Source organism: Comamonas humi (assembly GCF_054782535.1).
In genome coordinates, this window is sequence record NZ_BAAGSH010000005.1 from 166,177 (window position 1) to 220,153 (window position 53,977).

Here is a 53,977-nt window from a genome sequence, read left to right on the forward strand (position 1 = left end):
TGGCCAGCCCGACGTGATCGAGGCCATCTACCGCAGCATGATGGAGGCGTACATCGCCTACGAGCACCGCGAACTCGCCCGGCTGCAGGCCGGCACAGACTAGAAAGCAGGCCATGAAAAAACTCCTGATGGTCGACAACTACGACAGCTTCACCTACAACATCGTGCAGTACTTCGGCGAGCTGGGCGTCGAGGTGGTCGTGGTGCGCAACGACGAGACTTCGCTCGAGGAAATCGCTGCCCACCGGCCCGACTGGCTGGTGATCTCGCCCGGCCCGTGCTCGCCGGCCGAGGCCGGCATCTCGGTGCCCGCGATCCAGCACTTTGCCGGCAAGCTGCCCATCCTGGGCGTGTGCCTGGGCCACCAGGCGATTGGTGCGGCCTTTGGCGGCAACATCATCCGCGCGGTGCAGCAGATGCATGGCAAGACCAGCGTCATCACCACCACGCAGCAGGGCGTATTCGCCCACCTGCCGCAGCAGTTCACCGTCAACCGCTACCACTCACTGGTGATCGAGCGCGCCACCTGCCCCGAGGTGCTGGAGATCACTGCCACCAGCGGCGACGGCGAGATCCAGGGCGTGCGCCACCGCGAGCTGCCCATCCAGGGCGTGCAGTTCCACCCGGAAAGCATCCTCACCGAGCATGGCCACGCCATGCTGAAGAACTTTCTCGATGGCGCATAGCGCGGCCGTGCCGGCCGATCGAAGCAGGGGGCGCGCATGATCATTCCCGAGTACTGGGCGCAGGGCAGGGTGCAGCAGCGCGTGCGCGGCCGGCAGGTCACGATGCGGCGCTTCGGCTGGTCCGACATGAGCCAGCTCGATGCGCAGGCGATGGCCGATGCGCGCGCCCACGAGGCGATGGCGCAGGTGCTGGCCGGCGTGCCGCAGCCCGGTTTCGAGCGCAAGGTGGCCTACAACGGCGCGGACGGCGTGCCTATCCGCGAAGAGGTACTGCAGCGTGCCGGGCCCGAGGTCGTCACCCGCAACAGCTATGGCGCGCACTGCCTGAACACGCCGCGCGCGCTGTTCGCCGATGTGGACTACGAACAGCCCCGCTATACCTCTGGTTGGGGCAAGGTCTACCTCGTCGCCATCGCGCTCGCGGCAGGCCTGGCCTTTGCGGCCGTGCAGCGGGTGGCGGGCACTGGGTTTGGCGTGGCGGCGGCCCTGGTGGCCAGCCTGGTTGCACTGGTGGTGGTGTCGAGCCTGCAGGGCCGCGCCGAGGCGCGCGCCCGGGCCGTGGCGGCCCCCGGCATCCAGCAGCAGGCGCTGCAGCGGGTGCAGGACTTTGCCGCGGCCCACCCCGACTGGTCGCTGCGCCTGTACCAGACCCCCGCGGGCATGCGGGTGCTGGCGACGCACCGCCCCTTCGATCCGCTGGAGCCCGAGGTGCAGCGCTTCTTCGACGCCATCGGCGTGGACCGGCTGTACGCGCGCATGTGCCGCAACCAGCGGTGCTTTCGCGCCCGCCTGACCGGCAAGCCCTGGCGCATGGACATCGCCGAGCACATGCGCCCGCGCCCGGGCGTGTGGCCCATCAACCCCGAGCGCCTGCCCGAGCGCGAGGCCTGGGTGGCCCGCTACGAGCAGCGCAGCGCCGGCTACGCCGCCTGCCGCTTCGTGCAGGCGCTGGGGCCGGAGCGCACCGATGCAGCGATTGCCGGCGTGGTCGCGCTGCACGATGATCTGAGCAAAGCCAACCGTTCCCTGCCCCTGGCCTGATTTTTGGAGATTGGATTCCCATGTCGATTACCCCCCAGGAAGCGCTGCAGCGCACCATCGAGCACCGCGAAATCTTCCACGACGAGATGCTGCACCTGATGCGCATGATCATGCGCGGCGAGCTGTCGCCGGTGATGACGGCGGCCATCACCACCGGCCTGCGCGTCAAGAAGGAGACCATCGGCGAGATCAGCGCCGCCGCGCAGGTGATGCGCGAGTTCTCCACCAAGGTGCATGTGGCCGACAGCACGCACATGGTTGATGTGGTGGGCACCGGCGGCGACGGCGCCAGCACCTTCAACATCTCCACCTGCGCCATCTTCGTGTGCGCGGCGGCCGGCGCCAAGGTCAGCAAGCACGGCGGGCGCAGCGTCTCCAGCAAGAGCGGCAGCGCCGACGTGATGGAGGCGCTGGGCGTGCATATCGACCTCGCGCCTGAGCAGATCGCGCAGTGCATCGCCGACGTGGGCATTGGCTTCATGTTCGCGCCCAACCACCACCCGGCCATGAAGAACGTGGCGCCGGTGCGGCGCGAGCTGGGCGTGCGCACCATCTTCAACATCCTCGGCCCGCTGACCAACCCGGCCAGTGCGCCCAACATCCTGATGGGCGTGTTCCACGAGGACCTGGTCGGTATCCAGGTGCGCGCGCTGCAGCGCCTGGGCGCCGAGCATGCGCTGGTGATCTACGGCCGCGACGGGCTCGACGAGATCAGCCTGGGCGCCGGCACCCTGGTGGGTGAATTGAAGGACGGCGTGGTGCGCGAGTACGAGGTCCATCCCGAGGACTTCGGCATCCCCATGGTGGGCACGCGGGCCTTCCGCGTCGATACGCCCGAGCAGTCGCGCCAGATGCTGCTCGACGTGCTGGGCGGCGCCCAGGGCCCGGCGCGCGACATCGTGTGCCTGAACGCTGGCGCGGCGCTGTATGCGGCCAACGTGGCCGACTCCATCGCCGACGGCCTGGAGCGCGCACGCCAGGCCATCGACAGCGGCGCGGCCAAGGCCAAGCTGGAACAGCTGGTGCAGCGCACGCACGCGCTCGCGGCCTGAAGCGGGTGCGCAGCGCCGCCGCCCGTGGGAGCAGCCGATGACGGTTTCCGCCCAGCAAGCCCTGGCCCCGCTGCTGCAGGCAGTCTCCACGCAGCCGCAGTGGGCGCTGCCCGAGTTCGTCGACCTGGGGCGCCCCGCGTGGGGTGACGCCATGCGGGGGCTGGCCTGGGCCATGGCGGTGGTGATCGCGCTGTCGTTCTGGCAGGCCGCCAGCGGGCGCGAGGCGCTGGCTGCACTCGCCGTCGTGGCGCTGGCATGGCTGGGTCTGCACCGCTGGCGCAGGCGGCGTAGTGCGCCATTGGGCGAAGGGCTGGTCGATGGCGGGCGTGGCTGCGTCGCCGATGTGGCGCAGCGCCGCATCCGCAGCACGGGCATGGAGCCTTCGGTACATTGGCTGCTGGAGCCCGCCGCCGAATGGAGCCTGGGCCGTGTGGCCTTCCAGGACCGTCCGCGGCAGCGCCATGGCTGGCGCGTCGAGCTGCGGCATGCGCGCAAGGGGCCGGTGGCCGTCCTGTGCACGGTGCTGCACATGGACCGCGCCGAGGCGGACCTGCTGGCGCTGGACGCCCTGGTGGACGAGATGGCGCAGCGCCTGGATCTGCGCCAGAGCGGCGACCGCTGTGTACCGCGCGCCGCTGATGGCGGCAGGCGGCTGATGAATGCATGAGAAAGAAACCGTATGTCCGATATTCTGAAAAAAATCTGTGAAGTGAAGGTGGAGGAAGTGGCCGCGGCGCGCAAGAAGGTGCCGCTGGAGGCCATGCGCGCCGATGCCGAAAGCCGCGTGCTCACGCGCGACTTCGAGGGCGCGCTGCGCGCCAAGATCGCCAGGGGCCAGGCCGCGGTGATCGCCGAGGTCAAGAAGGCCAGCCCCAGCAAGGGCGTGATCCGCGCCGACTTCATCCCCGCCGACATCGCGCAGAGCTATGCCGAGGGCGATGGCAAGACCAGCGCCGCCTGCCTGTCGGTGCTGACCGACAAGCAGTTCTTCCAGGGCTCGGTGGACTACCTCAAGCAAGCCCGCGCGAGCTGCGGCCTGCCGGTGCTGCGCAAGGACTTCATGGTCGATCCCTACCAGATCTACGAGTCGCGCGCGATGGGCGCCGACTGCGTGCTGCTGATCGCCGCCTGCCTGGAAGACGCGCAGATGGCCGAGCTCGAGGCCATTGCGCGCAGCCTTGACATGGCCGTGCTGGTCGAGGTGCACGATGCCGAGGAGCTGCAGCGCGCGCTCAAGCTCAAGACGCCGCTGGTGGGCATCAACAACCGCAACCTGCGCAACTTCGAGGTCAGCATCCAGACCACGCTGGATCTGCAGAAGGACGTGCCCGCCGACCGCCTGCTGGTGACCGAATCGGGCATCCTCGCGCCGGCCGACGTGAAGACCATGCGCGACGCCGGCGTGAACGCCTTCCTGGTCGGCGAGGCCTTCATGCGTGCGCCCGAGCCGGGCGAGGCGCTGGCCGCGCTGTTCGGCTGAGCGCGGCATGGCCCGCATTCCCTATGCCGACTGCGGCAGCGAGGCTGTGCGCCCGCTGGCCGAGCGCATCGTCGCCGAGCGCGGCAGCATCCTGCACCTGTACCAGATGCTGATGCACAGCGCGCCGGTGGCCGAGGGCTGGCTGCAGTACCTCACCGCCATCCGCCAGAAGTCGGGGCTGCCGGGCGACCTGCGCGAGCTGGTCATCATGCGCGTGGCCCTGCTCAACCGCGCGCCCTACGAGGCGGACCAGCACGCGCCCATCGCGCTGGCCGAGGGCGTGTCGCAAGCGAAGCTGGATGCGCTCAATGCCTGGCAGGACAGCCTGCTGTTCGATGCGCGCGAACGCGCCGTGCTGGCCTATACCGACGCCATGACGCGCCAGGTGCAGGTGGCCGACGAGGTCTTCGCCGCCGTGGCCGCGCACTTCGAGCCGCCGCGCCTGGTGGAGCTGACCGCCACGGTGGCGGCCTACAACATGGTGTCGCGCTTTCTGGAGGCGATGCAGATCCATTCGCACGATCCGCGTCAGATTCAAAAATAGGAGCTGCTGGCGCTCATTCACTCTTGATTTCAAATGGTTTTCGTATTGAAATCGTTTCGGGATAAGCGCGAACAGCTCCTTTTTCAGGAGCTGTTCGTAGAGCGCAGCTGCCGTCAGCGCAGCAGCTGCAATATCTCCGCCGGCCCTTGCACGATGGCGCAATTGCGCGCCCGCAGCAGCGCGCCGAAGGCCTCGGAGCGCAGGTAGCCATACTCCACTGGCCGCTGCGCGCCGATCGCATCGCCTTGCACCACCGTATCGGCCGGGTGGCACATCAGCAGGCTGCCGCTGCCACAGGCCTGCAGCCACGCATCCATGTGCCGGCCGTAATCCTCGGGCGTGGGCGCATCGAAGCCATAGACGCCGCCAAAGCCCCGGTTGCGCGCCAGCCCCTGGCGGCGCAGCCGGCGCGACAGCGCCCAGCCGCCCAGCGCGGCGATCACCGCGGCCTTGGGCTGCCAGGCCAGCCGGCCCGCAGGCGCGGTCGAGCGCACCCACAGCGGCGGCGCATCGCCGTAGCGGCGCTGCAGCTCGTCCAGCATCGCGGCACGCGCCGCCGGCAACTGGTGCACGTGCTGGTGCCCGTCGATGAAGTCGGGCGGCGTGCCGAGGGCGTTCTCGAAGGCGTCGAGCTGCATGCGCCACTGCGTGCGCAGCCAGTCGCGGTCGAGTCGGCCGGTATAGGCCTGGGCGATGCGCTGGCCGATGCCGGCCGCGGCCTGCTGGCCAAAGCCTTCGGTCAGGTTGAAATGCAGGCCCACGGCCAGGCGCGGGCGCAGCGCGGGCAGGGCCTGCACGGCCTCGCGCCAGCGCGGCGCCGTGGTCATGCAGCTGGTGGCGGACAGGCGGCCCGCGCCGGCCAGCGCCTGCACCGCCGCGTCGATGGCCGGGTGCAGCGCGTAGTCGTCGGCGCACAGGACGATGGGCTTCATGCGTCCACCCGGGCGAAGGCCCAGAACTTGGCGGCCACGAAGGTCAGCACCGAGACGATCAGCAGCACCGCGGCCAGGCTCCAGAAGTAGTGCAGGTGCAGCACGTTCAGCGCCACGAGGTAGAGCACCTCGTTCACCGCGAACGACAGGCAGGCCACGGCGAAGAAGCGCGGGATCGCCTGCAGGTGCGGTGTCTGGTGCTGGGAGAAGGTGAGCAGCGCATGGCCCGCGTAGCTCACGCAGAAGGCCACCAGGAAGGCCAGCACATTCGCCAGCAGCGGCGGCCAGTGCAGGCCCTGCACCAGCGCCGCCACTCCCAGCAGGTGGGTGCCGGCCGCGCAGCCGCCCACGCCCAGGAACTGCAGCGGCTGCGGCAGGCGGCGCAACTGCGCCAGCAGCGGGGCCAGCACGCGCAGCGGCAGCGGATCAGCGCCTTGCGTCATGGGCATCGTCGGGCAGCGGCGGCAGGGGGCTGTGGTTGTCGTCCTCGGCCACCACGTACACCGGCCGGCGCTTGACCTCGGCGTAGATGCGGCCGATGTACTCGCCCAGGATGCCGATGGACAGCAGCTGCACGCCCGAGAACAGCATCAGGCCCGCGGCCAGCGTGGGCCAGCCGTCGACCGCGTTGTCGTGCAGCAGGTAGTCGACCGCGATGAAGATGCCGTAGCCGATGGCCGCCAGCGAGATGACCGCGCCGATCCCGCTCCAGATCTGCAGCGGCAGCGTGGTGAACGAGGTCAGCCCCTGCATGGCCAGCTTGGCCAGCCGGTGCAGGTTGAAGGTGGAGGTGCCGCTCTTGCGCACATCGGGCACGAAGGGCAGGGCCACCGACTGGAAGCCGACCCAGGCGTACAGCCCCTTCATGAAGCGGTTGCGCTCGGGCAAGCGCTTGAGCGCATCGACCACCTTGCGGTCCATGAGCCGGAAGTCGCCGGCGTTGGCCGGGATCTGCACCGCGTTGTCGTGGTTCATCAGCCGGTAGAACACGCCGGTGCCCCAGCGCTTGGCCAGGCCTTCGCCCGCGCGGTCGGCGATCACGCCGTAGACCATGTCATAGCCCGACTGCCACAGCCGCACCATCTCGGGCACCAGCGACAGCGGGTGCTGGAAGTCCGAGTCGATCAGCAGCACGGCATTGCCGCGCGCGTGCTCGATGCCGGCGGACAGCGCGGCCTCCTTGCCGAAGTTGCGCGACAGCTTCAAAAAGCGCATGGGGAACTGCGGCGCCAGCCGCTGCGCGATGGCGGCGGTGGCATCGCGGCTGCCGTCGTCGACCAGCACGATCTCGCACTCGGCGGCCAGCGGCGCCACGGCCGCATGCAGCGCGTGCAGGAAGTCCTCGAGGTGCCCGGCCTCGTTGTAGGCGGGCACCACGCAGCTCAGGACCAGGCGCTCGCGGCCCGGGGGGGATGGATTCAGGGAGGACATGGGGGGATTCTCCGCTCAGCGGGCCTGCGCAGGCAGGTACTCGAAAATCGCGTAGACGTAGGGCTGGGGGTGCGGAAAGCGCCAGTCCATGGGCTTTCGCACCTTGAGCAGCACCGGGCCGACGGCCTGGCCCTGGCGCGCCAGCCACGCGGCGGCCGCGTCTTCGCATTCGGCCGCGGGCGCGGGGGCCTTGCCGTCGGCACCCACCGGGCCACGGCCGCAAAAGAGCAGGCCGCCCTGGCGGGCCCAGTCGGGGTAGTCGTACATCTTGGCTTCGGGGCTGTCGGGCAGGCCGGGCAGCGTGCGGACGGACGGGTCGCCATAGAAGGCTACCAGCGCGTTCTGCGCCCAGTCGCCGCCCACCCAGCGCAGCGGCACATCGGGGTGGGTGCGCCGCCAGTGCGCCACCACGGCCTGGCCGGCGGCTTCGTTCGGGCGGTAGTAGTCGCTGTCCTGGTCGGCGGCCTCGCGGCGCATCTGCACGAAGCCCAGCGCCACCACCAGCGCCAGCGCCGGCCAGAAGGCGCGCGCCAGCGCCGGCAGCGCCCGTGCGGTCGCGGCCGGGTCGGCGGCGTCCAGGTTGCGCAGCCACAGCAGGCTGAAGGCGAAGCCGATCGGGATCGCCCACGGAATCGACAGCGTGACCACGCTGGACAGGCCGAACAGCAGCATGCCCAGCCAGGTGGACAGGGCCAGCCAGAACAGGGTGTCGCCCCAGCCCTGGCTGCGCCAGCTGGTGGCCATGGCGCGCCGCCAGCGGCCGAGCCAGCCGCCGCCCTGGCCCAGCCAGGCATAGACGCCGGTCACGGCCAGCCAGCCCGGCAGCCAGTACAGCACCGGCGAGACCAGGAAGCGCACGATGTGCTTCCACTCCACCCGGCCGTCGCCCTGGTCGGTGGCGTAGCTCAGCGTGATCCAGCCGTGCTTGGCCACCCAGGCCACGTGCGGCGCCAGCGTGGCGGCAAAGGCCAGCAGCGCCAGGTAGGGCCGCGGCGTGCGCAGCCACTGGCGGCCCTGCGGCGTGAGCAAGGTGGGCAGCAAAAAGCCGGCGAGGAACACGCCGCTGACGTATTTGGTGAGCATGCAGGCCGCCGCCAGCACGCCGAGCAGCACGCTGGCCAGCGCGCCGCGCCAGCGCACTTCCTGGAAGCTGGCCAGCAGAAAGGCCGCCGTCCAGGGCCACAGCGACAGCAGCTGCGCATTGGCGTTGAACTTGCCCGCCAGCGTGGTGTACGGAAAGCTCCACAGCAGCAGCAGCACGGCCACCGGCGCAAAGCGCTGCAGCTGCAGGCGCCGCGCCAGGTAGGCCACGCCCGCCAGGCCCACGGCCACGTTCACATACGACAGCGCGCGGTACGAGGCATCACCCGTGGGAAACAGCGAGAACCACAGGCCGGTGGTCCACGAGAAGAACGGCGGGTGCTTGTGCGTGCCCCACTGGAACGACTGCGACCAGGCGTAGTTTTCCAGCATGTCGAAATAGCCGTCGAGGTTACCGTTGGCGAGCCAGCCCACCACGGCCCACACCGTCGCAGAGACGGCAATCCACAGCCACAACTGGCGCCGGAGGCTGGCTGGCCCGGTCAGGGCGTGATCGAAAGAGGCAGCGGTCAAGGCAAGGAAGCGGTATCGGGAAGTAGCGCGCTATTGTAGGGACGGATGCTGAAGCCAGGCTGAGCAATCGCAAGCCCTTGCCCGGCCGTGCGGAAAGACAGTTGTTTGCAAACGTGTGATTTGTGCTGATAATGAAAATATTGATAGCAGCCGCTCCCAACAGAGGTTCTTGTTACGAGCCTTTTCAAATGTGGCAGGGTGCGTGGCTGCGGATTGGATAGCATTCGATTTTTTAACCTAAGGAGAACCGATGGCTGTGCAAAATCCCTTTTTCGGCGGGCGGCGCGAGAGCGAGTCTGGCGCATCCAAGTTTCTGGGCGCCTCACCGGCCTCGGCATCGGGCAGCAGCTTGCCCAGCACGGCCGCGGGATCGGCCAGTTCGGTTCTCGGAGGCGTCATGAACACCAGCAAGAGCGCAGACACCGAGGCAGCGTCCTCCTCCTCCGAATCGGCCGGCAGCAAGCTGACCGTCGGCCCCAATATCAAGCTCAAGGGCGTCGAGATCACCGATTGCGACACCCTGGTGGTGGAGGGTACGGTCGAGGCCACGATGAATTCGCGCGTGATCCAGATCGCGGCGCAGGGCGCATTCCGCGGCTCGGCCGAGATCGACATCGCCGAGATCCATGGCGAGTTCGAGGGCAACCTGACGGTGCGCGACAAGCTGGTGATCTTCGGCTCGGGCCGCGTGCACGGCAAGATCCGCTACGGCAAGGTCATCATCGAAGAGGGCGGCCAGCTCACCGGCGAGATCGAGTGCTCGGCCGGCAGCCGCCCTGCCGCCAGCAAGCCGGTGGCGAGCCACGCCGCCGAAAAGGCCGAGGCGGCCAGCATCGTCTGATCCCTCCTGGCGCCGTACCCCTGCGGCGCACCCCTGCAGGATCTCCCAGGCATGGCGCCGAGCGCCATGCTTTTTTCATGGCGATTGCTTCGCGGCGGGCTAAGCGTGGGTTTTCCAAGCACAAAGCGTCTCTACAGCCTAACCCTAGGCGCCGATCGGCGGCGGCCCCGTATGGTGGTGCCTCGCTTTGATTCGAAGGAGAGCGCATGAAACGGATGATCTGGGCCGCCTGCGTGGCACTGCCGCTGTCGGCCGCAGCCGCGTGGCCCGAGCGGCCCATCACCATGGTCGTGCCCGCGGCGGCGGGCGGCACCACCGACATCGCCGCGCGCGTGCTGGCCGAGAAGATGGGGCGCGACCTCGGCACCTCCATCGTGGTCGAGAACAAGGGCGGTGGCGGCGGCAGCATAGGCACGGCGCAGGTCGCGCGGGCCAAGGCCGACGGCCATACGCTGCTGATGGGCAACATCGGCCCGGTGGCGATCAACTTCAGCCTGTACAAGCAGCTGAGCTACAAGGAGACGGACCTGCGCGGCGTCACCAACGTGATCTCGGTGCCCAACATCCTGGTGGTGAATGCGAACTCGCCGGTCAGGAGCGTGAAGGACCTGGTGGCCCTGGCCAGGACCCGGCCGCTGACCGCGGCGACCTCGGGAGTGGGCCAGTCGCCGCACATGTCCACCGAGATGTTCCGCCAGAAGGCGGGCATCGACGTGACCCTGGTGCCGCACAGCGGCGCCGCGCCCGCGGTGACGGCGCTGCTGGGTTCGCAGGTGGACTTCATGATCGACAACCTGCCCAGCTCCATGCCGCACATCAAGTCGGGCAAGTTCCGCGCGCTGGCCATCACCAGCAAGGACCGCGCCGAGCAGCTGCCCGAGGTGCCGACGATGGCGGAGTCGGGCATCCCCATGCAGGTGACGGCCTGGTTCGGCCTGCTGGCGCCCGCCGGCACGCCGGACGCCATCGTCCACCAGCTGCAGCAGGCCGCGCGCAAGGCCATGCAGACGCCCGAGGTGCGCCAGCGCTTCGCCGACCTGGGCGGCGTGCCCGGCGGCGAGACCCCGGCCGAGTACGACGCCTTCATCGCGCAGGAGCGCAAGAGCTGGGCGCAGATCGTGAAGGCGGCCGGGCTGTCGCTCGAATAAACCAGGAGACCATCGATGCACCCACTTCGTTTCCGCCGCGCGCTGCTGTCCTGCCTGGCCCTGTCCGGCGCTGCCATGCTGGCACCGGTGGCCCAGGCCGCGGACTGGCCCGACAAGCCCATCCAGCTGGTGATTCCCTATCCGCCTGGCGGCAGCGCCGACCTGCTGGGCCGGCCGCTGGCCGTGCAGCTGCAGCAGCAGCTCAAGCAGTCGGTGGTGCTGGAGTACAAGCCCGGCGCGGGCGGCACGCTGGCCTCGCAGTACCTGGCGCGCGCCAAGCCCGACGGCTATACCTTCCTGATGGTGCTGGCCGCGCATGCGATCAACGACAGCCTGTACCCCAAGCTGCCGTACGACACGCGCAAGGATTTCGCGCCGGTCTCGCTGGTGGCCACGCTGCCCATGGTGGTGGCGGGCAGCGCCAAGCTGCCGGCGAAGAACATCCCGGAGCTGATCCAGGCCGCCAAGGCGGCGCCGGGCAAGCTCACCTTCGGCTCGGCGGGCAACGGCAACACCGGCCACCTGGCGGCTGAGTATTTCAGCAGCGTGGCCGGCATCCAGATGACCCATGTGCCCTACAAGGGCAGCGCCGGCGTGGTCAATGCCATGCTGGCGGGCGATATCGACCTCACGTTCGACAGCATCTCCACCTCGATGCCGCACATCCGCAGCGGGCGCATGCATGCGCTGGCCGTGACCAGCCCGAAGCGCTCGGCGCTGGCGCCCGAGGTGCCGACCATCCAGGAGCAGGGGGTAGCCGGTTTCGACGTGACGGGCTGGTACGCCATCATCGCGCCGGTGGCCACGCCGCTGGCCGTGCGGCAGAAGTTCAGCGAGGAAATCGCCGCGGCGCTGAAGCAGCCGGCAGTGCAGTCGCAGTTGGCCGCGAGCGGCTACGATCCGGTCGGCTCGACGCCGCAGGCCTTGCAATCGCATATCGACAGCGAGATCGCCCGCTGGGCCAAGGTGGTCAAGGCCACTGGGGCGAAGGTCGATTGAGGCCTCCGAGGGCTTAGGGCCTGTTCACCTAAAACTAGGAGTGCGAAGGACGGATGCCGGGATGCAGCGCTAGACGCGGTGCCCAGCTCATAGCCGTAGCTATGGGCTGGGTGCCGTAACACCGCGATGCGCCCGGCATTCGTCCTTCCCTTCGGGTTGCCCCGCCGTGGGGCGCCTGCTTTGTCGCCCGGTACTCCCCATAGCTACGGCTATGGGGAGTACCGGGCTTCGCGCATCCATCCCCACGGCGGGGCAACGCATCTCCCAGTTTTAGGTGAACAGGCCCTAGCCCAGCACCGACTCCAGGTCGATGCCCTCGCTCTCGTTGGTCAGCTCCAGGCTGTCCTCGATGTGGGCGAGGTGCGCCAGCATCAGCTTGCGCGCCAGCGGCAGGTCCTTGGCCTTGACGGCCTCGACGATCTGCCGGTGCTCGTCGACCCGGCAGCTCATCGCGGTGGGCGCGTCGTAGAGGGAGATCGTCAGGCAGGTGAGTGTCGACAGCTCCTTCATCGCCCGGATGAGCAGCGAGTTGCCCGCCAGTTCGGCCAGCAGCGTGTGGAATTCGCCGGAGAGGCGCACCACGGCGTGCTTGTCGTTGGTGCGGCGCGCCTCTTCCTCGTGGGCGAGGTGGTCTTCGAGGCGGCGGTACTTTTCCTCGTCGAAATGGCGTGCCAGGCGCTCCAGCACGCCCGGTTCCACGGTGCGCCGGGCCTCGAACACGTCGCGCGCCTGCTCCACCGTGGGCTTGGCGACGAAGGCGCCGCGCTGCGGTATCAGCTCCACCACCTGCTCGTGCGACAGGCGGGCAAGCACCTCGCGGATCCGGGGGCGGTTGGTGCCATAGATGGTCGCCAGCCGGTCCTCGCCCAGCTTGGTGCCGGGCACCAGCCGGTGTTCCAGGATGGCGTTGGAGATGTTTTCCACGATCTCGTCGGCGGAAAACTCCCGTTTCGGCGAGGCGGTGGTTTTCTTCTTGCTCACTTTGCTTGTCATGGGGGCGATTTTATCCAAGCGCCCCCTCTGGTTCGGTATGTGCCGCCTATCAGGCCGACGGCTCCCCGTAGAGCAGCTTGGCGATGCCCTGTGGCAGGTTCTTGTGCTCCTTCTTCGGCGGGCGCGCGAAGCTGCCGCGCTGCGCCGGCGACGGGTTCAGCGACGCCAGGGTCTGCGCATGGCAGACCGCGCTCGAGACGCCATCGACGACCGGCACCGGGATCTGGTCCTTGATGGACCGCGCCAGCCCGGCCAGCGGCGCTCCGGCGATGATGAGCACATCGGCGCCGTCCTCGTCGACGGCGGCCTGGCACAGCGCGCGCAGCGTCTCGCCGTGGTCCTCCTGCACCGCGCCGATGCTGCGCAGCGGCGTGTCCAGGCAGCGGATGCTGGCCAGGCGCCCTTCCAGGCCGTTGGCCTGCACCACCTCGCGGTACCAGGCGGTGATGCGCCGCGAGATCGCGATGATGGAAAAGCGCTTGCCCAGCAGGCAGGCGCTCATCAGCGCCGATTCGGTCATGCCGACGACGGGGATGTCCAGGGCTTCGCGCAGGCCGTCGATGCCGGGGTCGCCGAATGCCGCGACCACGATGGCGTCATAGTTGCCGCATTGTTCGGCGGCAATGGTGGCGGTGGCGTAGGCGCCGATGAGCGACTCGAAGCGCGTTTCGATGTAGGCCATGCCGAACTGCGCCGTCATCACGGTGACCTCGGTGCCGGGCGCCGCGGCGCGGCGCGCCTCGGCTTCGATCAGGTCGCTGACGCTTTGCGAGATGTTCGGGTTGATGAGCAGCAGTTTCATGTCGATTCCTTGGAGCGGATGGGGAGCAGGCTGGGGCGGCCGCGGCGCAGGTACTCGCCCTGTCCGGGGCGGGGGTGGAACTCGCCGTCCCACACCACCTCGCCGCGCGACAGCGTCAGCGCCGGCCAGGCCTGGAGCTCGATGCCCTCGTAGGGCGTGTAGTCGACGGCATGGTGCAGGTCGGCATTGCGGATGGTGCAGGGTTTTTCGTCCCAGATCACGATGTCGGCGTCCGCGCCGACCGCAATGGTGCCCTTGCGCGGGTGCAGCCCGTAGGTCTTTGCCGGGTTGGTGGCCGTGAGCTCGACGAAGCGGTTGAGGGTCAGGCGCCCCTGCAGCACGCCGTGCGTGTACAGCAGCGGCATGCGCGTCTCCAGGCCCGGAATGCCGTTCGGGATGTGCTTGAACGCCACTTCCTCGCCGTTCGGCTTCTTGCCCTCGGGCGCGTCGAAGTTGAAGGGCGCATGGTCGGAGCTGAACACGGTGAACAGGCCGTCGGCCAGGCCGTTCCAGATCACTTCCTGGTTCTCGCGGTTGCGCGGCGGCGGGCTGCAGACGCACTTGGCGCCGTGGTAGCTGTCGTCGATGCCGAGATCCTCGGCGGTGAGGAAAAGGTACTGCGGGCAGGTCTCGGCGAACACATGCAGGCCGTGGGCGCGCGCCCAGCGGATCTGCTCCACGGCCTCGCGGCCCGACACGTGCACGATAAGGATGGGCGTGTCCACCAGCTCGCCCAGCGCGATGGCCCGGTGCGTGGCCTCGCGCTCGACCAGCATGGGCCGGGAATGGGCGTGGTAGCGCGGCGCGGTGCGGCCGGCGGCTTCGAGGCGCTTGGTCAGCCACTCGATGCAGTCGGCGTTCTCGGCATGGATCATGGCCATCGCATCGTGCTTGCGCGCGATCTCCAGCACGTCCAGGATCTGGCCATCGTCGAGCTTCATGTCGTCGTAGGTCATGTAGATCTTGAACGAGGTGTAGCCCTCCTGGATCAGCGCCGGCAGCTCGTTGGTCAGCACCTCGGGGGTGGGGTCGCTCACGATCAGGTGGAAGGCATGGTCGATGTGGGCCTTGCCTTCGGCGCGGCGGTGGTAGTCCTCCACCGCGGCGCGCAGCGACTGGCCCTTGTGCTGGGCCGCGAAGGGGATCACCGTGGTCGTGCCGCCGCAGGCCGCGGCGCGCGTGCCCGAGTCGAAGTCGTCGGCCATCTTGGCCGGGGCTTCCATGGGCTGGTCCAGGTGGCAGTGCGCGTCGACGCCGCCGGGCGTCACCGTGCGGCCCGCGGCGTCGATCTCGCGCTTGCCCGCAGGCAGGCCAAGGCCGAGCTGGACGATGCGGCCGCCTCGGATGCCGATGTCGGCGTCAAAGATGTCGCTGGCGGTGGCGACGCGCGCATTGCGCACCACCAGATCAAATTCGCTGGAACTCATGCTGAATGTCAAAGTTTGGGGGTATCGGTGGGGTCGGCCGGCGCTCCGGACTTGCCCTGGTGGCGCGACGCGAGTTCAAGCTCCTGCGCCAGAGCCTTCTGGCTGGCGGGCGTGGGCTTGGCATGTGCCTGGTTGTCCAGGGCCGGCAGCACATAGTCCTTGACCATGCGCCGGATGGCCAGCACGTTCTGGGATTCGCGCAGGCCGCCCTCGATGGGCAGCATGCTGGTCATGACTACCACGGCGTTGCGCTCGGGCAGGGCTACGATGAACTGGCCCTTGAAGCCCATGGCGTGGGTCTCGGGTTCGGTGGCGACGATGTCGTTGATCCACCAGTAGTAGCCGTACCACGGCGCCGAGGTGGGCGCGGTCATGGTGCGCATCCAGGCCTGCGAGACGAGCTGCTTGCCGTCCCAGCGGCCACCGGTCAGCACCAGCTGGCCGAGCTTGGCCATGTCGACAGCGCGCAGGCGCAGGCCCCAACCGGAGGAGACCAGGCCCTTGTCGTCGGCCCGCTCCCAGGCATAGTGCGCCATGCCCATGGGCTTGAACAGCCTGGCCGCGGCAAAGTCCTGCAGCGGCATGCCGGCGTCGGCGCCCAGCGTGGCGCTGGCCAGGATGGGGTTCACGTCGGTGTAGTCGAAAGCCGTGCCGGGCGTGACCTTGGGCGTGGTTTCGGCCGCCAGCTTCAGGCGGTCGGGCGCGCCGTAGTAGATGGGATCGTCGGTGGGCTTGAAGTTGTAGACCAGGCCGGTGGACATGGACAGCACGTGGCGCAGCTCGATGGCCTGCTTGTCGGCGAAGGCCTTCTCCAGGTCGGGCCTGGCCTTGGCCAGGATGGGCGCGACCTTCTCGTCGAGCCTGGTGCGGCCTTCGTCCACCAGCACGCCGGCGGCCAGCGCTGTCACGTTCTTGGTGATGGAGTACAGCTCGTAGTTGTGGTTGCGCGTCAGGCCCTTGCTGTAGCGCTCGTAGATCAGCTTGCCGTCCTTGACGACGAGGAAGCTGCGTACGTCGAGGTTCTCCTTGCGGATCATCTGCGACAGCTGCACCAGCGGGCGCGAATCGACGCCCACGCTCTCGGGCGAGGCGGTGGGCAGGTCCGTGGCCTGGGCCAGCAGGGGCGCGGCGACGGCCAGTGCGATGGACAGGGCGCCGGCGGTGCGGGAAAGGCGGAAGTTGGTCATGGTGGTGGTTCTCCTGGGGGCGGGGCTCGCGGCTCAGCGCTCGGGGCCATCGTTGAAGGCCAGGTCGGTGCCGGGCTTGCCGCGGCTTTGCAGGGCCAGCGCCAGCTCCTGGCCGAGCGCCTGCTGGGCCGCCTGGCTGGGCTGCGGGCGCGGCAGTGTCTGCATCGCCGGCAGGATGTAGTCGTTGACCATGCGGCGGTACAGGTTCAGGTAGGTGCCGGTGCGCAGGCCGCCGTCGGTGGGCAGGATGCCGGTCATCACGACCACGGCGTTCTGCTGGGGCAGCACGGTGATGAACTGGCCCTTGAAGCCCATCGCGCCGAACTCGGGCTCGGACTCGACGATGTGGTTGATCCAGGTGTAGTAGCCATAGTCCTGCGCCGTGGCGCCGGCCTGCGGCTTGGACATGCGCTGGATCCAGCCGGCCGGAACCACCTGTTTGCCCTGCCAGCGGCCCTGGTCGAGCATCAGCTGGCCGAGCTTGGCCATGTCGATGGCGCGCAGGCGCAGGCCCCAGCCGCCCGAGACGGTGCCGGTCTGGTCGGCGCCGGTCCAGCGGTAGTTGCGCATGCCCAGCGGCTTGAACAGGTGCTGCTCGGCATAGGCATCCTCGCGCTGGCCGGCGGCCGCGGCGATCGAGGCGCCGACCAACACCGGGTTGGCATCGGTGTACTCGAAGCGCGTGGACGGCGGGATGCGCGGCGTGGTGGACAGCGCCACCTTCAGCCGGTCGGGCGCCTGGAAGTACAGCGGATCGGAGCCTTCGACCTGCCGGTAGAGCAGGCCGCTGGACATGGCCATCAGGTTGCCGAGGCTGATGGCCTGCTTGTCGGCCAGCTGGGCCTTGAACTCGGGATGGGTCTTGGCGATCCAGCCCGCGGCCTTGTCGCTGGTGGCGATCTTGCCCTGGCCTTCGAGCACGCCGAAGGTCAGCGCCGTGATGGTCTTGGTGACCGAATACAGCTCGTAGTTGTGGTCGCGCGTCAGCCCGTTGCTGTAGCGCTCGTAGATCAGCTTGCCGTCCTTGATGACCAGCAGGCTGCGCACGTCGAGCTGGTCCTTGCGGATCCACTCGGACATGCGCACCAGCGGTGCCGAATCGACGCCCACGCTCTCGGGCGCGGCGGCGGGAAAGTCAGCCGCCGCGGTGGCGACGGGGGCAGAGGCTGCCGGTGCGGCCCCCGCGCTACCCGTGGCAGCCGGCGTGCCGGCGCAGGCGGCCAGGGTCGATACGAGGGCCGAGACGCAGGCCAGGGACAAGCTGCGTTGAACAGGAGTTTTCATGAAGCGCTCCGTGGAAACGGGTGGTTGCGGGGGGCGGTAGCGGTCAGACCGGGATCTTCTTGCTGTAGTCGATCAGCAGCGACGAGCAGATGAAGAGGCCTGCGCCGGCGGCGGCGAAGAGCATCATGGCCATGTCGTACGAGCCGGTGGCCTGGACGATCACGCCCACCAGGATCGGCACGCCGATGCCGGCGCAGTTGCCACCCAGGTTCATCACGCCGCCCAGGAAGCCGACGCGCTTGCGGGTGCCCAGGATGGAAGGCACGCACCAGAACAGGCCGCACCAGCGCAGGAAGAACAGCGTCACCGACAGCAGGATCACGATGGTCACGGGGTCCTTGAAGCGGGCCACGTTGTAGATGGCCACGGTGGCGATCACCGAAGCGATGCCGAACAGCGTGCGCAGCACCTTGGCCTGCGAAGCGCCGGCGGCCTTCCACTTGTCGGCGATCCAGCCGCCGACCATCTCGCCGACGAAGCCGGAGAAGAACATGATGAACACTGCGCCGCCCATCTGCTTGATGTCCATGTTGTGCACCTTGGACAGGTAGGTGGGCATCCAGGTCAGCAGGCCGTAGAACAGCGCGTTGAAGCACATCCAGCCGAAGAACATGCCCCAGACCGAGCGGTACTTGAAGAAGTCCATCACCTTGCCGCTGGAATGGGCGGGTTCGGCGGCTAGGTCGGCGGCGTGGGACTGCTCGATGAAGGAGGCCTCGGCCTCATTGACGCCGGGGTGCTGGCGCGGGTGGTTGCGGATGTACCACCAGGCGAAGACACCCGCGATCATGGTGCCCACGCCGGCCACCACGAAGGAAATGCGCCAGGAGTCGAAGTGGGTCAGCAGGCCCGCGATGATCAGCGCGCCCAGGGCCGCGCCCAGCGGGGCGCCGCCGTCCAGCAGCGTGGCGCCGCGGCCGCGCTCGTTCTGGGTCATCCAGATGCCGTTGAGCTTGCCGCCGGCCGGGTAGATCGGCGCTTCGGACGCGCCCAGGCCCAGCCGGGTGACCAGCAGCGACACCCAGCCGGTGCAGGCGGCGGCGATGGCCTGGAAGAAGCCCCAGCCCAGCGTGGAGCAGACGATCACGATGCGCGGACCGAAGCGGTCGGCCAGCATGCCGCCGGGGATCTGCATGAAGGCATAGGTCCAGAAGAAGGAGCTCATCAGCAGGCCCTGGACGGCGGGGCTGAGATCGAACTCCTTGGCGATCATGGGCATGGCCACCGACAGCGAGGCGCGGTCGATGTAGTTGATCGCGATCAGGAAAAGCATCATCAGGAAGATCTTCCATCGCACCTTCGTCGGTGCGGCCGTCGCGCTCATGGCGGCGGCTGTGGTCGTTGGGGTTTGCATGTGCAGTCTCCTTGCGCGTGGCATGCAGCGTGGGCATGCCGGGTGGTATTCGGGGTCCGCAGGCTGTTCCCGTTTGCGCCTGTCGGAGCTGCAGAGGTTTCTGCAGTGGCGCAAATTTAAGTGTAGACAAGATTGTAGACATTAGAGTTTTCACTAATGTTTGAGTATTTGTGAGAAATTCCTGACTATGGCCAAATTCCTTTTGATTGTCTTTGGATTGATTGTTTACAGAGGTGTTGACGGTTTGTTCAGATCCGGTGCAGAATCGCCGGGTCTGTCCATCTGATGTATGGAAGCGCAGGGATGAAGCCGGGCGAGGGGCGTTGGCTCGGTCATGGCTATGGGTCCTGGTGCGCGGCGCTGTGCCGCCGCACCGAATGCGCCCGGCGTTCGCCCCCAGGGGCGGCCAACGCATCTCCTCTTGCGAGGCGGGCAGGCACCAACCCCTCAAACCCTAGGAGACTTCAATGACCAAACCTCTGCGCATGGGCGTGCTCACGCCGTCCTCGAACACCGCGCTGGAGCCGCTGACCTCGGCGCTGGCCGCTTCCGTGCCGGACTGCAGTGCCCATTTCTCGCGCTTCACCGTGACGGAGATCTCGCTGTCGCAGCAGGCCTTGGGCCAGTTCGACGACAGCAAGATCCTGGCCGCCGCCGAGCTGCTGGCCGATGCCAAGGTGGATGTGATCGGCTGGAGCGGCACCGCCGCCGGCTGGCGCGGCTTCGACGCCGACCTGCGGCTGTGCGAGCGCATCACCGAGCGCACCGGCATCAAGGCCACGACGGCCATCCTGGCGCTCAACGAGCTGATCGAGCGCATGGGCATCCGCAAGCTGGCGCTGGTGTCGCCCTACACCGGCGACGTGCAGGACCTCATCGTCAAGAACTACGAGGCGATCGGTGTCGAGATCGTGGCCGAGCGCCACCTGGACATCACCGTCAACCACGACTTCGCGCTGGTCACGCCCGAGAAGCTCTACGAGCTGATGGGCGAGGTGGCAGAGGCCCGCCCGGACGGCGTGGTGACCTACTGCACCAACCTGCGCGCCGCGCAGCTGGCCACGGCAGCCGAGGCCGAGTTCGGCTTCACGCTGCTGGACACCGTGAGCACGACGGTCTGGGGCATGCTGGGCGCGGCAGGCCGCGACCCGAAGACGGTGCGCGGCTGGGGCCGCCTGTTCGACTGCGCCTGATCCCTGGGGCGGCCCGGCCGCCCTGGCCGTCACTCCGCTGACGGCCCGCTTTGTAGCGCCACCGGCATTTCTCTAGGAGCCGGTGGCGTTTTTTTATGCCGCGATGGCGGCTCAGGCGCCGAGCGGCGGCACCTTGCGCGGCTGGCCGTTGTCGTCGATGGCCACATAGGTCGCGGTGGCCTGCGTCACCAGCACGTACTCGCCGGGCCGGTGCATGCGTTCGGCGATGGCCTCGACCTCGACGGTCATCGAGGTCGTGCCCACGCGCGAGAGCTTGGCGTAGAACGAGACGATGTCGCCCACGCGCACCGGCTGGCGGAAGACGAACTCCTTCACCGCCACGGTGGCGATCCTGCCGTGGGCATGGCGGGCCGGCAGCACGGCGCCGGCCAGGTCGAACTGCGACATGACCCAGCCGCCAAAGATGTCGCCGTTGGCATTGCAGTCCCCGGGCATGGGAATGACGCGCAGCACCAGCTCCATGTCGGCGGGCAGTTCGGTGGAGGTGATTCGAGGGCTAGGCATGGGTAGGGAGGGCACAATGGAAAGGTTTTGCTAATCCGTGATTGTCTCCGATGCGACGCTTTCCTGACGCCATGCCCGCTCCCGCCCCCGAGGCACCTTCGCGCGACGGTGCGGCGCTGAGGCGGCTGCTGCCCTATCTGTGGCAGTACAAGTGGCGCGTCATCGCGGCGCTGCTGTTCATGGTGGGCGCCAAGTTGGCCAACGTGGGCGTGCCGGTGCTGCTCAAGCACATCGTCGATGCGCTCGGCATCCCGGCGGGCAGCCCGCAGGCGCTGCTGGTCGTGCCGGCCGGCCTGCTGCTGGCCTATGGCGGGCTGCGGCTGGTGACCTCGCTGTGCTCGGAGCTGCGCGAGCTGGTCTTCGCCAAGGCCACGCAGGGCGCGGCGCGCAGCATCGCGCTGCAGACCTTCGAGCACCTGCACGGCATGAGCCTGCGCTTTCACCTCGAGCGCCAGACTGGCGGCATGACGCGCGACATCGAACGCGGCGTGCGCGGCGTGGAGTCGCTGATCTCGTTCTCGCTCTACAGCATCATCCCGACGCTGATCGAGCTGGCGCTGGTGCTCGGCATCCTGGCCTGGCGCTACGACCGCTGGTTCGCGATCATCACCGGCGCGGCGCTGGTGGTCTACATCACGTTCACCGTGTCGGTCACGCAGTGGCGCACGCGCTTTCGGCGCGAGGCGAACGTGCTGGATTCGTCGGCGCATTCCAAGGCCATCGACTCGCTGCTGAACTACGAGACCGTCAAGTATTTCAACAACGAGGCCTTCGAGGCGCGGCGCTACGACGAGGACCTGGAGCGCCTGCGCATGGCGCGCCTCAAGAGCCAGAGCAGCCTGAGCCTGCTGAACACCGGCCAGCAACTGATCATCGCCGTGGCGCTGGTGGCCATGCTGTGGCGCGCCACCGCGGGCGTGGTCGCCGGCCAGCTCACGCTGGGCGACCTGGTGATGATCAACGCCTTCATGATCCAGCTCTACCTGCCGCTGAACTTCCTGGGCACGCTGTACCGCGAGATCCGCCAGAACCTGACCGACCTGGACCGCATGTTCACGCTGATGGACACCGAGCGCGAGATCGCCGACGCGCCCGGCGCCGTGCCGCTGGCGCTGCACGGTGAGCCGGAGCTGCGCTTCGAGGACGTGCGCTTCGCCTACGACCCGGCGCGGCCCATCCTGCAGGGCGTGTCGTTTGCCATTCCGGCGGGCAAGACCGTCGCGGTGGTCGGCCCGTCGGGCGCGGGCAAGTCCACGCTGTCGCGGCTGCTGTTCCGCTTCTACGACGTGCAGCAGGGGCGCATCACCATCGCCGGCCAGGACATCCGCGGCCTCACCCAGCACAGCCTGCGCCAGGCCATAGGCATCGTGCCGCAGGACACGGTGCTGTTCAACGACACGGTGGAATACAACATCGCCTACGGCCGCCCCGGTGCCTCGCACGCCGAGGTGGTGGCAGCCGCGCAGGCCGCGCGCATCCACGACATGGTGACGGCCACGCCCGACGGCTACGCCACCCGCGTGGGCGAGCGCGGGCTCAAGCTCTCGGGCGGCGAGAAGCAGCGCGTGGCCATCGCCCGCACGCTATTGAAGAACCCGCCCATCCTGATCTTCGACGAGGCCACGTCGGCGCTCGATTCGGCCAACGAGCGCGCCATCCAGCGCGAGCTGCGCAGCGCCGCCGCGGGCAAGACCACGCTGGTGATCGCGCACCGCCTGTCCACGGTGGTCGATGCGCACGAAATCCTGGTGATGGACGCCGGCCGCATCGTCGAGCGCGGCACGCACGCCGCGCTGCTGGCCCAGGGCGGGCGCTACGCGCGCATGTGGGCGCTGCAGCAGAATGAGAAGGATAAGGGTGAAATTGGCATCTAGCGCTTATGGAGTAAGCGCTAGTAGCTATTGTTTTTGATAAATCAGCTGTGCCGCGAGCCGCTGCGCGACAGGCGCTTGGCATTGCTCACCGCCTTGGCGTGCACCGGCGACAGGCCGGCGTGCAGCACGTCGGTGACGCTGCGCATCTGCTGCTTGACCAGCTTTTCCGAGGCCGAGCCCAGCGCGAACGGCGCAAACGGGTTCTGCAGCGTGGGCGCCAGCAGGGGGGTGAAGCTCATCTTGGCGGCGGTCTGCCAGTACGACGACACGGCCTGGCCCCACATCGCGGCCCAGGATTCGTAGAAGGCCACGACCTTCTCGTTGCCCATGCGCATGAATTCCTGCTGGTCGCGCGCCGACGGGCTGGCGCCGGCGGCCATCATGCGGCCGACCCGCTGGGCGACCACCTGGGGCGCGGCCCAGGACAGCTCCAGGCTCTTGGCGGCCAGCGATTGGGCGCTGGAGGTGCGGCGGGAAATGGACATGGGTGGACTTTCTCAGTGGATGACGCAGACCCGATTCTAAAGAAACCGGTTTCTGCTGGCTGGCGCAAATTGTTAGTGAACACTCAACAATGCTGGCAGGCCCTGCCGCCGGGATAACTGAAATGCCGGGCCGCGCCGTGCGGGCCATGTCAGAATCGCACGAAACCCATCCCAGCCCGCAAGCACCATGACCGCCACCCGCCCCGACCGACCGCCGCGCACCGAGCAGCAGGTGCGCACCGACCTGGCCGCCGCCTACCGCATGGCGGCCGCCAACGGCTGGGACGACACCATCTACACCCACCTGTCGGCCAGCGTGCCCGGCGAGCCGGGGCACTACCTGATCAACCCCTTCGGCGCGAGCTTCGACGAGATCACCGCCTCGGCGCTGGTCAAGGTCAACGTCGCGGGGCAGGTGGTCGACGGCTCGGGCGCGCGCGTCAACCCCAGCGGCTTCGCCATCCATGGCGCGGTGCACGCGGCGCGGCCTGACGTGGAGTGCGTGATTCACCTGCACACGCCCTGGGGCGTGGCGCTGTCCATGCTGCCGCAGGGCCTGCAGCCCACCTCGCAGTGGGCGATGCGCCTATACGGCCGGCTGGGGCGCCACCCCTACGAAGGCCTGTCGCTGGGCGCCGACGAGCAGCGCCGCCTGGTGGCCGAGCTGGGCAGCCTCGACGGCCTGCTGCTCGAGAACCACGGCCCGCTGGTCGTGGGCCGCACCGTGGCCGAGGCCTGGATGCTGATGCACATGCTCGAGCGCGCCGCCCAGGCGCAGCTGCGCGCCATGGCCGCCACCGGCGGCCAGCTGCTGGTCGCCACGCCCGAGCTGGCCGCGCTGACCCACCGCCAGTGGGTGGGCGACGGCAGCGAGTGGGACGGCGACCTGGAATGGCCCTCGCTGCTGCGCCGGCTGGAGCGCAGCGCGCCCGATTACCGCCACTGAATTTCAAACGGAGAGACTTGCATGCCAACCATTCGCGTAGAACTGTTCGAAGGCCGTACCGTGGAGCAAAAGCGCGCGCTGGCCCAGGCCCTGACCGATGCCACCGTGCGCACGCTGGGCGGCTCGCCCGACAGCGTGGACATCCTGTTCTTCGACGTGCCGCGCCACGACTGGTCCACCGGCGGACGCCTGTGGAGCGACCGCGAGGCGCCGCAGCAACAGCAACAACAGCAGCAATAGATGACAGCCGCCGCCTGGTCGTCGCGCTGGTGGCAGGACATCAGCACCCGCGAGTTCGCCGAAGGCGAGGCCTCGGGCCTGGCCGCGCGCAGCGTGGCGGTGCTGCCGGTGGCGGCCATCGAGCAGCACGGCCCGCACCTGCCGGTGTCGGTCGATGCGACGCTGGTGGACGGCATCGTGCGCGCGGCGCTGCCGCTGCTGCCGCCCGATGCGCCCGTGCTGGCGCTGCCCACGCAGGCCGTGGGGCTGAGCACCGAGCACCTGAACTTTCCCGGCACCATCAGCCTGCCGCCCGCGCTCATCATCGAGCTGTGGACGGCGCTGGGCGAGGCCGTGGCGCGCGCCGGCGTGCGCAAGCTGCTGCTGTTCAACGCCCATGGCGGCCAGGTCAGCGTGATGGACATCGTCGCGCGCGAGCTGCGCCTGCGCCACGGCCTGCTGGTCTACAGCAGCAGCTGGGGCAACCTGCCGCTGCCGCCGGCGGTGACGGGGCTGTTCAGCGCTGAGGAGCACCGCTTCGGCATCCACGGCGGCGAGATCGAGACCTCGATGATGCTGCACCTCGCGCCGCAGCAGGTGCGCATGCAGCATGCCGGGTGCTTCCACTCCAGCTCGCAGGACCGCGCGGCGCGCTTCGCCATCCTGGGCAACGGCCGCAGCGCCAAGATGGGCTGGGCGATCGAGGACTACCACCCTTGCGGCGCCGTCGGCAATGCCGCGGCCGCGACGGCGGAGAAGGGCGCGGCGCTGGTCGGCGCGGCCGGCGAGCAGCTGGCCCTGCTGCTGCAGGAGATGCTGGCGCTACCCTGGACCCCGGCCGAGCCCAAGCTTTTGGGCTAAGGTTTCAGCGCAGCGACGCCAGGTGCGCCTGCAGGCCCTGCAGGTGGACGAAGCTGAGTTCGTACATGGCGCTCAGGCTGCTGGCCTGGTCGCTGTCCAGGTCGGTGGCGCAGACGATGAAGCGCTCGCGCGGCAGGCCCAGCTTGCGGCGCACGCGCAGCAGCTTGTCGATGTCGCGCCGGAACTCGCCCGACTTGCATTCGATGCAGAAGGGCTGCTGGCCCAGCGTCATGCCCATCACGTCGATCTCGTGCAGGTCCTCGTTGGGGAAGGTCAGCTTCACGCCGCGGGCCACCGAGATCGGCTGCGCGCCGGCCTGCTGCCCGAGCTGCAGCACCTCGCCGAGCGCGAACCACTCCAGCCACTCGCCGTCGAAGAACTGGCGCACGGCGGTCGCGGGCTGCAGGCTCAGGCGGATCACCTTTTCCGGCTTCTGGTAGTGGTAGCGCGAGAACAGCGTGTGGCTGTAGAGGTCGCGGCACAGGCGCTGCAGCGCCTGGCCGGCCTTCTGGTCGAGCGGGGCCAGCTCGATGTTCAGGCCGGTATGGCTCTTCTTGTAGCTCCACTGCACCCGCCGCAGCAGGTCGCCGAAAAGCTCGTACTGCGTGCCGAACTGCTGGGCCGCCTCGTCAAAGTAGCCCGTGGTGTTGACCTTGCCGGCGTCGAATTCCGCGGCGATCTGGCGCTGGCGCAGCCAGACCTCCAGCGGCGCGTGCTGCAGCGGCCCGGCCTGCGCCCCGGGCGCCGGTTTGGCCGCCGGGCGGGCTGCCTCGGCCTGGTGGGCCTTCAGGGTTTCGAGTTCGCGCGATACGGCGGCATAGCGCTCGAGCAGCTTTTCCACGTAGAAGACCGTCGGGTAGACGGTGGCCGGTTGGCCGCACTTGCTGCAGGCAACCTGTTGCCCCGCAGGCGTGAGCCCTTCTTCCGCCACGAAATGGCAATGCATGCACCGGTAAAGAGCCATGTTGTTCTATTGGAGTCGAGTAGACGCGCCCCCTCCGGCGCACCGGCAATGCTACGGCATTTTTTCAGGCGCTGAACCCAGGTTTTGCCAGGGTTTCCAGCGCCTGCGCCAGGGCCTGCAGCGCCGGCAGCGGCGCGGCCTGGCGCTGGCGCAGCAGCCCGACCTCGCGATGGAACGGCGGCTCGCCCAGCGGCAGCACGCGCACGGCCTCGGGCAGTGGCTGCAGCGCGGCGGCCAGCGGCGCGATGGCCACGCCCGCGCCCTGCGCCACCAGGGCCAGCAGGCTGGGCAGGTCGTCCAGCTCGATGATCTCGTGCGGCGCGAGCTGCGCCTGGCGCAGGAAGCGGTCCACCATGCGGCCGCCGAACGAGCGGCGGTCGTAGCGGATGAAGGGCTGGGTCTGCAGCAGTTCCTTCCAGTCCTGGCGCGGCAGCCGCGCGGGCGCGAGCAGCGCGTAGGGTTCCTGCACCAGCGGCTGCCACAGCAGCTGCGGGTCCACGCCGAAGGGCGGGCGGATGATGAGCGCCGCGTCCAGCGCGCCGGTGTCGAGCTGGTCCAGCAGCTCCATCGAGGTGCCCGGCACCACCTGCACCTGGGTCTGCGGGTGCTGCCCGCGCAGCCGCAGCAGCGCGGGCACCAGCAGGCTCGATTGCGCGGTGGCGATGGCGCCGATGGTCAGGCGCGCCGGGGCACTGTGCGCCGGATCGTCCTGGCCGAGCAGGTCGAACTGGCGCAGCAGTTGCCCGGCCTGCGGCACCAGCGCCTGGCCGGCGGCGTTCAGGGCGGAGGAGCGGCCGGTGCGGTCGAACAGCGACTGGCCGAAATGCGCTTCGAGCCGGCGCATCTGGCTGCTGACGGCCGATTGCGTGAGGCCGATGGCGTCGCCCGCGCCGGCGAAGGTGCCCAGGCGGGCGACGGCAAGAAAGGTGCGCAGTTCGGTAATCATCGAAATTTTGCGTGCTCAGGCGAAAAATATATCATTTTTCTTTATTTGTGCCTGGGCCTACAGTCGCTGCCATCGACCCACCAAGCAGGAGTTTCCGATGAGCCAGCCCACGTCCATCCCCCCGTTCCACCTTGCCTTTCCGGTGCACGACCTGGCTGTGGCGCGCCGGTTCTACGGCGAGCTGCTGGGCTGCCCCGAGGGGCGCAGTTCCGACGCCTGGGTGGATTTCGATTTCTACGGCCACCAGATCGTCGCCCACCTGGCGCCCGAGGAGTGCGGCCACCGCCACACCAGCGATGTGGATGGGCATGAGGTGCCGGTACGCCACTATGGGGCGGTGCTGGACATGGAGCGGTGGGAGGTGCTGGCGGGCAGGCTGAAGGCGGCGGGTACGCGCTTTGTGATCGAGCCCTATATCCGGTTCCAGGGCGAGGTGGGCGAGCAGGCGACGATGTTTCTGCTCGATCCATCGGGGAATGCGCTGGAGTTCAAGGCGTTCAAGAATATGGAGTCGCTGTTTGCCAAGTGATTTTGGGTGTTTTTGGCTGTTGAGGCTTATGGGGTAAGCGCTAGCAGCTATCTTTTTATTGACGGAGGCCGGGACTCGCCCCGGCGGCCGACCTACTTTCTTGCGCGTGCAAGAAAGTAGGCAAAGAACACGCCCCGACTGTCTGCGACCCCAACGCCTTGCGTTGGGGCAACCTGTGGCGTGGCGTTTGCGGGGTGCGCCGTGGAACTCACTGCGCGCCAAAGGCGCTCCGTTCGAACATCCCCGGCGAGTCAGTTCACGAAGCATGCGCGCTCCGACGCGCATGCCCACCCCGCAAACGCCACGCCACAGGCGCAGGCAGAAGGGGTGGGCAAGCAACCCGGGCCGTCGCTTCGCTCGGCCTGGTTTGGGGGAGGCAGGTGATCAGTGATCGCCGCCCTGCAGCACGCGGGCGAAGGCGTCGGCGTCCACGTTGCCGCCGGTCAGGGGCAGGCCGACGACCTGGCCGCGCAGCGTGGCGCGGTCCTGCAGCGCGGCGGCAAGGGCTGCGGCGCCGGCGCCTTCGGCGGTGTTGTGGGTGTCGGTGAACAGCAGGCGCATGGCCTCGCCGATGGCGGCGTCGTCGACGGTGACGATGCGGTCCAGGTGCTGCTGCAGCACCGCGAGCGCGCCGGCATCGGCCTGGCGCACGGCCAGGCCGTCGGCGATGCGGGTGCTGACCGGTGCCTCCACCACGCGGCCGGCGGCCAGCGAGTCGCGGTAGGTGGTGGCGTGGCTGCTCACCACGCCGACGATGCGCACCGGGTGCTGTAGCGCCAGCTTGGCCGCGATGGCCGCGCAGGCGCCCGAGCCCATGCCTATGGGCACGTAGGCCACGTCCATGCGCGGCACGGCGCGCAGGAATTCCCACCAGTACGTGGCCACGCCGCGCACCAGGTCGGTGTGGTAGCTGGGCACCATGTGTGCGCCGCGCTCGGCGGCCAGGGCGATGGCGTGTTCGCGCGCGGCCTGGAAGTCGTCGCCGTGCTCGATCAGGTTCGCGCCCAGCGCGCGCATGGCGGCGTTCTTCTCGACCGAGTTGCCGTGCGGCACGACGATGGTGCAGCGCACGCCGTGGCGGCGCGCGGCCCAGGCGATGCTCTGGCCGTGGTTGCCGCGCGTGGCGCTGACCACTTCCTGCGGCAGCGCGTTGCGGGCCGCGAGCTGCGCGAAATAGGTCAGCCCGCCGCGGATCTTGAAGGCGCCCACGGGCGTGTGGTTCTCGTGCTTGAGCCAGCACTCGGCGCCCAGGCGCTCGCTCAGCAGGCCCCAGCGGTATTGGGGCGTGGCGGCGAAGTCCTGGTAGACGGTGTGCGCGGCGGCTTCGATGTCGGCGTGGGAAGGCAGGCTGGCGGTCATGGTGAGGTCTTGTGGCCGGTGAACAGCATCTTGACGGCGAGCAGGCTGAGCACGCTGCCCATCAGGTAGCGTTGCACGCGCATCCAGGCCCGGCTGCGGTTGAGGAACACGGCCACGCGGGCCGCGAAGAGGACGAGCAGCGCGTTGACCACGGCGCTGGTCGTGATCTGCACCGCGCCCAGCGTCAGGTTCTGCAGCAGCCACGAGCCGCGCTCGGGGTGCAGGAACTGCGGGAAGAACGACAGGTAGAACATGGCGACCTTGGGGTTGAGCAGGTTCGTCATGAAGCCCATGGCGAACAGCCGCCGCGGCGGGTCGTGCGGCAGGTCGCGGGCCTCGAACGGCGCGCGGCCGCCGGGCCGCACCGCCTGCCAGGCCATCCACAGCAGGTAGGCGGCGCCCGCGATGCGGATGGCGTCGAAGGCCAGCGGCACGGCGGCCAGCAGCGCCGTGAGGCCCAGCGAGGCCGCCATCAGGTGCACGCCGAAGCTCAGCACCACGCCGGCCAGCGACAGCAGCCCGGCGCGCGGGCCCTGGGTCAGGCTGCGCGAGACGCAGTAGACCATGTTGGGGCCGGGGGTGAGCACCAGCACCAGCGCGGCCAGCGCGAAGACCATCAATTCCTGCGGGGTGAACATGGCGATTTGCTCCTGAAAGTTGGCAGCCTCACAGCTGCACCGTGCCTTGCACGCACAGCGACACCTGGCCGCCGACCCAGACCTGGCCCGCGGCGTCCTGCTCGATGTGTACCAGGCCCTGGCGCCCCAGCGCCACGCCCTGGCTGGCGAGGTAGGGCGCCTGGATGTGGCCTGCGTCAATCAGCCACTGCGCCAGGCTGGCGTTGAAGCTGCCGGTGATCGGGTCTTCGCAGGCCGTGGTGGTGGCGTTGAAGAAGGCGCGCACCTCGATGTCGGGCTCGGCGGCCTCGGCGGTGGACGATTGCGCAAAGGCCCGGGCCTCGCGGCTGGAGCGGGCGATCAGGCCCGGCGCCGCGTCCTGCCGTGGGTACAGGGCGGCGAGGCCCACCTCGACCTGCATCGCGTACAGCGCGGCAAAGTCTGGCTGCGCGGCGAACACGCTGTCGGCATCGCGTAGCAGCAGTGCCCAGAAGTTGGGGCCGTTGTCCAGCTGCTGGCAGGCCAGCACGGCCTCGCGCGGCAGCTGCAGCGCCTGTAGCACGGGCAGCAGCTGTGCCTCGCTGATAGGCTGGCGCCGGGTGCTGGGAGCGGCAAAGCTCCAGACGGTGCGGTCGGTGGCCAGCGGCTGCAGCGCGACCAGGCCCTTGGCGCATTCCTGCACCACGCGGCCGGCCTGGGCCGGCTGGCCGCCCGCCGCCAGCCAGGCCTGGCAGCTGCCCAGCGTGGGGTGGCCGGCAAAGGGCAGCTCGTTGCTGGGCGTGAAGATGCGCACGCGGTAGTCGGCCTCGGGCGTGGTGGGCGGCAGCAGGAAGGTGGTTTCCGACAGGTTGGTCCAGTGGGCGAAGTCCTGCATCTGGGCGTCGCTGAGACCCTCGCCGTCGAGCACCACGGCCAGCGGGTTGCCCTGGTAGGGCGTGGGGGAGAACACATCGAGCTGCATGAAGCGGCGTGGGCGCATGGAAGAGGGCTCCTGAACAAAAGAAGGTTTACAGCGTGACCGTGCCGTCGATGCAGCCGTGGACGCTGCCGCCGACCCAGACCTGGCCGGCCGCATCGCGGCCCAGCCCCAGCCGGCCGGCGCGGCCTATGTCGGCGCCCTGCCGGGCGAGGTAGGGCGTTTGCACATGGCCGTCCTGCAGCAGCCACTGGGCGAGGCTGGCATTCAGGCTGCCGGTGGCCGGGTCTTCGGCGATGCCGTGCGGCGTGAGGAAGATGCCGCGCACCTCCAGCACCGGCTCGGGCTGGTCGCCCGGCGGGTGCAGCGCGCACAGCCCAGCCTTGGCGCCCAGCACCCGCAGCGCGGCGGCCTGCGGCCGGGCCGCGTGCACGGACTGCACCTCGCGCAGCAGCAGGCCCATCCAGCGCGAGCCGTTGTCCAGCCACTGCGCGGCCAGCAACTGCTCGGCGGGCAGCTCCAGCGCCTGCATCACCTGGGCCTGCAGCGTGGCGGGCACGGCCTCGCGCGCCAGCGGCGGCGCGGCAAAGCTGAGTTGCGGGCCCTGGCGTTGCACGCTGACCAGGCCCTTGGCGCACTCCTGCACCACCCCATCGGCGCGGCGCGGCTGGCCGCCCGCCGCCAGCCAGGCGTGGCAGCTGCCCAGCGTGGGATGGCCGGCAAAGGCCAGCTCGCCCACCGGGGTGAAGATGCGCACGCGGTAGTCGGCCTCGCCGCTGGTGGCCGGCAGCAAAAAGGTGGTTTCCGACAGGTTGGTCCAGCGGGCGAAGTCCTGCATCTGCGCGTCGCGGAGCCCCTCGCCGTCGAGCACCACGGCCAGCGGATTGCCCTGGTAGGGCGTGGACGAGAACACATCGAGCTGCATATAGCGGCGCTGGCGCATGGGGGTTCCTTGATTTGCTATTTAATTAATAGCTTTTTGCGCTTGTCCATCAAGCGCTGGAAGGCATTTCAGCTCAAAACCATGTCGAGGATGCCACGCGCGGCGGGCCGGGCCTGCAGGCTGGCGAACCAGCGCTCCAGGTGGGGCCAGTGCGGGCGCCGGTAGTGCGCGGCGGGCAGGCCGAACCAGCGGTGCGCCTCGCAGGCCAGCGGAATGTCGGCCATGCCGAAGGCATCGCCCTGCACGAAGGCGCGGTCCGCCAGGTGGGCGTCGAGCAGGGCCAGCAGCGGCTCGGTGGCGGCCACCGAGGCGGCGAGGCGCTCGGCGTCGCGCTGCTCGGGCGCGGTGCGCACCAGCTGCAAAAAGGCGTCGCGGCCGGCGGGGTTCAGCGTGGTCTGCTGCCAGTCCATCCAGCGCTCGGCATCGAAGCGCGTGGCCAGCGGCGCGGGGTAGAACTGGCCGGGCGAGTAGCGCGCGCACAAGTAGCGCACGATGACGTTCGACTCCCACAGCTGCACCTCGAACGGGCCTTCGCCGTCGCGGATGGCCGGCACCAGCGCGTTGGGGTTCAGCGCCAGGTAGTCGTCCGTGCGCGTGCCGCCGAAGGCGCCGCCGGCCTCGATGCGCTCGAATTCCAGGCCCAGCTCCTGCGCGCACCACACGACCTTGCGCACATTGATCGACGACAAACGTCCCCAGATGGTCAACATAGCGATTCCTCGATGCAAGAAAAAAAACGCCCCAGCGCCCCGCGGGCGGTGGAGCGTTTCGATAGCGCCTGGCGCTTGCTGGGCAAGCGCTGGCGCCGGTTTTTACTTCTGGCCCAGCTGCTCGCGCACGGTGGCGGCCAGCGCGGCGATCGCGGTCTCGATCTGCTGCTCGGATGCGGTCACGTACGACAGGCGCATGGTGCGGGCGTCGGGGTTGCTGGCGTAGAAGGCGGAGCCGGGCACATAGGCCACGTTGCGCTCGACGGCGGCGGGCAGCATCTTCACGGTGTCGATGCCCTCGGGCATGCGCAGCCACAGGAACATGCCGCCGACGGGCTTGGTCCAGTGCACGTCCATGCCGGCGAAGTGCTTGTCCAGCGCGGCCAGCATCGCGTCGCGCTGCTTCTTGTACAGCGCGCGGATGGTCGGCACGTGGCGGTCGAGGAAGCCGTCCTTCAGCACCTCGGACACCATGCGCTGGTTGAAGCTCGGGGTGTGCAGGTCGGCCGCCTGCTTGGCCTGCAGCAGCTTGGGGTAGATGTGCTTGGGCGCGACGATGTAGCCCAGGCGCAGGCCGGGGGCCAGCACCTTGGAGAACGAGCCCAGGTACAGGCCGCCGTCGGGGTTGCGCGCGGTCAGCGGGCGGGCGGGTTCCTCGTCGTACCACAGGTCGCCGTAGGGGTTGTCCTCGATGATCGGCAGGCCCAGCGCGGCGGCGCGCTCGCTCACGGCCTGGCGGCGGGCGTCGTCCATGGTGCGGCCGGTGGGGTTCTGGAAGTTGGGCAGCAGGTAGATGAAGCGGGCCTTGTCGGCGCCTTCGCCGACCTTGCGGTCCAGGTCGTCCACGACCACGCCGCCGTCATCGCTGTCCACGCTGGCCACGCGCGGCTGGTTGGGCGAGAAGGCCTGCAGCGCGCCCAGGTAGGTGGGCGTCTCCACGAGCAGGCGGCTGCCTTCGTCGAGCAGGATCTTGCCGGCCAGGTCCAGCCCCTGCTGCGAGCCGGTGGTGATGAGGACCTGGTCGGGGCTGACGTCCCAGGGCAGGAAGTTGGCGATGGCCTCGCGCAGCGGGCCGTAGCCTTCGCTGGCGGCGTACTGCAGCGCGGCGCTGCCGTCCTGCGACAGAACCTTGGCCGCGGCTTCCTGGAACGCGTCGATCGGGAACGTCTTGGGCGAGGGCAGGCCGCCCGCCAGGCTGATGATGCCGGGCTTCTCGGTGACTTTCAGGATCTCGCGGATCACCGACGGGTTCATGGTGGCGGCGCGTTGGGCCAGGTTCCAGTGGTTCATTGCTTCCTCTTGGCTTGGGTGTGTGGGTGCATGTTGCTATGCGTAATCTGCGATTATCGATCCTAGAACGTGTTTACGATCTTTTCGGGGATCGCGTTGGGTCGCCATCGGGATGAGTGCGAGTCGATGTGGCTGGCAATGCACTCGTGTGCATGCCAGGCGCAGCGCGAAGCAATCGCTCGATGGCGGCCCAACCCTTCGGGCCAGTGTCTTTGCGGGCGGTCTGCGGCGTTGCAGATCCTCGCCATAGCACCGCTATGGCTGTGGTACTGCGCCTTGCATCCCATCCCGCAAAGGCGCTGGCGCGACCCCGAAAAGATCGTAAACACGTTCTTAGCCGCCGGCGCGCTAGGCCCGCATCATCCACAGTGCCGTCAGCATCAGAAATGCTGCCATCACGCGGTTGAACCACAGCAGGCGCCGTCCTTCGGACAGCCAGCGGCGCAGCAGCGCGCCGATCGAGGCGTAGGCGAAGTTGCTGGCGAAGGCATAGGCCGCCATGGCTGGCACCACGATGGCCAGCCGCGCGGCCACGTTGTCCTGCCCGGCGATCCAGCCGGCCACGATGGTCAGCGCCAGCAGCCAGGCCTTGATGTTGACGAACTGCAGGCCCACGCCCTGCCAGAAGCCGACCAGGCCCGTGCCGTGGCGGCTGTCGGCCAGCCGGCCGCTGCCGCTGAGCTTGAAAGCCAGCCAGAACAGGTAGGCGATGCCCACGGCCTTGAGCGCGATGCGCAGCGCCGGCACGGCCATGACGAGCGCGCCCACGCCGCTGGCGCACAGCAGCAGCAGGGCCACCCAGCCCACCGGCACTGCCCATACGAAGCGCATGGCGGGCCGCAGGCCCTGGTTGGCCGCGAGCGCGGCCGCCAGCGTGGTGTTGGGGCCGGGGGTGAAGCTCATCGCGGTGGCGAGCACGAGGAAGGCGCTCAGTTCAACGGCAGTCATAGAGGCAGTGTCAACGGTCTGCAGTTAATATAGGCAAATGACCATTACATCACCAATACAGTTTATGCCGCACATTGAGCAACTGTATCGGTGATGATGGCAATACAGCAGCGAAAGCAGAAGGCCGCCATGCTCACCCGCGATGCCAACCAGACCCTGACCGAACAGCTCGCCGCGCGGTTCGCCGAGCGCATACGCTCGCGGCTGCTGCCGGCCGGCTCGCGCCTGCCCTCGGTGCGCGCCTGCGCCCAGCAGCAGGGCGTGAGCCCCTACACCGTGGTGGCCGCCTACGACCTGCTGCAGGCCCAGGGCCTGGTCGAGTCGCGGCGCCAGCGCGGCTTCTATGTACGCGATTTTGTGCAAAAAAGCACGCAATCGCTGATGCAGCAAGCGCCAGCAGCTTCTAAAAAGGTAGCGCCAGGTTCGCTCAAGGACGCGATGAGCCTGCAGCTGCCCATGGCCTCGGCGCGCATAAACGCCGCCTCGCTGATCCGCGGCATGATGCACCCGGCCGCGCAGCTGCCGCAGCCGGGCGCGGGCATGTTCCCCAACGACTGGCTGAAGAACCAGTTCATGGGCTCGGCGCTGCGCAAGGTGGTCTCGTCGCCGGCCGACCTGCAGGCCCTGTCGCTGCACTACGGCACGCCCATGGGCGACGTGCGCCTGCGCGAGTCGCTGGCCGAGCGGCTCAAGGGCCTGGGCCTGCCGGTGGAAAGCCGCCAGATCATGACCACGGTGGGCGCCACGCACGGCCTGGACATCGTCTGCCGCACGCTGCTGAAGGCGGGCGACGCGGTGATGGTCGAGGAGCCGGGCTGGTCGGTGGAGTTCGCGCGGCTGGCGCTGCTGGGCATGCAGATCCTGCCGGTGCCGCGCGGCCCCGACGGGCCGGACCTGGCGGTGATGCGCCGCTACTGCGAGACCCACGCGCCCAAGCTCTTCGTCAGCGTGAGCGTGCTGCACAACCCCACCAGCTACTGCCTGCACCCGGCCAGCGCGCACCAGGTGCTGCAGCTGGCGCAGAGCCACGGCTTCTATGTGCTGGAGGACGACACCTACGGCCACATCGCGCCCGAGCACAGCACGCGGCTGACGGTGCTCGACGGCCTGGCGCGCAGCATCTACGTGAGCGGCTTCGCCAAGATCCTGGCGCCGAACTGGCGCGTGGGCTATGTGGCCGCGGCGCCCGACCTGGTCGAGCGCCTGCTCGACACCAAGCTGCTGTCCACGCTGACCACGCCCGCGCTGATGGAGCGCGCCATGGCCATCTGCCTGGAGAACGGCCAGCTGCGCCGCCACGTCGAGCGCGTGCGCAGCCACCTGGAGCAGGCGCGCCGGCGCGGCGTGCAGCTGGCGCAGCAGCACGGCTGCCGCTTCGTGACCGAGCCCGCGGGCATGTTCGGCTGGGTCGACACCGGCGTGGACACCGAGGCGCTGGCGCAGCGCCTGCTGGACGAGAACTACCTGATCGCGCCGGGCTCGCTGTTCTTCGCCGGGCGCCAGCCCTCGACGCTGATGCGCATCAACTACGCTTCGTCGCAGGACGCGAAGTTCTGGCGCGTGTACCAGCGCGTGCGGGCGCAGTTCGCGGACGCGCCGGCGGAGGCTGCGGGCGCGTAGCGCCTGTGTCCTGCGCTGGCGGCCTCGCGGCTAGCGCGGCTGAATGCCCGTTTCGGCAATCTGCCTGCCCCAGATGGCATGGTCGGCGCGCAGGCGCTCGCGCAGCTGTGCCGCCGTCGACGACTGGGCCTGCATGCCCAGGGCGGTGAGCCTGGCCACCACGTCGGGATGCCGGGCGGCTTTCTGCATGCTGTCTTCCAGCCGCTGGAGCACCGGCGCGGGCAGGTTCCTGGGCCCTATCAGCCCATACCAGGAGTTGAGGCCGAAGGGAATGCCCAGCTCCTTGAAGGTGGGCGCATCGGGAAAGATGGCGGCGCGCTGGGGTGAGGTGACGGCCAGCACGCGAATCTTGCCGGCCTTGGCCTGCGTGGAGGCCTGGCCCCAGCCGCCGAAGATCGCATCGACCTCACCGCCCAGCATGCCCATCATGGCTTCGCTCGAGGCCTTGTAGGGCACGTGCTGCATGTCGAGGCCGGCGGACTTCTTCATGATCTCGCCGCTGACATGGCCCGCGCTGCCCTCGCCCCAGGAGCCAAAGCTCAGCTTGCCGGGCTGGGCCTTGGCCTGGGCCACCAGGTCGGCATAGGTTTTCAGCGGCGAGTTCGCCGCGACCATCAAGGCGTTGCCGGAGACGCTGAGCAGCCCGAGCGGCGTGATGTCGGTGAGCGGATCGAACAGCTTCCTGGTGAGCAGGTGGGGCGACAGGGCCAGCGTCGCCTGGGGGACGAGGCCGATGGTGTAGCCGTCCGAAGCGGCGCCGGCCACCGCGGCCACGCCGATCAGGCCGCCGGCGCCCGGCTTGTTGTCCACCACGATGGGCTGGCCCAGGTCGGGGCCCATGTGCAGGGCGACCAGGCGCCCCAGGATGTCGGGCTCGCTGCCTGCGCTGCTGGCCACGATGAGGCGGATAGCCCGCGACGGAAATCCGTCGCTGGCGAGCACTGTGGTGGGGGCGGCGGCTGTGAGTGCCGCGCAGCACAGCGATGCGATCACCATCCAGCGCCGGGAATGCTTTGGCATGGAGAAGTCCTTAGTGGTGGGTGCCTTGCAGGATCATCTCGGCGGCTTTCTCGCCGATCATGATGGAGCCTGCATTGGTGTTGGACGAGGGCATGGTGGGCATGATGGAAGAGTCCACCACGCGCAGCCCCGTGGTGCCGCGCACGCGCAAGGCGGCGTCCACCACGGCGTTCGGATCGGTGTCGGGCCCCATCTTGCAGGTGCCTATGGGGTGCCACGAGGTCTGCCCGCAGCTGCGGATGTATTGCAGCAGGGCGTCGGTGTCCTGCACGTCGATGCCAGGCCGGGTTTCGCGCTGGACGAAGGACTGCAGCGCCGGCTGCGCCACCACCTTGCGGGCCAGGCGCAGCGCCGACAGCATGGTGTCCACGTCCTCCGGCGCTTCGAGGTAGCGCGGGTCCATGGCCGGGTTGTCGAGCGCCGAGCGGGTCTTGGCATGGACCCAGCCGCGCGAGGCCGGCCGCAGCTGGAACAGGCCGATGCCGAAGCCGGGGAAGGGATCGATGCCGGCGCCCTTGGTGCGCGAGTAGCGGTCCGCTCCGGTCAGGTGGTGCATCTGGATCTTCACCATGGGCCGGTCCTGGCCGGGTTCCGAGCGTGCCAGCGCATGCGCCGTGGCTGGGGGCGTGGTCATCATGCCGCGGCGGGTCAGCAGGTACTGCGCGCCCATCAGCGCCTGGCGCAAGGGGCTTTGCATCACCTCGTTGAGCGTGACGCGCTGGCTGCAGGCAAAGGTGATGCGGGCCTGCAGGTGGTCGATCAGGTTTTCGCCGACGCCGGGCGCATGGGCGACGACGGGCACGCCCAGCGCCTGCAGGCGCCCGGCCTGACCCACGCCCGACAGCTCCAGCAACTGGGGCGACTTGATCGGGCCGGCCGACAGGATCACCTCGGCGCGGGCCCGGGCCTGGCGGGTCTGTCCGCCTTGCAGGTATTCCACACCCACGGCGCGTGTGCCCTCGAACAGCACGCGCAAGCCCTGTGCTTCGGTACGCAGGTGCAGTCCGGCAGGGAGGTTGTCGCTCAGGTAGCCGACGGCCGTGCTGCAGCGCTGGGCGTTGCGCGTGCTGAGCTGGAGGAAGGAGACGCCTTCGTAGTCAACGCCGTTGTAGTCCGGCGTGCGCGGGATGCCGGCCTGCTCGCAGGCCGCGACGAAGGCCTTGCCCAGCGGGTGCGGATCGTCGGCCAGGTTGGTGACGCTGATGGGGCCGTTGCGCCCGCGCAAGGCGTCGTTGCCATGGCGATAGGATTCCAGGCGCTTGAAGTGGGGCAGCAGGTCGTCGTAGCCCCAGCCCGGATTGCCCAGGTCGCGCCAGTGGTCGTATTCGCGCGGCTCGCCGCGCACGTAGATCATGCCGTTGACCGAGCTGGAGCCGCCTGGCATGCGGCCGCGCGGCCAGTAGATGGACTGGCCATCGAGCCGATTTTGAGGCTCGGTCTGGAAGGGCCAGACGTAGTCTGGGTTGGTCAGCAGCTTGCCGATGCCCAGCGGCGTGCGCACCCAGAAGTCCTTGTGGCGCGGCGCGCCCGCCTCCAGCAGCAGCACGCGCGTGCCCTGGCGCTCTGCCAGCCGGCGGGCCACGGCAGCGCCGGATGAGCCGGCACCGACGACGATGTAGTCGAAGCTTTCCGCGTCAGCCATCATTGCACCCCGGTACCGAGCAGTTGCTGGATGGCCTGGGCTTCCAGGCCCATGCGCTGGAACTGGTGGTCGGGCATTTCCGTCTGCGCGAAACCTTCCTTGGCCAGTTGGGGCGCGGGTTGCACCCGCAGCTCCACGAAGACCGGCCCATCCAGCTTCTGGATATCGGTAAAGCGCGCGCTCCATTGCGCCTCGTCGTCGAAGCTGAAGGTGTGCCGGTAGCCCGCGGTGCGCGCGGCTTCGGCGAAGTTGAAGCCGGGGGCCGGTGCGTCGAGGTTGGCCAGGCCGGTGAACTGGTGGCCGTTGTTGATCACCAGGTGCAGGAAATGGCTGGGTGCGGCCTGCACCACGGTGACCAGGCTGCCCAGCTCCATCAGCAGGCTGGCATCGCCGTCGACGACGATCACCGGGCGCTCGGGCCTGCCCAGCGCCAGGCCCAGGCCCAGGCAGGCGGCACCGCCCATGAGGGGCACCGAGCTCAGCCGCGCCGCCTTGGGGGCCGGGCCGGCGTAGGCCGGGTCTGCCTCCAGCAGATCGAGGGCTCGCATGGCGCCCATGGTGGCGACCAGCAGGGAATCCGCGCTGCGCTGCAGGGCGACGACGCGGCAGGCTTGTTGTACGTTCATCATGTGTTTTATCTCCAGGACATGGGGGCGCCGACGAGCAGCACGGCGGCGCTGCGCCGCTGCTGGGCGATGGCATAGGCCTCGTCGATGCGGCCCAGGTCGGCATCGGAGTCGAGAGCCAGGGATGGCACGTCGAGGGCGTCGAGCACCGGCTGCATGATGCGCACCATGGTGCGGCGCGACTGCGCCGGGTCCTGGCCGATGTTGCTGAACTCGCGCCCGAACTGCCCGACCAGGAAGACCAGCGGAATCTGCGCGTCGAGGCAGACCGCGCGCAGCGTGTTGATGCAGTTGTAGAGGCCCTGGTTCTGCATCAGCAGCACCGGCTTGCGGCCGGCGATCTGAAGGCCGGCGGCGGTGGTGACGCACTGGTTCTCGTTGCAGGCGTTGAGCAGGCGGATGTCCCCGGCCTGCTGCAGCTGGGCGTGCAGCGATAATTGCACCCAGTCGGGCACGGTGACCACGTGGTCGACGCCGGCGCGCCGCAGCGCGCCGGCGGCCATCGAGGCGCTGAGGGAAGGGGATGCAGGATTCACGGCAAACTCGTCTCGGAGTGGAAGGTCTGCGCAGTATCCGAAGGCGGTCTGCGGCCGTCAGTCGGCAGGCCGACACAGTCATTGAGGGTTTGCGCTTGGAATCCGTTCTCATGCAAGAAACATCGATCCGTATCCGCAAGGCACTGGCCCATGTGCCCTGGCTGCAGGCCAGCGGCGAGGCGGCGCTGCACTACCTGGCGGACCAGGCCAGCCTCGACCAGGTGGCCGACGGCACCACCGTCACCTGGCGCGGGCGCCAGATGACGCATCTGCTGGTGCCGGTGCGCGGGGTGCTTGAGCTGAGCATCACCAACGCGCAGGGCAAGCGCCATGTGGTCAACCGGCAGGAGCCGGGCCAGGTGTTCGGCCTGATCCCCGTGCTGGAGGATTCCGGCGCCATCCACGATGCGGTGGCGCGCGGCGCCTGCGAGATCGTGCGGGTGCCGCAGGCCGCGCTGCGGCAGGCCATGCGCGCCTATCCCGAGCTGAACGACCAGATCATCCGCGTGCTGTGCGCGCGGGCCCGCAAGAGCTACCAGTCCCTGGCGGCGCAGACCCTGGCCGCACTGCCGGCCCGCCTGGCGCGCGTGCTGCTCGGCCAGAGCCAGGGCGCGGCCTCGGCCACGCTGGCCATGACCCAGGCCGATCTGGCCGACATGCTGGGCGTCACGCGGCAAAGCCTGAACGTGGAACTCAAGCGCCTGGAACGCCAGGGGCTCGTCGGCCTCGGCCGGGGCCGCATCGAGATCAAGGACCAGACGCAGCTCGCGCAACTGGCCACGGCCTGCGATTGAGCCGGGCGGTGTTCATGGTTTGTCCGCAGCCGGTTTGTCGGCTCGCCGACAGACGGGCACCGCCGATGTGACGAGACTGCTCCCCATTGCAAGCAGACCCCGTGCCGACGCCGCCCCTGGCGCGGCCGGGCCTGCACCGAAAGGAGCACCTCTTGGCAACGATTCGACGCCGCACCCTGATCGCCTCGGCCCTGCTGGCGCAGGCGCTTCCCCGCCTGGCCTGGGCCCAGCCAGTGAGCTTCAACCGCCCGGTGAAAATCCTTGTGCCCTTGCCTGCCGGAGGGTCGGCGGACATCAGTACCCGCATTGTTGCCAACGCCTTGCAGCCCCGGCTCAAGCAGCCCGTGATCGTGGACAACAAGCCGGGCGGCAGCTTTGTCATCGGTATGCAGAGCTTGCGCTCGGCGCCGGCTGACGGCCATACACTGATCTCGATCAACATCGGCATGGCAGCGGCGCAAGCCACCATGAAGCGCTACGACCTGCTGAAGTCGCTGGCGCTGATCACCCAGTACAGCAAGACGCCGACGCTGTTCGTGGTGCCGGCCAAGTCGCGCTTCAAGTCCTTGGCCGAGCTGCTGGACTTTGCCAAGAAAAATCCGGGCAAGCTGAACTATGGTTCCGTCGGCACCGGGGGACTTGAGCACCTGTGGGTCACGATGCTCAGCCGCAGCCTGGGCGTGGAGTTCACCCACGTCCCCTACAAGGGCATGCCCGACGCGCTCACCGCCCTGATGCAGGGCGAGCTGGACTTTGTGCCCGCCGTGATGTCCAGCGCGCTGCCGTTCGTGAAGGAGGGCAAGATGCGCGCGCTGTGCGTGCTGTCCAACGAGCGCGCTGCCACGATGCCGGACCTGCCCACGATGAAGGAGCAGGGGGCCCATGTGCCGCCCATGGAGTTCTGGAGCGGACTGGCCGCACCGCATGGCACGTCGCCGGCCATTGTCGAGTCCTTGCGCAAGGACATCGTCGCGGTCATGGCCGAGGACGAGGTGAAGCAGCGCATGGTCGATCGCGGCGCGGCGGTGGCCGTCAGCGCCAATTCCGAGGCGTTTGTGCGCTTGATCCAGGAGGATCTGGCGTGGATGGGCAAGGTCAGCCAGGAGGCGGGCATTCGGATCGAATGATTTCGCGGGCGGCGTGCCGCTAAAAATAAGAGCTGCCAGCGCTTGATGGGTAAGGTTTTCAAATAGAAAACTATTTGAATCGCTCATCCACCAAGCGCTGGCAGCTCTTGTTTTTGTATGGTGCGCCGCGCGGCGCAACGCCTCAGGCGACGTTCAACTCGCTCATGTCCTCGCCGAGGAAGCCGCCGCTCTGGTGCGCCCACAGCCGCGCGTACACGCCGCCGTGCTGCAGCAGCTGCTGGTGCGTGCCCTGCTCGACGATGCGGCCCTGGTCGAGCACGATCAGGCGGTCGAGCGCGGCGATGGTGGACAAACGGTGCGCGATGGCGATCACCGTCTTACCCTGCATCAGGCTGTCCAGGCTCTGCTGGATGGCGGCCTCGACCTCGCTGTCGAGCGCACTGGTGGCCTCGTCGAGCAGCAGGATGGGCGCATCCTTGAGCATCACCCGCGCAATCGCCACGCGCTGGCGCTGGCCGCCCGAGAGCTTGACGCCGCGCTCGCCCACCTGGGCGTCGTAGCCGGTGCGGCCCTTGAGGTCGGTCAGCGTGGCGATGAAGTCGGCCGCCTCGGCGCGCTCGGCGGCGCGGCGCATGTCGTCCTCGCCGGCATCGGGGCGGCCGTAGAGGATGTTGTCGCGCATCGAGCGGTGTAGCAGCGAGGTGTCCTGCGTGACCATGCCGATCGCGCCGCGCAGGCTGTCCTGCGTGACGTGGGCGATGTCCTGGCCGTCGATGCGGATCTGCCCGCCCGCCACGTCGTGGAAGCGCAGCAGCAGGTTCACCAGCGTCGACTTGCCCGCGCCCGAGCGGCCGATCAGGCCCACGCGCTCGCCGGGGCGGATGTCGAGCTGCAGGTGGTCGATGACCCGCTTGCCGTTGTCCTTGTAGGCGAAGCTCACGTTGTCGAACTCGATGCGGCCTCGGGTCACCGCCAGCGGCTTGGCGTCGGCCGCGTCGACGATGGTGCGCGGCTTGGTCAAGGTGTTGATGCCGTCCTGGATGGTGCCCACGTTCTCGAACAGGCCGGTCATCTGCCACATCACCCAGTGCGAATAGCCCATCAGCCGCAGCGCCATGGCGATCACCGCCGCCACCACGCCGGCGCTGGCCTGGCCCTGCGCCCACAGGAAGAGCGCCGTGCCGGTGGAGCCGAGCAGCAGCAGCGTGATCATCAGGTGGTTGGTGATCTCGAACTGGCTCACCATGCGCATCTGCGCGTGGCCGGTGGCCTTGAAGGCCTCCATCGCGTTGCGCGCGTACTCGGCCTCGCGCCGCGTGTGGGCGAAGAGCTTGACGGTGGCGATGTTGGTGTAGGCGTCGGTCACGCGGCCGGTCATCATCGAGCGCGCGTCGGCCTGCTCCTTGCCGATCTTGCCCAGGCGCGGCACGAAGTAGAAGCACGCCGCCACATAGGCGGCGAGCCACAGCGCGAATGGCACCATCAGGCGCCACTCGAAGCTGCCCGCCAGCACCAGGATGCCGATCATGTAGACGCTGACGCCCACCAGCACGTCCACCACCATGAACACCACTTCGCGCACCGACAACGCGGTTTGCATGATCTTGGTGGTGATGCGGCCGGCGAACTCGTCGGCGTAGAACGACATGCTCTGCCCCAGCATCAGCCGGTGGAACACCCAGCGCAGCCGCATCGGAAAGTTGATGGCCAGCACCTGGTGCATCACCATGGTGTGCAGGCCCAGCAGCACCACGCTGCTCAGCAGCACCGCGGCAATGCCATAGACCGTACCGCGCTGCTCGGCCCAGAAGCTGGCGGGCGAAACCTGGCCCAGCCAGTCGACCACATGGCCCATGATGGCGAACAGCACCGCCTCGTAGACGGCCAGCAGCGCCGAGGTGATGGTGAGCAGGCCGATCCAGCCGCGCATGCCCTGGGTGCAGGCCCACATGAAAGCGAAGAAGCCCGTGGGCGGCACGGTGGGATCGGCGGCCGGGTAGGGCGGCACGCGCCGCTCGAAGAACGAAAACACCGGATGACACTCCTTGTTGCAAAGCGCCCGGGCCGTCTATGCCGACGGCGGGCGCCATGGGGCAAGTCTATCCGCCGCCTGTGGCGGCTGCTGGCGCGGCGGCTGATTCCAGGAGCCAAAAAACGGCTTTGCCGCCCTGGCAACTAGGGCGAATCCCGAGAGGCGCCGCCCGGGGGCGTTCCTATGATGCTCGCCTTTCCTCTACGGAGTTCCCTATGTCTTCCCCCATTTCGCGCACCAAGCGCCTGCCCGCCCTGTCGGCGATCACCCTGGCGCTGGCCCTGGGCCTGAGCGCCTGCGCGCAGACCCCGGCGGCATCCCAGGCGGCCGCTCCCGCAGCGGCACCGGCGGCCACCGCTGCGGCGGCCCCGGCCCAGCAGGGCCAACGCAACGTGGTCGTGCTGGCCACCGGCGGCACCATCGCCGGCGCCGGCGCATCGGCGATGAACAGCGCCACCTACAGCGCCGCCAAGGTGCCGGTGGACAAGCTGCTGGCGGGCCTGCCCGAGCTGGCCAAGGTGGCGAATGTGCGCGGCGAGCAGGTGTTCCAGATCGCCTCCGAGAGCTTCACCAACGACAACCTGCTGGCGCTGGCCAAGCGCGTGTCGGCGCTGTCCAAGCAATCCGACGTGGACGGCATCGTCGTCACCCACGGCACCGACACGCTGGCCGAGACCGCCTACTTCCTGAGCCTGACGGTGCACACCACCAAGCCCATCGTGGTCGTGGGCTCGATGCGCCCGGGCACCGCGCTGTCGGCCGACGGCGCGCTGAACCTGGTGGATGCGGTGAGCGTGGCCGCTGCCAAGGACGCCGAGGGCAAGGGCGTGCTGGTGACGATGAACGACGAGATCCAGACCGCGCGCGACGTGAACAAGGACGTCAACATCAAGACCGGCGCGTTCCAGAGCCAGTGGGGCCCGCTGGGCATGATCGTCGAGGGCAAGAACTACTGGTTCCGCGCCCCGGCCAAGCGCCACACCATGCAGTCTGAGTTCAACATCGACAGCATCGGCACGCTGCCGCAGGTGGACATCGTCTACGCTTACGGCACGGTGCAGCGCACGGCGCTGGACGCGCTGGTGAACGGCGGCGCCAAGGCCATCGTGCACGCCGGCACGGGCAACGGCTCGGTCGCCGACCGCATGGTGCCGGCGCTGCAGGAGGCGCGCGGCAAGGGCGTGCTGGTGGTGCGCTCGTCGCGCGTGCCCTACGGCTTTGTGCTGCGCAACGCCGAGCAGCCCGACGACAAGTACGACTGGGTCGTGGCCCACGACATGCGCCCCGAGAAGGCTCGCATCCTGACCATGCTGGCGCTGACCAAGAATGCCAGCACGCAGGAGTTGCAGCGCATGTTCTGGGAATATTGATTTCCTGCACGCGGTGTAAGAGAGACGGGGCCTTCGGGGCTCCGTTTTTTATCCAGGCCGAGCGTAGCGACGGCCCGAATGGTTTGCCACCCCCTTCTGGCTGCGCCTGTGGCGGGGCGTTTGCGGGGTGGCATGCGCGTCGGAGCGCGCATGCTTCGTGAACTGACTCGCCGGGGATGTTCGAACGGAGCGCCTTGGCGCGCAGTGAGTTCCACGGCGCACCCCGCAAACGTCACGCCACAGGTTGCCCCAACGCCAAGGCGTTGGGGTCGCAGACAGCAGGGCGCCCTTCTTTTGCCTACTTTTCTTGGGCGACCAAGAAAAGTAGGTCGCCCGCCGGGGCGAGACCCGGCCTCCGGCAATAAAAAATATAGCTGCCCGCGCTTACCCCATAAGCCCCAGAGCCCAAAAACACTCAAACCCCAGGATCCGCCAGAAAAGCCACCGCGGCAGGCTCCGTCGCATACGCCACATTGATGCGCAGCCACGGGCTGGCCGCGCCGCTCGGCATGAAGGCCGACCCCGCCGACAGGCTGATGCCGCGGCGCTCGGCGGCCGCCACCAGCGTGGCAGAGTCCTCCACGCCCGGGCGGCGCGCCCAGACGAACATGCCGCCGGCGGGTTGGCCCCAGACCTCCCAGCCCGCCGAGGCCATCAGCTGCTGCACCGCTGCCTGCTGCCCTTCGAGCCGGCGGCGCAGGCGCTCGGCCAGGCGGCGGTAGCTGCCGCTCTCGACCATCGCGGCCACCACCTCCTCGGCGAAGCGCGACGACGCGATGCTGGTCAGCATCTTCACGTCCACCAGCGGGCGGATGAGGGCGGCGCTGGCGGCGATGTAGCCCACGCGCAGCGAGCACGACAGCGTCTTGGAGAAGCTGCCCAGGTAGATGACGCGCTGCAGCTGGTCCAGCGTGGCCAGGCGCACGCTGGGCTCGTCCTGCAGGTCGGCGTAGATGTCGTCCTCGACCAGCACGAAGTCGTGCCGCTCGGCCAGCTGCAGGAGGCGGTGCGCCGTGGCGGCCGACAGCAGGCCGCCCGTGGGGTTGTGGAACACGCTGTTGGCGAAGAAGGCCTTGGGCCGGTGCGACTGCAGCAGCTGCGCCAGCGCGTCCACGTCGGGGCCCTGCGGCGTGCGCGGCACCTCGAGCAGGCGGATGCCGTGCAGCTGCAGCAGGCCGAACAGGTTGTAGTAGCCGGGCGACTCGACCAGCACCTCGTCGCCCGGGCGCAGCAGGTAGCGCACCAGCAGGTCGAGCCCATGGCTGGCGCCGGTGGTCAGCACGATCTGCGACGCGGCCACGCCGAAGCCCAGGCGCGCGGCCAGCTGCTGCTGCAGCAGCGTGCGCAGCGCCGGGCTGCCCAGCGGGGTGCTGTAGTCGAACAGCGCCTGCGCCTCGCGCCGCGCGACCTGGCGGATGGCGGCGGCCAGCTCGTCCTGCTCGCGCCAGCTGTCGGGCAGCCAGCCGCAGCCGAGCTTGAGGGTGCCGGGCGCGTCGCGGAACAGGTGCCACAGCGCGCCGGCTACGTCCTCGGCCTGCTGCGGCGCCAGCGCGCCGCCGGCGCCGGCTGGGCCGGGTGGCGGCGGCTCCTGCACGAAATAGCCCGAGCCCTGGCGCGCCCGCACCAGGCCCTGGGCGCGCAGGCGCTCGTAGGCCTCGATCACGGTGTTGCGGCTCACGCCGCGCGCCTCGGCCAGCTGGCGGATGGACGGCAGCCGCATGCCGGCGCCGAGCACGCCCCGCGCCATGCGCGTGCGCAGGTCCTGTTCGATCTGGGCGACCAGCGGCAATGGCCGTTCGGTGGGGGCGGGCATGGGCGGACTCCAACTGTTCCGGCAAACCAGGGGCACGGTTCGGCGGATTGAGTCCAAAGTGTACCTGGCACAGTTGGGGCCTTGCCCGCAAGATGGACGCCATGAACGAGTTGCTGCATGGCGCCGCTGCGGCGCGCGGAACGGGGGCCCGGGTGCGGGCGGCCTGCCTGGCCTGGGCGCTGCTGACCATCACCGTGGGCGTGAACCTGCATGTGCCGCTGTACCCGGCGATCGCCGCGCAGGGCGGCCACGGGCTGGCGGCGACGACGCTGGCCTATGCCTGCTATGTGGTCGGCGTCATCCCGGTGCTGCTGCTGCTGGGCGGGCTGTCCGACCGCGTGGGCCGCCGGCCGGTGATGCTGGCCGCGCTCGCGCTGTCGGGCACGGCCACGCTGGTGATGGCGCTGTGGCCGCAGCTGCTGTCGCTGGCCCTGGCGCGCTGGCTGCTGGGCGTGGGCTCGGCGCTGATGTCGGCCACGGCGCTGGCCTACATGCACGAGCTGCTGGCCGGCGATGGCGCCGACACGGCCCGCGCCGCCAACTGGATCACGGCCAGCACCTCGCTGGGCTTCGGCTTGGGGCCGGTGGTCACCACGCTGACGATGGGCGGCCGCGAGACGCTGGTGCCGCCCAGCTACGCGCTGCATGGGGCGGCCCTGGTGCTGGCCGCTGCGCTGCTGGGGTGGCTGGCCCAGCCGGCGCAGGCCGCGCCGTTGCGGCCGGGCATGCCGGCCGCGTCCATGCTGCGGCTGCCGAGCTATCCGCCCGGGGCGGCGTGGTTCGGCTTCGCCATCCTGCTGGCCTGGGCGACCTCGGGGCTGGTGATCTCGGTGCTGCCGGCGGTGCTGGCGCGCCATGGGATGGCGGGCTGGTCGGGTGCGACCACGCTGCTGGCCATCAGCTGCGGGCTGCTTTTCCAGCCGGCGGCGCGCCGCTGCCCGCCGGCGCGGGCCACGGCCATCGGGCTGTGGACGCTGCTGCCCGCCTACGGCCTGCTGGCCTTCGGCGCGCTGCAGGGGCAACTCGGGTGCGTGCTGCTCGGTGCCCTGCTGGCGAGCAGCGCCTGCTACGGCTTTGTCTACCTGGGCGGGCTGGCAGGCGTGGCCGAGCGGGCCGGCGGCAACCAGGCGCGGGTGAGCGCGGGCTTCTTCGTGCTGGCCTATGTGGGCTTCAGCGTGCCGGTGGTCTTCACCGGCGCGGTGGCCGACCGCTGGGGGCAGGGCGCGGCGCTGGCGGCCTTCGGCGGCTTCCTGCTGCTGGGCGTGTCGGCCCTGCTGGGCTGGCGGCGCCGCCGGCCATCGCTGATGGGCTGAAAGGCGGCTCGCGGGCAGCTGGCGCCGATTCGCCAGATAATGGCCGCCCTCGAGTTTGTTTTTCAGCGGTATGCAGGGTAATTCGACCAAAAATAACGTCAAATCGTCAGAATCCAGTGGCGAATTGCGGCGCGACCTGAAGGCGCGGCACCTGTCGATGATCGCCATCGGCGGCTCCATCGGCACCGGGCTGTTCGTGGCCTCGGGCGCCACCATCTCGCAGGCCGGGCCGGGCGGCGCGCTGCTGGCCTATGCGGTGATCGGGCTGATGGTTTACTTCCTGATGACCAGCCTGGGCGAGCTGGCGGCCTACATGCCGGTGTCCGGCTCGTTCGCCACGTACGGCGCGCGCTACGTGGACGAGGGCTTCGGCTTCGCGCTGGGCTGGAACTACTGGTACAACTGGGCGATCACCATCGCGGTCGACCTGGTGGCCTCGCAGCTGGTGATGGGCTACTGGTTCCCGGACGTGCCGGGCTACCTGTGGAGTGCGCTGTTCCTGGCGCTGATGGTGGGTCTCAACGCCATCTCGGTCAAGGGCTTCGGCGAGGCCGAATACTGGTTCTCGGCCATCAAGGTGACGACGGTGATCGTCTTCATCGCGCTGGGCGTGCTGATGATCGTTGGCATCCTCAAGGGTGGCCCCGCGCCCGCGCCGTGGGCGAGCCTGGCGAACTGGACCACGGCCGAGGCGCCGTTCGCCGGTGGCTTCGCGGCGCTGATCGGCGTGGCGATGATCGTGGGCTTCTCGTTCCAGGGCACCGAGCTGATCGGCATCGCCGCGGCCGAGTCCGAAGACCCGGCCAAGAACATTCCCCGCGCCGTGCGCCAGGTGTTCTGGCGCATTCTGCTGTTCTACGTGCTGGCGATCGCCGTCATCAGCTCGCTGATCCCCTACACCGACCCGCAGCTGCTGCGCCAGGAGGTGGGCGACATCAGCGTGAGCCCGTTCACGCTGGTGTTCCAGAAGGCCGGCCTGCTGTCGGCCGCGGCGGTGATGAACGCGGTGGTGCTGACCTCGGTGCTGTCGGCCGGCAACTCGGGCATGTACGCCTCGACCCGCATGCTCTACACGCTGGCCCGCCAGGGCATGGCGCCGCGCCTGTTCGCGCGGCTCAGCGGCAACGGTGTGCCGCTCTACGCGCTGCTGGCCACCACGGTGGTGGCGGGCCTGTGCTTCTTCAGCTTCCTGTTCAGCCCGAACGCGGTCTACCTGTGGCTGCTGAACCTGTCGGGCATGACCGGCTTCATCGCCTGGCTGGGCATTGCGATCAGCCACTACCGCTTCCGCAAGGGCTTTGTCGCGCAGGGGCACGATCTGGACCTGCTGCCGTACCGCTCGTCGCTGTTCCCCTTCGGGCCGATCTTCGCCTTCGTGCTGTGCATGCTGATCACGCTGGGCCAGAACTACCAGGCCTTCCTGCAGGACCGCATCGACTGGGGCGGCGTGGTGGCCACCTACATCGGCCTGCCGGTGTTCCTGCTCGTGTGGTGGAGCTACCGCCTGGCCAAGGGCGCGCGCACGGTGCGCTACGCCGACATGCGCTTCGACGGCCATGTCGATGCGAACGGAGAACTGCGATGAGCCAAGCCTGGCAGCCGGTGCAGATCCAGGGCATTGCCGCGCTGCGCTACCAGTCGCCGCGCGGCGACAGCGTGGCCGTGGCGCTGCAGGGCGCGCAGGTGCTGTCGTGGCAGACCGCCGACGGCACCGAGCGCCTGTACCTCAGCCTGCGCTCGGCGGCCGACGGGCGCACCGCCATCCGTGGCGGCATTCCGGTGTGCTTTCCGCAGTTCAACCAGCGCGGTCCGCTGCCCAAGCACGGCTTTGCACGCAACCTGCCGTGGCAGGTCGTGAGGCAGGAGGCCGATGGGCTGGAGATGGCTCTGTGCAGCAGCGAGGCCACTCGCGCCTGGTGGCCTGAAGCCTTCGAGGCGCGCCTGTCGGTGGCGCTGGCGCCGGGCCGCCTGCGGGTGCGGCTGCGGGCCACCAACACCGGCGACCGGCCCTGGGCGCTGACGGCCGCGCTGCACACCTACCTGCGCGTGGCCGACATCACCCGCTGCACGCTGCAGGGCCTGCAAGGCCTGGCCTGCTGGGATGCGCTGGCCGACACCCGCTTTGCCGAGCCGCGCGAGCGCATCGCCTTTGGCGACGCACCGGGTGAGGGCTTCGACCGCGTGTTCTCGCTGCCGGCGGGTAGTGGCACGTGCTCGCTATTAATTGAGGAGCGTGCTGCGCAATCCACATCTGCCCTGGAGGTCAAAAACCTTCCAAACTCCACCGAGATCGTGGTCTGGAACCCCGGCGCGGCGCTGAGCGCCGAGCTGGCCGATATGCCCGACGACGGCTGGCGCTACATGCTCTGCGTGGAGGCCGCCAGCATCGACGCGCCCGTGGCGCTGGCGCCCGGGCAGTCATGGGAGATCGCGCAGGAGCTGGCGGTATAAAAGAAAAAAGGGCAGGCGCCAGGCCTGCCCTTTTGCTTGCAGCGGAAGTCGAGGCGCTTGCTTAAACCGCCGTGATCGACACCGCCTTGGAGTTCAGGTACGCCTCCATGGCCTCGGGGCCGCCTTCGCTGCCGTAGCCCGAATCCTTGATGCCGCCGAACGGGAACTCGGCCGTGGGCGTCGCGGGCTGGTTGATCCACACCATGCCGGCCTCGATGCCGTGCGACAGCAGCTGCACATTCTTGTACGAGCGGGTGTAGGCATAGGCGGCCAGGCCGTAGGGCAGGCGGTTGGCCTCGGCGATGGCGTCTTCCAGCCGGTCGAAGCTGCGCAGCGCGGCGATGGGGCCGAAGGGTTCGTCGTTGAACACCGAGGCGTCGAGCGGCACGTCCGTCAGGATGGTGGGGGCGAAGAAGTTGCCCGAGCTGCCCACGCGCTCGCCGCCCGTGGCCACGGTGGCGCCCTTGGCGGCGGCATCGTTCACCACCTGGGCCATGGCCGTGAGGCGGCGCGGGTTGGCCAGCGGGCCCAGCGTGGTGCCGTCGGCCAGGCCGTCGCCGAGCTTCAGGCCCTCGGCATGCTTGACCATGGCCTGCGCGAACTCGGCGCGGATGCTGCTGTGCACCAGGAAGCGGGTCGGCGAGATGCAGACCTGGCCGGCGTTGCGGAACTTGGCAGCGGACACGGCCTTCACGGCCAGCGCCACGTCGGCGTCCTCGGCCACGATCACCGGCGCGTGGCCGCCCAGCTCCATGGTCACGCGCTTCATGTGCGAGCCGGCCAGCGCGGCCAGCTGCTTGCCCACGGCGGTGGAGCCGGTGAAGGTCACCTTGCGGATGATGGGGTGCGAGATCAGATATTCCGAGATCTCGGACGGCGTGCCGTAGAGCAGGCCGATCACGCCGGGCGGAATGCCGGCGTCGACGAAGCACTGCAGCAGCGCGGCCGGCGAGGCCGGGGTCTCCTCGGGTGCCTTCACCAGGAAGGAGCAGCCCGTGGCCAGCGCCGCGCCCAGTTTGCGCACCACCTGGTTGATCGGGAAGTTCCACGGCGTGAAGGCGGCGATCGGGCCCACCGGCTCCTTGATGACGAGCTGCTGCACGTTGGCCACGCGGGCGGGCACGATGCGGCCATACACGCGCAGGCCTTCGTCGGCGAACCATTCGATGATGCCGGCGCCGGCCAGGGCCTCGCCCTTGGCCTCGGCCAGCGGCTTGCCCTGCTCCTGCGTCAGCAGGCGGCCGATGGCGTCGGCGCGCTCGCGCAGCAGGCCGGCGGCGCGGCGCATGATGGTGGCGCGCTCGATGGCGGGCAGGGCGCGCCAGGTCTCGAAGCCCTTCTGCGCGGCGGCCAGCGCGCGGTCCATGTCCGCCTTGGTCGCATGCGCCACCTTGCCGATGGCCTGACCGGTGGCGGGGTTCACCACGTCGATGGTGCGGCCGCCTTCGGCGTCGACCCATTCGTTGTTGATCAGCAATCGGGTATCGGGGTATGCGGTTGTCATTGCGTGTGTTTCCTTGGACAAGTCAGAGAAATGAGGAACAGGCCGGGACGGTATGATCGCCGCTGTTCACGCGCCTTGCCTTGCAAGCATTTGCAAGGCCTTTGCGAACCAGCGCCACGGGCATGGTAAAACAAGGCAGAGCGAGTCTATGGAAATGCACAAGATGACCACCCTTCACAAAAGTTTTTTGATCGCCGGCGTGCTGGCGGCCATGGCCCTGGCGGGCTGTGCCACCCAGGGCAACAAGGCCGCGGCCGAGGGCGATGCCGCCGCAACGCCGGCTGTCGCCGCGACGACACCCGCGCCCGCAGCCACCGCGGGCTGCGCCGGCAATGCCTGCGACGTGGCGCCGCAGCTGATCACCGGCGCCGCGCCGCGCTACCCCTTCCCCGAGGGCACGCAGGCGCAGCCGGCCAGCGTGCGCGTGCAGTTCGTGGTCAACACCGATGGCTCGGTGGGCGATGTGAAGACGCTGACCGCCACGTCCAAGGACATGGCGGGTGAGGTGGAACGCGCCGTCAAGCGCTGGAACTACCGCCCCGCCACCAAGGGCGGCCAGCCGATCAAGGTCATCCTGCAGCAGCAGTTCGATTTCAAGCCTTGATCCGGATGCTCTGAAAAGAGAAGCCGATAGCGCTTATTGCAGGCGGTTTTCAAATTGTTTTGATATGAAAACCATTGCTGATCAAGCGCTATCAGCTATTTTTTTGATACTCAGGCCGAGGCCGCGCACAGCCGCTCGGCCAGTTCGATGAAGCCCGCGCCGCGCTCCTGCCGCGTCACATAGCGCGGCAGATGCGCGAGCTGCGGCACGAAGCGCGCGATGTTCGCCACGCCGAAGCTGTTGGCGAAGGCCTCGAACATCAGCTGGTCGTTAGTCGAATCGCCGATGTAGCACCAGCGGTCCAGCTCGGCGTCCAACTCGCGCCCGAACAACTCCCGCACGATCCAGCGCGCGCCCTGCAGTTTGTTGTGTGCACCGAACCAGCCGTTGATGTGGATGCTGCTGACCGTGGCGTTCATGCCAGCCGCCTGCATCGCGCGCACGCAGGCGTCGATGTGCGGCTGCGGCATCTGCACGAACTCGCTGTGGTCCACCGCGATATCGCACTCGCGCCCCGCCGAATCCTCGGCCCGGCGCGCGCCGGGCACCGTGGCCTCGATGGTGGCCAGCACCTGCTGCATCGCGGCGAAGTTGCGCGTGCGCGTGGCCTCGTCCTGCTGGTAGAGCTTGTCCAGCGTGCCATCTGCGCGGCGGCGCAACGCCACGGCGCCGTTCTCGGCCACGATGGCATCCACCGGCCAGGCCTGGGCGAAGGGCACGCTCCAGCCCACCGGCCGGCCGGTGATCGGGATCACCGCCAGCCCGCGGGCCTTGAGCGCGGCGATGGCCGCGACCACCTCCGGCGGCACGGCGCCGTCGGTGGTCAGGGTGTCGTCGATGTCGGTGAAGAGGCCGATGATGCCGGCTGGAGGATTCCAGGCGCTGAGTGCTTGCATGGGGGAGGAGGAAGTCATGGTGGCGCAGCGCGCTGCTTGAAGATATCGGAGGCCAGGTGCCGGGCCAGGAACAAGGAGCCGGCCTTGGTCAGATGTCCCCAGTCCACAGCGGTCAATCCCTCGGCGCTGCCGTCCACCGAGGTGAGGCACCCGCTGGATTTGCAGAATATCTTTTGGGACGACAGGTAGGTGGTGCTTGCCTTGCGGAGGTGGCTGTCAAAGAAGGCATCCCATTCCTGCTCCCGTACGGACAGGCCTTGCTGCATGTAGCGCGGGAAGCTGTCGTTCTTGGAGAGATAGTCCATCAGGTTTTTCTGCAGCGACACCGACCAGTTCGGGTACGGGCCGATGACGACGATGGCGCTGTGCGGGCTGGCCTGGCGAAGGCGGTCGATGACCTCGCCGAGTTTTTTCAGTTCCTTGTGGGGATCGTTGGTACTGTTTTTGCCAAAGATCATCCAGGTCAGCACGATTTTTTCCGGCTGGATCGAGGCAATGGTCTTGATCTTTGCCTCGTTGACGGCACGC

At 68.9% G+C, this 53,977-nt stretch carries 54 protein-coding genes (2 of these 54 running past the window's edge); 24 read left to right on the forward strand and 30 right to left on the reverse strand.

The window, feature by feature from the left end; genetic code table 11:
- The 7 genes in view from ACYVKR_RS05085 to ACYVKR_RS05115 are tightly spaced (at most 37 nt apart) and all read left to right on the forward strand, a layout consistent with a single transcriptional unit that may run on beyond the window.
- On the forward strand, positions 1-103 hold the final stretch of the coding sequence (locus tag ACYVKR_RS05085; RefSeq protein ID WP_460479717.1) for a chorismate mutase. Its footprint begins 218 nt before the window's first position; the window shows 103 of its 321 coding nt (coding positions 219-321); the start codon falls outside the window, past its left edge; it ends in the stop codon at positions 101-103.
- Positions 104-113: 10 nt separating this feature from the next.
- Positions 114-686 (forward strand): anthranilate synthase component II, encoded by a 573-nt coding sequence (locus ACYVKR_RS05090; RefSeq protein WP_460479718.1) that lies wholly within the window; start codon positions 114-116, stop codon positions 684-686.
- Positions 687-722: 36 nt separating this feature from the next.
- Positions 723-1,727: a hypothetical protein gene (locus ACYVKR_RS05095; protein ID WP_460479719.1), complete on the forward strand. Its 1,005-nt coding sequence runs from the start codon at positions 723-725 to the stop codon at positions 1,725-1,727.
- A gap of 20 nt (positions 1,728-1,747) precedes the next feature.
- Positions 1,748-2,779, forward strand: coding sequence for an anthranilate phosphoribosyltransferase (gene trpD, locus ACYVKR_RS05100; RefSeq protein ID WP_460479720.1), 1,032 nt, complete (start codon positions 1,748-1,750; stop codon positions 2,777-2,779).
- A gap of 37 nt (positions 2,780-2,816) precedes the next feature.
- A complete protein-coding gene (locus ACYVKR_RS05105; protein ID WP_460479721.1) occupies positions 2,817-3,446 on the forward strand; it encodes a hypothetical protein in 630 nt (209 codons plus the stop codon).
- Positions 3,447-3,458: 12 nt separating this feature from the next.
- Complete coding sequence (gene trpC / locus ACYVKR_RS05110; protein WP_460479722.1) at positions 3,459-4,259, forward strand: indole-3-glycerol phosphate synthase TrpC; 801 nt, start codon at positions 3,459-3,461, stop codon at positions 4,257-4,259.
- 7 nt (positions 4,260-4,266) lie between these two features.
- Positions 4,267-4,803, forward strand: a complete 537-nt coding sequence (locus ACYVKR_RS05115; protein WP_460479723.1) for a carboxymuconolactone decarboxylase family protein — start codon at positions 4,267-4,269, stop codon at positions 4,801-4,803.
- 113 nt (positions 4,804-4,916) lie between these two features.
- Here the strand turns inward: ACYVKR_RS05115 and ACYVKR_RS05120 are convergent, their stop codons facing one another.
- Genes ACYVKR_RS05120 through ACYVKR_RS05135 form a run of 4 tightly spaced genes read right to left on the reverse strand, consistent with a single transcriptional unit; the run spans position 4,917 to position 8,780 of the window.
- A complete protein-coding gene (locus tag ACYVKR_RS05120) occupies positions 4,917-5,735 on the reverse strand; it encodes a ChbG/HpnK family deacetylase (protein WP_460479724.1) in 819 nt (272 codons plus the stop codon).
- Positions 5,732-6,178 carry a GtrA family protein gene (locus ACYVKR_RS05125; protein WP_460479725.1) on the reverse strand — a complete coding sequence of 149 codons (447 nt, stop codon included), beginning with the start codon at positions 6,176-6,178 and terminating at the stop codon, positions 5,732-5,734. The genes ACYVKR_RS05120 and ACYVKR_RS05125 overlap by 4 nt, the downstream gene beginning before the upstream one ends.
- On the reverse strand, positions 6,162-7,166 hold the full coding sequence (locus tag ACYVKR_RS05130) for a glycosyltransferase family 2 protein (RefSeq protein WP_460479726.1): 1,005 nt from the start codon (positions 7,164-7,166) through the stop codon (positions 6,162-6,164). Before ACYVKR_RS05130 ends, ACYVKR_RS05125 begins: the two co-directional genes overlap by 17 nt.
- Positions 7,167-7,181: 15 nt before the next feature.
- A complete protein-coding gene (locus tag ACYVKR_RS05135) occupies positions 7,182-8,780 on the reverse strand; it encodes a glycosyltransferase family 39 protein (RefSeq protein ID WP_460479727.1) in 1,599 nt (532 codons plus the stop codon).
- 250 nt (positions 8,781-9,030) lie between these two features.
- On the opposite strand from ACYVKR_RS05135, the gene ACYVKR_RS05140 reads away from it, so the two are divergent.
- From ACYVKR_RS05140 to ACYVKR_RS05150, 3 genes are all read left to right on the forward strand, one after another.
- Positions 9,031-9,621 (forward strand): bactofilin family protein, encoded by a 591-nt coding sequence (locus tag ACYVKR_RS05140; RefSeq protein WP_460479728.1) that lies wholly within the window; start codon positions 9,031-9,033, stop codon positions 9,619-9,621.
- A gap of 206 nt (positions 9,622-9,827) precedes the next feature.
- A complete protein-coding gene (locus tag ACYVKR_RS05145; RefSeq protein ID WP_460479729.1) occupies positions 9,828-10,769 on the forward strand; it encodes a Bug family tripartite tricarboxylate transporter substrate binding protein in 942 nt (313 codons plus the stop codon).
- Between the two features lie 15 nt (positions 10,770-10,784).
- Positions 10,785-11,768, forward strand: coding sequence for a Bug family tripartite tricarboxylate transporter substrate binding protein (locus ACYVKR_RS05150; RefSeq protein WP_460479730.1), 984 nt, complete (start codon positions 10,785-10,787; stop codon positions 11,766-11,768).
- A 285-nt stretch (positions 11,769-12,053) separates the two neighbouring features.
- Here the strand turns inward: ACYVKR_RS05150 and ACYVKR_RS05155 are convergent, their stop codons facing one another.
- The 6 genes from ACYVKR_RS05155 to ACYVKR_RS05180 are packed head-to-tail and all read right to left on the reverse strand — an operon-like array spanning position 12,054 to position 18,815.
- On the reverse strand, positions 12,054-12,761 hold the full coding sequence (locus ACYVKR_RS05155; protein ID WP_460479731.1) for a GntR family transcriptional regulator: 708 nt from the start codon (positions 12,759-12,761) through the stop codon (positions 12,054-12,056).
- Between the two features lie 49 nt (positions 12,762-12,810).
- Entirely contained in the window at positions 12,811-13,563 is a 753-nt protein-coding gene (locus tag ACYVKR_RS05160; RefSeq protein ID WP_460479732.1) for an aspartate/glutamate racemase family protein, read from the reverse strand.
- A complete protein-coding gene (gene hydA / locus ACYVKR_RS05165; protein ID WP_460479733.1) occupies positions 13,560-14,990 on the reverse strand; it encodes a dihydropyrimidinase in 1,431 nt (476 codons plus the stop codon). Before hydA ends, ACYVKR_RS05160 begins: the two co-directional genes overlap by 4 nt.
- An 8-nt stretch (positions 14,991-14,998) precedes the next feature.
- Positions 14,999-16,177, reverse strand: coding sequence for a serine hydrolase domain-containing protein (locus tag ACYVKR_RS05170; protein ID WP_460479734.1), 1,179 nt, complete (start codon positions 16,175-16,177; stop codon positions 14,999-15,001).
- 33 nt (positions 16,178-16,210) lie between these two features.
- The gene (locus tag ACYVKR_RS05175) at positions 16,211-17,461 is read right to left on the reverse strand and encodes a serine hydrolase domain-containing protein (RefSeq protein WP_460479735.1); all 1,251 of its coding nucleotides are present in this window, start codon (positions 17,459-17,461) and stop codon (positions 16,211-16,213) included.
- 43 nt (positions 17,462-17,504) lie between these two features.
- Positions 17,505-18,815 (reverse strand): MFS transporter, encoded by a 1,311-nt coding sequence (locus ACYVKR_RS05180; protein ID WP_460479736.1) that lies wholly within the window; start codon positions 18,813-18,815, stop codon positions 17,505-17,507.
- A 467-nt stretch (positions 18,816-19,282) separates the two neighbouring features.
- On the opposite strand from ACYVKR_RS05180, the gene ACYVKR_RS05185 reads away from it, so the two are divergent.
- Complete coding sequence (locus tag ACYVKR_RS05185) at positions 19,283-20,008, forward strand: maleate cis-trans isomerase family protein (RefSeq protein WP_460479737.1); 726 nt, start codon at positions 19,283-19,285, stop codon at positions 20,006-20,008.
- Between the two features lie 111 nt (positions 20,009-20,119).
- Here ACYVKR_RS05185 and ACYVKR_RS05190 read toward each other — a convergent pair whose 3' ends face one another.
- On the reverse strand, positions 20,120-20,533 hold the full coding sequence (locus ACYVKR_RS05190; protein WP_460479738.1) for an acyl-CoA thioesterase: 414 nt from the start codon (positions 20,531-20,533) through the stop codon (positions 20,120-20,122).
- Positions 20,534-20,604: 71 nt separating this feature from the next.
- On the opposite strand from ACYVKR_RS05190, the gene ACYVKR_RS05195 reads away from it, so the two are divergent.
- Positions 20,605-22,407, forward strand: a complete 1,803-nt coding sequence (locus tag ACYVKR_RS05195) for an ABCB family ABC transporter ATP-binding protein/permease (RefSeq protein WP_460479739.1) — start codon at positions 20,605-20,607, stop codon at positions 22,405-22,407.
- A gap of 41 nt (positions 22,408-22,448) precedes the next feature.
- Here ACYVKR_RS05195 and ACYVKR_RS05200 read toward each other — a convergent pair whose 3' ends face one another.
- Complete coding sequence (locus ACYVKR_RS05200) at positions 22,449-22,892, reverse strand: polyhydroxyalkanoate granule-associated phasin (RefSeq protein WP_460479740.1); 444 nt, start codon at positions 22,890-22,892, stop codon at positions 22,449-22,451.
- Positions 22,893-23,079: 187 nt separating this feature from the next.
- Between ACYVKR_RS05200 and ACYVKR_RS05205 the strand changes: the two genes are divergently transcribed.
- From ACYVKR_RS05205 to ACYVKR_RS05215, 3 genes are read left to right on the forward strand one after another with little or no spacing between them, the layout of a single operon-like run.
- Positions 23,080-23,838, forward strand: a complete 759-nt coding sequence (locus ACYVKR_RS05205; protein ID WP_460479741.1) for a class II aldolase/adducin family protein — start codon at positions 23,080-23,082, stop codon at positions 23,836-23,838.
- 21 nt (positions 23,839-23,859) lie between these two features.
- The gene (locus tag ACYVKR_RS05210; RefSeq protein ID WP_460479742.1) at positions 23,860-24,078 is read left to right on the forward strand and encodes a 4-oxalocrotonate tautomerase family protein; all 219 of its coding nucleotides are present in this window, start codon (positions 23,860-23,862) and stop codon (positions 24,076-24,078) included.
- A complete protein-coding gene (locus tag ACYVKR_RS05215) occupies positions 24,079-24,918 on the forward strand; it encodes a creatininase family protein (RefSeq protein WP_460479743.1) in 840 nt (279 codons plus the stop codon).
- A 4-nt stretch (positions 24,919-24,922) separates the two neighbouring features.
- On the opposite strand, the gene ACYVKR_RS05220 is transcribed toward ACYVKR_RS05215, so the two are convergent.
- Both ACYVKR_RS05220 and ACYVKR_RS05225 read right to left on the reverse strand, forming a co-directional pair.
- Complete coding sequence (locus tag ACYVKR_RS05220; RefSeq protein WP_460479744.1) at positions 24,923-25,864, reverse strand: PDDEXK family nuclease; 942 nt, start codon at positions 25,862-25,864, stop codon at positions 24,923-24,925.
- An 82-nt stretch (positions 25,865-25,946) separates the two neighbouring features.
- On the reverse strand, positions 25,947-26,828 hold the full coding sequence (locus ACYVKR_RS05225) for a LysR family transcriptional regulator (RefSeq protein WP_460479745.1): 882 nt from the start codon (positions 26,826-26,828) through the stop codon (positions 25,947-25,949).
- A 97-nt stretch (positions 26,829-26,925) separates the two neighbouring features.
- Here ACYVKR_RS05225 and ACYVKR_RS05230 point away from each other — a divergent pair, with 97 nt between their 5' ends.
- Complete coding sequence (locus ACYVKR_RS05230; protein WP_460479746.1) at positions 26,926-27,357, forward strand: VOC family protein; 432 nt, start codon at positions 26,926-26,928, stop codon at positions 27,355-27,357.
- A gap of 384 nt (positions 27,358-27,741) precedes the next feature.
- Here the strand turns inward: ACYVKR_RS05230 and ACYVKR_RS05235 are convergent, their stop codons facing one another.
- From ACYVKR_RS05235 to ACYVKR_RS05265, 7 genes are all read right to left on the reverse strand, one after another.
- Positions 27,742-28,716 carry a threonine/serine dehydratase gene (locus ACYVKR_RS05235; protein WP_460479747.1) on the reverse strand — a complete coding sequence of 325 codons (975 nt, stop codon included), beginning with the start codon at positions 28,714-28,716 and terminating at the stop codon, positions 27,742-27,744.
- The gene (locus ACYVKR_RS05240) at positions 28,713-29,354 is read right to left on the reverse strand and encodes a LysE family translocator (protein WP_460479748.1); all 642 of its coding nucleotides are present in this window, start codon (positions 29,352-29,354) and stop codon (positions 28,713-28,715) included. The genes ACYVKR_RS05235 and ACYVKR_RS05240 overlap by 4 nt, the downstream gene beginning before the upstream one ends.
- Positions 29,355-29,382: 28 nt before the next feature.
- A complete protein-coding gene (locus tag ACYVKR_RS05245) occupies positions 29,383-30,312 on the reverse strand; it encodes a PhzF family phenazine biosynthesis protein (protein WP_460479749.1) in 930 nt (309 codons plus the stop codon).
- Positions 30,313-30,340: 28 nt separating this feature from the next.
- Positions 30,341-31,192 carry a PhzF family phenazine biosynthesis protein gene (locus ACYVKR_RS05250; protein ID WP_460479750.1) on the reverse strand — a complete coding sequence of 284 codons (852 nt, stop codon included), beginning with the start codon at positions 31,190-31,192 and terminating at the stop codon, positions 30,341-30,343.
- A gap of 68 nt (positions 31,193-31,260) precedes the next feature.
- Positions 31,261-31,902: a glutathione S-transferase gene (locus ACYVKR_RS05255; protein ID WP_460479751.1), complete on the reverse strand. Its 642-nt coding sequence runs from the start codon at positions 31,900-31,902 to the stop codon at positions 31,261-31,263.
- A 102-nt stretch (positions 31,903-32,004) separates the two neighbouring features.
- Positions 32,005-33,192: an aminotransferase-like domain-containing protein gene (locus tag ACYVKR_RS05260; protein WP_460479752.1), complete on the reverse strand. Its 1,188-nt coding sequence runs from the start codon at positions 33,190-33,192 to the stop codon at positions 32,005-32,007.
- Between the two features lie 348 nt (positions 33,193-33,540).
- Complete coding sequence (locus tag ACYVKR_RS05265) at positions 33,541-34,140, reverse strand: LysE family translocator (RefSeq protein ID WP_460479753.1); 600 nt, start codon at positions 34,138-34,140, stop codon at positions 33,541-33,543.
- A gap of 129 nt (positions 34,141-34,269) precedes the next feature.
- Here ACYVKR_RS05265 and ACYVKR_RS05270 point away from each other — a divergent pair, with 129 nt between their 5' ends.
- Positions 34,270-35,760 (forward strand): aminotransferase-like domain-containing protein, encoded by a 1,491-nt coding sequence (locus tag ACYVKR_RS05270; protein WP_460479754.1) that lies wholly within the window; start codon positions 34,270-34,272, stop codon positions 35,758-35,760.
- Positions 35,761-35,790: 30 nt separating this feature from the next.
- On the opposite strand, the gene ACYVKR_RS05275 is transcribed toward ACYVKR_RS05270, so the two are convergent.
- The 4 genes from ACYVKR_RS05275 to ACYVKR_RS05290 are packed head-to-tail and all read right to left on the reverse strand — an operon-like array spanning position 35,791 to position 39,584.
- On the reverse strand, positions 35,791-36,780 hold the full coding sequence (locus tag ACYVKR_RS05275; protein WP_460479755.1) for a Bug family tripartite tricarboxylate transporter substrate binding protein: 990 nt from the start codon (positions 36,778-36,780) through the stop codon (positions 35,791-35,793).
- Positions 36,781-36,790: 10 nt separating this feature from the next.
- Positions 36,791-38,422, reverse strand: a complete 1,632-nt coding sequence (locus tag ACYVKR_RS05280) for a GMC family oxidoreductase (RefSeq protein WP_460479756.1) — start codon at positions 38,420-38,422, stop codon at positions 36,791-36,793.
- Positions 38,422-39,048 carry a thiamine pyrophosphate-dependent enzyme gene (locus ACYVKR_RS05285; protein ID WP_460479757.1) on the reverse strand — a complete coding sequence of 209 codons (627 nt, stop codon included), beginning with the start codon at positions 39,046-39,048 and terminating at the stop codon, positions 38,422-38,424. Before ACYVKR_RS05285 ends, ACYVKR_RS05280 begins: the two co-directional genes overlap by 1 nt.
- A gap of 8 nt (positions 39,049-39,056) precedes the next feature.
- Positions 39,057-39,584, reverse strand: coding sequence for a thiamine pyrophosphate-binding protein (locus ACYVKR_RS05290; protein ID WP_460479758.1), 528 nt, complete (start codon positions 39,582-39,584; stop codon positions 39,057-39,059).
- A gap of 110 nt (positions 39,585-39,694) precedes the next feature.
- On the opposite strand from ACYVKR_RS05290, the gene ACYVKR_RS05295 reads away from it, so the two are divergent.
- Together ACYVKR_RS05295 and ACYVKR_RS05300 are read left to right on the forward strand one after the other, a co-directional pair.
- A complete protein-coding gene (locus ACYVKR_RS05295) occupies positions 39,695-40,378 on the forward strand; it encodes a Crp/Fnr family transcriptional regulator (protein ID WP_460479759.1) in 684 nt (227 codons plus the stop codon).
- A gap of 152 nt (positions 40,379-40,530) precedes the next feature.
- The gene (locus ACYVKR_RS05300; RefSeq protein WP_460479760.1) at positions 40,531-41,505 is read left to right on the forward strand and encodes a Bug family tripartite tricarboxylate transporter substrate binding protein; all 975 of its coding nucleotides are present in this window, start codon (positions 40,531-40,533) and stop codon (positions 41,503-41,505) included.
- Positions 41,506-41,647: 142 nt separating this feature from the next.
- On the opposite strand, the gene ACYVKR_RS05305 is transcribed toward ACYVKR_RS05300, so the two are convergent.
- Positions 41,648-43,498 carry an ABC transporter ATP-binding protein gene (locus tag ACYVKR_RS05305; protein ID WP_460479761.1) on the reverse strand — a complete coding sequence of 617 codons (1,851 nt, stop codon included), beginning with the start codon at positions 43,496-43,498 and terminating at the stop codon, positions 41,648-41,650.
- A gap of 215 nt (positions 43,499-43,713) precedes the next feature.
- Here ACYVKR_RS05305 and ACYVKR_RS05310 point away from each other — a divergent pair, with 215 nt between their 5' ends.
- On the forward strand, positions 43,714-44,868 hold the full coding sequence (locus ACYVKR_RS05310; RefSeq protein ID WP_460479762.1) for an asparaginase: 1,155 nt from the start codon (positions 43,714-43,716) through the stop codon (positions 44,866-44,868).
- 415 nt (positions 44,869-45,283) lie between these two features.
- On the opposite strand, the gene ACYVKR_RS05315 is transcribed toward ACYVKR_RS05310, so the two are convergent.
- Positions 45,284-46,681, reverse strand: coding sequence for an aminotransferase-like domain-containing protein (locus ACYVKR_RS05315; RefSeq protein ID WP_460479763.1), 1,398 nt, complete (start codon positions 46,679-46,681; stop codon positions 45,284-45,286).
- Between the two features lie 101 nt (positions 46,682-46,782).
- Between ACYVKR_RS05315 and ACYVKR_RS05320 the strand changes: the two genes are divergently transcribed.
- The 3 genes from ACYVKR_RS05320 to ACYVKR_RS05330 all read left to right on the forward strand — a co-directional run bounded on the left by ACYVKR_RS05320 (position 46,783) and on the right by ACYVKR_RS05330 (position 50,445).
- A complete protein-coding gene (locus ACYVKR_RS05320; RefSeq protein ID WP_460479764.1) occupies positions 46,783-47,994 on the forward strand; it encodes an MFS transporter in 1,212 nt (403 codons plus the stop codon).
- Positions 47,995-48,064: 70 nt separating this feature from the next.
- Positions 48,065-49,579: an amino acid permease gene (locus ACYVKR_RS05325; RefSeq protein ID WP_460479765.1), complete on the forward strand. Its 1,515-nt coding sequence runs from the start codon at positions 48,065-48,067 to the stop codon at positions 49,577-49,579.
- On the forward strand, positions 49,576-50,445 hold the full coding sequence (locus ACYVKR_RS05330) for a D-hexose-6-phosphate mutarotase (RefSeq protein ID WP_460479766.1): 870 nt from the start codon (positions 49,576-49,578) through the stop codon (positions 50,443-50,445). Before ACYVKR_RS05325 ends, ACYVKR_RS05330 begins: the two co-directional genes overlap by 4 nt.
- 61 nt (positions 50,446-50,506) lie before the next feature.
- Here the strand turns inward: ACYVKR_RS05330 and ACYVKR_RS05335 are convergent, their stop codons facing one another.
- A complete protein-coding gene (locus ACYVKR_RS05335) occupies positions 50,507-51,949 on the reverse strand; it encodes an NAD-dependent succinate-semialdehyde dehydrogenase (protein WP_460479767.1) in 1,443 nt (480 codons plus the stop codon).
- Positions 51,950-52,112: 163 nt separating this feature from the next.
- Here ACYVKR_RS05335 and ACYVKR_RS05340 point away from each other — a divergent pair, with 163 nt between their 5' ends.
- A complete protein-coding gene (locus ACYVKR_RS05340) occupies positions 52,113-52,553 on the forward strand; it encodes an energy transducer TonB (protein WP_460479768.1) in 441 nt (146 codons plus the stop codon).
- A gap of 110 nt (positions 52,554-52,663) precedes the next feature.
- Here ACYVKR_RS05340 and ACYVKR_RS05345 read toward each other — a convergent pair whose 3' ends face one another.
- Together ACYVKR_RS05345 and ACYVKR_RS05350 are read right to left on the reverse strand one after the other, a co-directional pair.
- Positions 52,664-53,449 (reverse strand): Cof-type HAD-IIB family hydrolase, encoded by a 786-nt coding sequence (locus ACYVKR_RS05345; RefSeq protein ID WP_460480075.1) that lies wholly within the window; start codon positions 53,447-53,449, stop codon positions 52,664-52,666.
- 14 nt (positions 53,450-53,463) lie between these two features.
- Positions 53,464-53,977: the final stretch of an acyltransferase family protein gene (locus ACYVKR_RS05350; protein WP_460479769.1), read on the reverse strand. 1,406 nt of this gene lie beyond the right edge of the window; only the last 514 of its 1,920 coding nucleotides appear in the window; its start codon lies off the right edge, out of view; the stop codon is at positions 53,464-53,466.

Bases quoted from the DNA above. Each gene is read 5' to 3' on its own strand.
- ACYVKR_RS05145 (WP_460479729.1), top strand. From the start codon at position 9,828: ATGAAACGGATGATCTGGGCCGCCTGCGTGGCACTGCCGCTGTCGGCC.
- ACYVKR_RS05200 (WP_460479740.1), bottom strand. From the start codon at position 22,892: ATGTCCATTTCCCGCCGCACCTCCAGCGCCCAATCGCTGGCCGCCAAG.
- ACYVKR_RS05280 (WP_460479756.1), bottom strand. From the start codon at position 38,422: ATGGCTGACGCGGAAAGCTTCGACTACATCGTCGTCGGTGCCGGCTCA.
- ACYVKR_RS05095 (WP_460479719.1), top strand. From the start codon at position 723: ATGATCATTCCCGAGTACTGGGCGCAGGGCAGGGTGCAGCAGCGCGTG.
- ACYVKR_RS05265 (WP_460479753.1), bottom strand. From the start codon at position 34,140: ATGACTGCCGTTGAACTGAGCGCCTTCCTCGTGCTCGCCACCGCGATG.
- ACYVKR_RS05250 (WP_460479750.1), bottom strand. From the start codon at position 31,192: ATGCGCCAGCGCCGCTATATGCAGCTCGATGTGTTCTCGTCCACGCCC.
- ACYVKR_RS05195 (WP_460479739.1), top strand. From the start codon at position 20,605: ATGCCCGCTCCCGCCCCCGAGGCACCTTCGCGCGACGGTGCGGCGCTG.
- ACYVKR_RS05295 (WP_460479759.1), top strand. From the start codon at position 39,695: ATGCAAGAAACATCGATCCGTATCCGCAAGGCACTGGCCCATGTGCCC.
- ACYVKR_RS05140 (WP_460479728.1), top strand. From the start codon at position 9,031: ATGGCTGTGCAAAATCCCTTTTTCGGCGGGCGGCGCGAGAGCGAGTCT.
- ACYVKR_RS05335 (WP_460479767.1), bottom strand. From the start codon at position 51,949: ATGACAACCGCATACCCCGATACCCGATTGCTGATCAACAACGAATGG.
- ACYVKR_RS05285 (WP_460479757.1), bottom strand. From the start codon at position 39,048: ATGAACGTACAACAAGCCTGCCGCGTCGTCGCCCTGCAGCGCAGCGCG.
- ACYVKR_RS05260 (WP_460479752.1), bottom strand. From the start codon at position 33,192: ATGAACCACTGGAACCTGGCCCAACGCGCCGCCACCATGAACCCGTCG.
- hydA (WP_460479733.1), bottom strand. From the start codon at position 14,990: ATGAGTTCCAGCGAATTTGATCTGGTGGTGCGCAATGCGCGCGTCGCC.
- ACYVKR_RS05130 (WP_460479726.1), bottom strand. From the start codon at position 7,166: ATGTCCTCCCTGAATCCATCCCCCCCGGGCCGCGAGCGCCTGGTCCTG.
- ACYVKR_RS05225 (WP_460479745.1), bottom strand. From the start codon at position 26,828: ATGATTACCGAACTGCGCACCTTTCTTGCCGTCGCCCGCCTGGGCACC.
- ACYVKR_RS05255 (WP_460479751.1), bottom strand. From the start codon at position 31,902: ATGTTGACCATCTGGGGACGTTTGTCGTCGATCAATGTGCGCAAGGTC.
- ACYVKR_RS05090 (WP_460479718.1), top strand. From the start codon at position 114: ATGAAAAAACTCCTGATGGTCGACAACTACGACAGCTTCACCTACAAC.
- ACYVKR_RS05160 (WP_460479732.1), bottom strand. From the start codon at position 13,563: ATGAAACTGCTGCTCATCAACCCGAACATCTCGCAAAGCGTCAGCGAC.
- ACYVKR_RS05190 (WP_460479738.1), bottom strand. From the start codon at position 20,533: ATGCCTAGCCCTCGAATCACCTCCACCGAACTGCCCGCCGACATGGAG.
- ACYVKR_RS05205 (WP_460479741.1), top strand. From the start codon at position 23,080: ATGACCGCCACCCGCCCCGACCGACCGCCGCGCACCGAGCAGCAGGTG.
- ACYVKR_RS05230 (WP_460479746.1), top strand. From the start codon at position 26,926: ATGAGCCAGCCCACGTCCATCCCCCCGTTCCACCTTGCCTTTCCGGTG.
- ACYVKR_RS05310 (WP_460479762.1), top strand. From the start codon at position 43,714: ATGTCTTCCCCCATTTCGCGCACCAAGCGCCTGCCCGCCCTGTCGGCG.
- ACYVKR_RS05320 (WP_460479764.1), top strand. From the start codon at position 46,783: ATGAACGAGTTGCTGCATGGCGCCGCTGCGGCGCGCGGAACGGGGGCC.
- ACYVKR_RS05105 (WP_460479721.1), top strand. From the start codon at position 2,817: ATGACGGTTTCCGCCCAGCAAGCCCTGGCCCCGCTGCTGCAGGCAGTC.
- ACYVKR_RS05185 (WP_460479737.1), top strand. From the start codon at position 19,283: ATGACCAAACCTCTGCGCATGGGCGTGCTCACGCCGTCCTCGAACACC.
- ACYVKR_RS05315 (WP_460479763.1), bottom strand. From the start codon at position 46,681: ATGCCCGCCCCCACCGAACGGCCATTGCCGCTGGTCGCCCAGATCGAA.
- ACYVKR_RS05120 (WP_460479724.1), bottom strand. From the start codon at position 5,735: ATGAAGCCCATCGTCCTGTGCGCCGACGACTACGCGCTGCACCCGGCC.
- ACYVKR_RS05240 (WP_460479748.1), bottom strand. From the start codon at position 29,354: ATGTTCACCCCGCAGGAATTGATGGTCTTCGCGCTGGCCGCGCTGGTG.
- trpD (WP_460479720.1), top strand. From the start codon at position 1,748: ATGTCGATTACCCCCCAGGAAGCGCTGCAGCGCACCATCGAGCACCGC.
- ACYVKR_RS05245 (WP_460479749.1), bottom strand. From the start codon at position 30,312: ATGCGCCCACGCCGCTTCATGCAGCTCGATGTGTTCTCCCCCACGCCC.
- ACYVKR_RS05115 (WP_460479723.1), top strand. From the start codon at position 4,267: ATGGCCCGCATTCCCTATGCCGACTGCGGCAGCGAGGCTGTGCGCCCG.
- ACYVKR_RS05150 (WP_460479730.1), top strand. From the start codon at position 10,785: ATGCACCCACTTCGTTTCCGCCGCGCGCTGCTGTCCTGCCTGGCCCTG.
- ACYVKR_RS05345 (WP_460480075.1), bottom strand. From the start codon at position 53,449: ATGCAAGCACTCAGCGCCTGGAATCCTCCAGCCGGCATCATCGGCCTC.
- ACYVKR_RS05270 (WP_460479754.1), top strand. From the start codon at position 34,270: ATGCTCACCCGCGATGCCAACCAGACCCTGACCGAACAGCTCGCCGCG.
- ACYVKR_RS05125 (WP_460479725.1), bottom strand. From the start codon at position 6,178: ATGACGCAAGGCGCTGATCCGCTGCCGCTGCGCGTGCTGGCCCCGCTG.
- ACYVKR_RS05220 (WP_460479744.1), bottom strand. From the start codon at position 25,864: ATGCATTGCCATTTCGTGGCGGAAGAAGGGCTCACGCCTGCGGGGCAA.
- trpC (WP_460479722.1), top strand. From the start codon at position 3,459: ATGTCCGATATTCTGAAAAAAATCTGTGAAGTGAAGGTGGAGGAAGTG.
- ACYVKR_RS05155 (WP_460479731.1), bottom strand. From the start codon at position 12,761: ATGACAAGCAAAGTGAGCAAGAAGAAAACCACCGCCTCGCCGAAACGG.
- ACYVKR_RS05275 (WP_460479755.1), bottom strand. From the start codon at position 36,780: ATGCCAAAGCATTCCCGGCGCTGGATGGTGATCGCATCGCTGTGCTGC.
- ACYVKR_RS05210 (WP_460479742.1), top strand. From the start codon at position 23,860: ATGCCAACCATTCGCGTAGAACTGTTCGAAGGCCGTACCGTGGAGCAA.
- ACYVKR_RS05340 (WP_460479768.1), top strand. From the start codon at position 52,113: ATGACCACCCTTCACAAAAGTTTTTTGATCGCCGGCGTGCTGGCGGCC.
- ACYVKR_RS05170 (WP_460479734.1), bottom strand. From the start codon at position 16,177: ATGACCAACTTCCGCCTTTCCCGCACCGCCGGCGCCCTGTCCATCGCA.
- ACYVKR_RS05215 (WP_460479743.1), top strand. From the start codon at position 24,079: ATGACAGCCGCCGCCTGGTCGTCGCGCTGGTGGCAGGACATCAGCACC.
- ACYVKR_RS05180 (WP_460479736.1), bottom strand. From the start codon at position 18,815: ATGCAAACCCCAACGACCACAGCCGCCGCCATGAGCGCGACGGCCGCA.
- ACYVKR_RS05325 (WP_460479765.1), top strand. From the start codon at position 48,065: ATGCAGGGTAATTCGACCAAAAATAACGTCAAATCGTCAGAATCCAGT.
- ACYVKR_RS05235 (WP_460479747.1), bottom strand. From the start codon at position 28,716: ATGACCGCCAGCCTGCCTTCCCACGCCGACATCGAAGCCGCCGCGCAC.
- ACYVKR_RS05330 (WP_460479766.1), top strand. From the start codon at position 49,576: ATGAGCCAAGCCTGGCAGCCGGTGCAGATCCAGGGCATTGCCGCGCTG.
- ACYVKR_RS05175 (WP_460479735.1), bottom strand. From the start codon at position 17,461: ATGAAAACTCCTGTTCAACGCAGCTTGTCCCTGGCCTGCGTCTCGGCC.